Source organism: Polymorphospora sp. NPDC051019, assembly GCF_040683055.1.
Classification (GTDB): domain Bacteria; phylum Actinomycetota; class Actinomycetes; order Mycobacteriales; family Micromonosporaceae; genus Polymorphospora; species Polymorphospora lycopeni.
The window spans coordinates 115,343-172,070 of sequence record NZ_JBFBCH010000013.1 but is presented as its reverse complement, the minus strand read 5'-3'; the positions used below and the strand labels follow the sequence as shown (position 1 = coordinate 172,070).

Sequence of the window (56,728 nt, the reverse complement as noted above, 5' to 3'; positions counted from 1 at the left end):
CAGATCGTCGAGTGGTACGACGAACTGGTGCGCCTCACCGACAGTCCGGTGGCCCGCCTCAACCGGGCCGTCGCGGTCGGCGAGGCCGACGGCCCGCGGACCGGCCTGGCCGCCCTGGCGGGACTCGACCCCTCCCTGCCGCGGCACGCCGCCGTCGCGGCATACCTGCACGAGCGTGATGGTGATCCAGCGACCGCGGCACGGCTCTACGCCCAAGCCGCCCGATCAGCGCCCAACATCCCCGAACGGGATCACCTGACCCGCCAGGCCGCCCGTCTCAACGCGCAACTGCGCGGTTGAGCGGCCATTCCTCCGGAACCGTGCGGTGGGCTATCGTATTGATGAATGGCGATTTAAATGGTGGCAATCCGGTGATCGCCGCCCGTCGAAAGAGCTTTGGGAGGCTCCGATGTTGCGATCCACCTCTGGCGCCGCTCGGCTGGCGCTCGGGCTGTTCATGACACTGGTGCTGGTGCTGATCGGCGGCCAGCCGGCCGCTGCCACGGACACCACCACGTCGGCGGCCAGTTGGCGCCTGACGGACATCGGGCAGCGTATCTGCATTCCGGCCGGCCAGTCCTGGTGGACCTATTTCTGGATCACCATCGACGGGGAGTGGTCGACGCCCATCGAGGTCGGAGCCCGCAACCTACCCACGGGCATGACCACGAGCCTGCCGCATCCGCCGATCCCGCCCGGTTCGAGCGACGGTCACAACGCGCTCAACCTGATCGCGATGACCCTGCCGCCGCTACCGTTCGGGGTGTACCGGCCGGAGCTGACGGCGTCGGACGGGGTGGAGACGCAGAGCGTCCCCGTCACGATCCAGGTGCAGGAGACCTGGGGCTGCGCCTAGGCTTCAGCGGATCGGCCCCACGGCAAGGCCCCACGGCACGCGCCCGGCGGCCGGCATTGCGGCCGCCGCTGTCGGCTAGCCGTCGTATCCCGGCCACGATCGGGACCCTCATGTTGTCGACACTCCGCGCCGAGACCACGGATGAGGTACGACACCATGACATCTCCACTGCGGGCATTCCCCGCCGTAGCCACCGAACTGTTCATGCAGCAGGGACCGTCCTGCTGGCTCTTCGTCGTCGAGGCGGTCGCGCACGCCCGGGGCAAGGGGACCCGCTACCTGCGGGCGGTCATGAACTCCTACCCGAGCAGCGACGCCGTCGAGGAGGCGATGAACGCCCACCCGGCGCCGAAGCCGAACCGGCGTACCCTCGCCCTCCGGCTGACGGAGCAGAACCTCGACGCCATGGTACGGAAGCTGCTGCTGTGGGACGCCGGCCCGGGGGGCGACCACGACCGCGGCCTCATCGACCGGACGGTCGTGGCACGGTACGCCCGCGACGCGCTCGGCTCCACCGGTTCGGTCGACGTCCTGCTGCCCGAACCCGGCCGGTACGAGGTTCCGTACGTCGTCGCCGAATACCACCAGGCGCACCAGCGGGCGGTGAAGCTGGTCCAGTTGGCCGCCCAGGACACCAACGAGGTCGCCGCACTGCTCAATACCGGCTGGTCCGAGATCGGCGGCGGCCAGGCGGCGGACGACGCGCACGTGGCCCTGTGCGAGCAGAGTGTGCCCGCGTACGCCGGCGTCCGGCGCCGGTTCAAGCTCCGGAGCACCGACCGGGACGACGTCCTGGACTGCACCGGCCGGCCGGTCGCTGAGATGGAGCCGACGGTCCATGCCGTGCTGCTCCAGTCCTACGACCCGAAGACCAGGGTCGTCTCCTACAAGGATCCGAACTACGGCAACATCGAGATCCGGGTCTCGCTCACCCAGTTCCTCGCCATGGCCGGCGACGAGTCCGTCAGACTGCGCCCGTTCTTCTCCGACGGGGTGCAGAAGTCCCGTCTCGCCGACGTCCTCGACTGATGGCCGGCGGCCCGCCGGCACCGGCGCCGGCGGGCCGCGGCGTCGGCCCGGCTCAGGGCGATGGAGCCGTACGCGACCGCGACGAGCGCGTTCCGCAGCCGTGATCAGGGCTGGGGGAGCCGGGCGAGCGCCTGGCGGAGAAACGCGTCGCGGCGCCTGTTCAGGGTGGTGGCGGTCAGGTCCCGTCTGCCCTGATCGTGGATGGCGGGGGCGAACACGGCGATGTCTCCTGGCATGTTGAGCGCGGTGACCGCGTCCCAGAACGCGACGTCCCCCGCCGGTTCCCCGGTCGCGTCTTCCCATCCGGCCAGCACCTGTTCCGCCGCATCGCCGCCGAACATGAGCGCCGCGTCCAGGCGCAGCGAGGACAGGTCGATGCCGTTGTGGCCGACCCCGGCCATGTCCCAGTCGACGATGCCGGTGAGCGTGTCGCCGTCCCACAACGTGTTGCCCTGCCAGAGGTCACCGTGCACGAGCACCGGCCTGCCCGCCGGTGTCGGAAGCCGACTGACGTGCGCGTCGGCCGCCTGGAGCAGCGGTGTGGTGGGGGCACGGCCGAGCCGGCGCTGCCGGGCGAAGTCACTGGCCGGGATCGGGCGGGTGCGTACCGGCAGATCCGGCGAGGGGACGGCGGCGACAGCGTGGAGCGCGGCGGCCGCCGCGCCCAGCGCGCGCAGCCGTCGCGGTGTCGGCTCGACCGGAATCGTGCTGCTGCCGGGCACGACGGTCTCGACTACGGCCGCGGTGCCGTCGGCGCCGGTGTCGAACCCGAGGATCGTCGGTGCCCCGACGTGGCGATCCTCGGCCACGCCCAGTGCTGCGATCTCGGTGGCGAAGCCGCCTGGATCGTTCGGGGCGGTTACCTTGAGGACCGCCTCGCTGACGTGCCCGTCGTGCCGGATCCGCAGCAGCCACGGGTTGCCGCCCTCGCGTAGCCCTTTGACCACGACCGCTGTCGCCTTTTCGCCCACCTGCCGGGCGGCCCAGGCGAGTACGGCGCCGGTGGGCTCCGGGGGTCTCATTGTGGCAGCCTATGCGTGCCCTGTTCCTGCCGCCGCACCGTCGACCGCGGCGCCGAGCCCACCGCCGGCGGTACGACCCGGTCTGGTGCGGCAACCTGGGCGGTTCACCTCCGCGACGCCAGGTGGCTGAACGGCGACGTGCCGTTCAGCCACTGACTGTTCGTGCTTCGCTGATCGTGATGCGACGCCGGAGGGCGCTCGCTCCTCGGATTCCTAGGCGCGGGCCCGTTGGATGGCGGAGCAGTACTTCGAGGTGCCCTTGACCATGCAGACCCGGAGTGCGACGAGGGTGTTCTCGGCGATGTTCCCGCTCTGCCAGCCACTGCAGTAGGGGGAGTTGTGGCCCTGGGTGGTGGCGATGCGGTCGACCTGGAAGGAGGCTCCAGGGTTGATGTCCATTTGCATCTCGACTCCCCAGCCGTCGGCGTGCCGGTCGCAGGCCCGGATGGCGTCACCCGGAATGCCGCCAAGGGGGTCCGAGTTGAAGTCGCCCCATCCCACGTCGTTGGTGACCGCGTTGGTGATCGTCAGGTAGGCGTCGTAGGACTCTGACCAGTCCGCCCCCCGCAGTTCGAACTGCACGTACAGGTCGTGCCCGTCGGGCAGCGCCGCGTGTGCCGGCGACTGGACGACCAGCACCATCAGGGCGGCGACGCAGGCGGCGAGCAGTGCTCGCATCGGTGACAAGGTGCGCTTGACCATCAGGAATCCTTCCTCGATTGGATGTTGAATGACCGTTCTTCCGTCGTCCGGCCAGCCGGGCGGACGCGGCTGGTTCGGTGGTCGGGTCGCCCCGGGGCGCCGCGAGCGGGGCGGCGTCGGCGACGAGATCGACGTGTGGCCGAGTGGTCACCGGCAGTTCACCGGGCCGGCCGCCGGCCAGACGAAGGTCCGGTCCGGGGTGACACCGTCGGCATCGGCGATCGGCAGATGGAGGTGGCGGCGCACGTCCACGGCGACGGGCCGGGCGCTGTTGTCGGGCGTGTCGTCGGTCATCGCATCGTCCGGATGCCAGCTGGCGGTGGGGCGTCCGGGGCGGGCGCTGATATGGACAAGGTCGTCGGGTGCGGGAGGGGCCCGTCGTGACGCGCACAAGATCCCTACTCCGTTCTCCAGACCTCCGGGCCGGTGTAGCAGCGCTGCCATCCGGACGAGGAGGACCCGTTGTAGTAGAGGTCGACACAGACTCGTCCCCGTGCGACGTCGCCACTGGTGGAGCCGGACCAGTTCGGCCACCAGTTCACGACCGCCGTGCCTGTGTTGTCGAGTGCCCACCGGCAGTTGAAGGTGTTGCGGGGGCCTTCCCAGGTGCTCGTCTGACCGGCCCGCCGGAGGATCAGCCAACCGGTGATCTTGCAGCCGGTTGCCGAGGTCGCGCTCGATCCGAAGGAGACCGAAGTCTGCAGGCCGACGTACTGGTAGAAGGAGACATCGACGCCGAGGTCGATCCAGTTGCGTTGCTCCAGGCTCCCGCCTACCCGGTGCCAGTTCGTCGACCTCGCGGCGAACGCCGACGTGCTCGGTATCAGGATCGCCGCGGACGAAAGAAGCACGACGATAATCGCGTGCGCGAACGACTTCCTGCCAGTCATCGTTTCTCCCGTGGTGATGAGCGTTTCCGCCGGTGTCCGGCGGAGAGGCAAGCATGGTTGCCGGCGGTAGCGGCACGGTTGCGCGACGGTAGCGGCGCATGATCGACATGCGGCTATACTCCCTACGGCCGGCGGAGGCAGGTCGTGCCAGGAGGTGAGCAGGAGTGGTCTCCTTCGCTGTTCTCGGACCTCTGGCGGTGTCGCGCGAGGGCCGTCCCGTGGGTCTGGACGCGCCGATGCTGCGTAGGCTCCTGGCGCTGCTGCTCTGCCGCGCGGGCCAACCGAGTTCCGCCGACTACCTCATCGAGGCACTGTGGGGCAGCGTGCCGCCGGCGAGTGCCCGCAAGACGCTCCAGGTGTATGTGCGCCGCCTCCGGCAGGCACTGGGCGACGCGGACCGGATCCGGCACGGCTCGGGCGGCTATCTGCTCTCCGTGGACCGCGACGAGGTCGACGCGCGCCTGTTCGAGCATCTCCTGACCACCGCGCGATCGGTGCGCGGCAGCGACCTGGGCCGGGCCCGTGCGCTGCTGGCCGAGGCACTGGATCTGTGGCGTGGCGAGCCGTACGCCGACGTGGCGACCACCTGGCCCGTCGCCCGGGAGGCGCAGCGCCTGAACGACGTACGAATCGCCGCGGTCGAGGAGAAGGCGTCGCTCGACCTGGAGTCGGGCGACAACGCCCAGGTGATCGTCGACCTGGAACCGCTGGCGACGGCGCATCCGTTCCGGGAGGACATGCACCGGCACCTCATGACGGCGCTCTACCGGATCGGCCGGCGCGCCGAAGCGCTCGAACTCTACCGTCGACTGCGCGATGTCCAGGTACGCGAACTCGGTGTCGAGCCCGGGCCGGAACTTCAGCGCCTGCACCAGGCCATGCTCCGTAGTGACCCCGAGTTGTCCCGGCCGGACAGTGCCCCGGTGACCGTCGGGCACGGAGAGGACTCCGCGGGCCGACGACCACCTCAGTTGCCGCCCCCGTGCCGATCTTCGTCGGTCAGGGTGCCACCCTGGCCTGGCTCGACGAACAACTGGACCGCCCCCGCCACGGTTCGGCGCCGACGGTCATCGCCCTCGATGGTGCGGCCGGCGTCGGGAAGACCGCGACCGTCCTCGTCTGGGGACGAACCGTCGCACACAGATTCCCCGACGGCCAGGTCTACGTTGACTTCAGAGGATATGCCCCGGAGGCGCCGATATCGGCCGTCGAAGCGATGGCCACCGTCCTGCGGGCGATGGGCATCGCCGCCGAGCAGATACCGACGACCGCCGAGGACGCCGCCGCACTGCTGCGCGCGTCCACGGCCGATCGGCGGATGCTGCTGCTGCTCGACAACGTCCGCACCGTCGGACAGGTGCGGCCGCTGCTCTCCGCCGGTGGTCCCGCCGTGATACTCGTGACCAGCCGGGCCCGGCTCACCGGACTGGTCGCCCAGCACGACGCGAGCCGTCGGACGGTCGACCCGCTCGCCCCCGCGGAGTCCCGGGAACTCCTGGTCCGCATCATCGGCCGGGCGCGGGCGGACACCGCACGGGCGCCCATCGAGGAGCTGGCCCGAGCGTGCGGACACCTCCCGCTGGCGTTGCGGATCGCGGGCGCGAACCTCGCGGACCATCCACGGTGGACGACGGCGGACTACGTCGCGGCGATCGCCTCCGACAAGCGCCTCGCCCGGCTGACCGTCGAAGGGGAGGAGAGCATCGCCGTCCGGGTGGCCCTCGACCATTCGTACGCGGTGTTGACGCCCGAGGAACAGCAACTGTTCCGTCTGCTCGGCGTGCTGCCGACGCCCAGCTTCGACCCGGCCACCGCCGCCGCACTGTCCGGCGCGACCCGGGACGTCACGGAACGTCTGCTCGACCGGCTCGTCGCGATCAGCCTGGTCGAACCACGAGCCGGCGAACGGTACGCGTTCCACGACCTGGTGCGGCTGTACAGCAGGGAACGCGCACAAGACAGCGAGCCCGCCGCCCACATCGACCACGCCTGGGGCCGGGTGCTGGAGCACTACCTCGGCCTGGTCGACCAGGCCGCCCGACTGCTCTACCCCAACCTGCTGCGGCCGGAGACCGGCCGCGCCCCGGCACCCAGCACGTCTTTCGCGGACGACTCCGGCAAGGCGATCGCCTGGCTCGACGCGGAACGCGCCAACCTGGTCGCGGCGGTCCGACATGCCACCACCACCCGTCCGTACGACGGGTGGATACTCGCCGACGGGTTGCGCGGATACTTCTGGCTACAGCGCCACATGGTGGACTGGCTTGCCGTCGCAGAGGCCGGCCTGGCCGCGGCGGACTCGATCCACGACGACCTGGGACGTGCCACCGCCCACCTGAACCTCGCGACGGCGCACCTGTGCCAGGGCAACTACGCCGTCGCGACGCGCCACTACACGCTGGCCCACCGCGGCGCGGAGGCCGCGGACTGGCTGGAGGGCCAGGCAGCGGCCATGGGCGGACTCGGCACCGTCAACCTTCAGTCCGGTCAGTTGGAACTCGCCGCCCGCAGCTACCGCGGGGCGTTCGAGGCCAACCAGAAGCTCGGCCGCATCGCCAACCAGGCAACCAATCTCAGCAATCTGGGGCTCGTCTACCTCGATCTCGGCCAGGCCCGGGTCGCGGCGGATCACTTCGGCGCCGCGCTGGCACTGCACCGTGAGGCCGGATCGGTCACCGGGCAGTCCTATACGCTGACGAACCTCGGCGAGTCCATGCGGATCCTCGGCGAATTCGCGCAGGCGACCACATGCGCCGAGGAATCCCTGGCCCTCGCCCGCGCGGCCGCCTACCGCTCCGGCGAACTGGTCGCGCTGGGCGTCCTGGCCCTGATCGACCGTGACACCGGGGCGCTGGATCGGGCGCTCGATCGAGCCAGAACCGCGCTGGCCGGTGTGGAGGAGAGCGGTGACCGGTCGAGCGAGGCAGACATCCGAAACACCATCGGCTCCATCGAACTGCTGGCCGGCGATCACCCGGATGCCGAAGAGACGTACCGGGTGGCTCTGGACATCGCGTTCGCGGCCGGCACCCGGTATCAGGAAGCCGATGCCCGGATCGGGCTCGCCGAAACCGCGCTCCGGCAGGGCGACATCAAGGCAGCCCTGTCCATGGTCGACGGCGCGATCGAGATAGCGACCGCGACGGGCTATCGCCACATCGAAGCCCGCGCCCGCGCCGTCCTCGCCGAGGTGCACCGCGCCACCGGCGGCATCGCCGAAGCGCGTACCCAGGCTGCCCAGGCACTGGCTCTCCACGAGCAGGTCGGGCACCTGCTCGGCATCGACCGTACGCGTGCACTCCTGCGCCGGCTGGCGGCCGACGAGACGGCCGTACGCGACACCGAGGGCTGACCGCCGCTGGTGTCGTGCTGGCCGATCCCCACCCTCATGCCGACAGACGCCTAGCAGTAGGGATATCCCATTCCGTAGCGGTCGGGACGGTCGACTGGAGTCAGGGTGAACCCTGTCGAGAGCTCCCAGATTTCCTCGTAGCGGGCATGGCCTTCGCTGGAGATGTGCCCCCGCGGATCATGCCGGCTGCGTTGCGTGCAGTTCAGGGCGGTAAGCGCGAACGGCACGCCTTGGTTGTCTATGACAAGACGCTTGGCCTGGCCACCGATTCGGTAGTCGACGCCTATCTCGAACGTCGCCGCGCCCTGGCCGATGATCGACTCGATCACGACGACCTCCTCGACCTGGTCGCCGACCTCCAACGTGTGGTGTTCGAAGAACAGATCCCCGGGCTCGTTGCCGACGCCCCCGTCGGGCACGGCGATCCGGGCGCGGGGGTCGGCCTCGTCGAAGTCGAACATCATTCGGATGGTCTGCCCGGACGATTGCGGCGGGATGTCGAGCAAGGTGCCCGAGTGGGGATCGGTACGCCGCAGACTGATCGGCCGAACGTCGTCTATGCGAATCGGCTGATTGCGGCGCCCCTCGAGCGTCACCCGGAGGGTCAGGGTGTGCGGGTTCGCGGCACCGGCGGCGCGAAGGTCGGCTTGCAACTGACGGAAGCCGTCGATCTCGTCAGGGAAGTTCCTGAGGACCTGCCGCTGCGGGTCGGTCAGTCTGAAACCGCGCGGGAGGACGAGACTGTCACCTTCGTCGAAGAACTCGATGCTGTAGCGCAGATCGTCGTCGGACTGGAACGCCTCCCGTATGCGGTCCTTCGCCGCATCGCGGTCAAAGGTCTCGGGCAGTACCCAGCCGACGACGAACAGAGCGGCGACCACCAGTACCCCCGCCGCAGCGGTGGCGAGCCGTCCGAGGGAAAGTGCCCCGCGCCCGCGTACCTCACCGTTACGCCCGCCAGATCGATGCACGATCAGCCCGGTCTGCGAGTCAGCAGGATTCCGCTCCTGCCCGCCGCCGACCGGCCTGACCTCAAGGTGCAACTCGTACCACGCCACCGCCTCCCCAGGTACGGTTCCGGCCGCCAGCGCTCTTCGCACCTGTGCGCCCAGGGAGTAGTTCCGGTCAGCGAGCTTCGCGAGGTATCCGTTGAGGGCATGCTCCGCGTCCATCAGCGCGCGAGCGCCACGCATGTGCTGGATGTTCTCCGCGTAGCTCCTGAGCAGGTTCAGGAACTCGACGATGAGGTCGCCGTCCCCCTGGGGAAGGTGGTTTGGATAGGTGTAGCTCGTCGCCGGGCACTCCACGAACAGGTTCCAGAGCCGGCTGCCCGTTGCGAGGGTCTCGCTGGCCACCGGCTGGGCAAACCTCGGATCCGGCACGAGTACCGGCTGATTTCGTGGCGCGAGGGCGGCGTTCCACGCGGCGTGGTCGCGTTTGATTCTCCGTAACTCTTCGACCGGGTAGCGAAGTGGTTGATCGTCCACCTGCTTGTGGTGCTTGCTGCAGAGCAGGAGGAGGTTGTCGTGACTGTCGAGCTTGCCCGGGGCGAGGCCGCCCGCGCGGGGACCACCGGGGGAGCGAGCCACGATGTGGGCCTCCTCCCCAAAGACGGAAGGGTCATCTGTCGCGGTTCCCGGCGTCAGCACCAGAACCTTGCAGATGGCGCACCGGCCACCAGCCTCGACCCAGATGATCTTTCGCGTCTTCTCCGAAATGGACACCGAGGGACAGTAGCGAGCGACAACATCGAGGACAACAGGGTGCCGATCCGATGACTGGATGCCGTCGCGTTTCCTAATAGGGTTGCCCGGTCCAGGGGGTAGCCCTACCGTAGAGATCAGCACCAAGACGAAACCGACCAGGTCAGGAGACCGACATGTTGTGGCACACCTCGATCACACCGCGATGGCTGACGCCGCGCGGCGAGGTCGCCACGACCTGTGCCGGCCGATCCGGCTTCCTGGCCGGCAGCGAAAAGAACCACCACCTGGGCAGGTGGCATGGCTAGCGACCGCTAGCGATCCGCGCGCCGCCCACCCAGATCCGGGACCGGGCGGCGTTTCCGTTTCCGGACCTGCTCGACCAGTTCCTTTCCATCGACCTACGGGTGTAGCTCAACCGGCAGAGCACCGGTCTCCAAAACCGGAAGATGCGGGTTCAACTCCTGCTGCCCGTGCAACCGCCCCGGCCCCGGCCGGCGGCACGGCTCGTTGAGAACTCCACAGTGGATGGCACAGCACCGACGCCGCGCACGAGTGCGCCGCGTCGACATCGTGTTCCGGCCGCCGGCACATCCGCCGGCGGCCGGACGATCCGGAGCGAGGGAGACGGCAACCCGCGCGCCTTGGGAGCGCGAGACACCCCGTTCGACTCGGGGGTCCGGACGTAGGGGCTTGTGGCGCAGTTGGTAGCGCACCGGTTCGGCAGACCGGGGGTCGGCGGTTCGAATCCGCCCAGGTCCACGAGCGGTCGACCAGGACGACCGGCCGGGAAACCGGTACGGCACCTGGGCCAGACCGTGCGGCAGCCGGGTCGAGTCGCCGAGAAAGGCGTACCCGACCGCTTCCGTTTCGTCCTCGTAGCTCAGCGGATAGAGCACCGGATTACGGATCCGGGGGTCGGGAGTTCGAATCTCTCCGAGGACGCCGCCGGCACCGTACCGGGAGCCCGACACTCCGGTCGACGGCTCGTGCGTGGCTGTGGCTCGGCAGGTAGAGCGTCGCCTTGCCAAGGCGAAGGTCCCGGGTTCGAGCCCCGGTAGCCACTCCATCGCAGGTGCGGATCCTCCGCCCGCGGTTCACCCCGCCCTCGTAGCCCAACGGCAGAGGCCCGACGTTGAGGACGTCGACAGTGCGCGTTCGAATCGCGCCGAGGGCACGCACCATGCCGGCGCAGCACGACAGGCCGTGCAGCCGACTTGTAATCGGCAGGCAGCGGGTTCGAGTCCCGCCGCCGGCTCCACGCCCGGGTAGCCCAACGGCAGAGGCACGCCGCTCAGGACGGCGCCAGTGCGCGTTCGAATCGCGCTCCGGGTACGCGACAACGCAGCGCCACCAGGATTCGACTCCCGGCGGCGTCCGCCGCAGGGTGGAGGAGTTCGGTCGTCCTCGCCGGCCTCATAAGCCGGAGACCGCAGGTTCGAATCCCGCCCCTGCTCCCGTCCCGATAGCTCAGCAGGTCAGAGCGCCGCCCCGACACGGCGGAGGTCGCTGGTTCGACTCCAGCCCGGGACACGCCACGGTCGTATGCCCGAGTGGTCAGGGGACCGCCCGCAAAGCGGTAGACGCCGGTTCGAGTCCGGCTGCGGCCTCGACGCTGTGCCATCCGAGGTGGAGCAGCCGTCCCTGTTGGGACGCCCGGCGGCCGTGCCGGCCAGTGACTGGTCCGGCACGGCCGCCGAGGCGTCAGGTCAGCGGTTCGATCCAGATGTTGCGGTATTGCACGGTGTTCTGGTGATCCTGGAGGCGGATCGACCCGGTCGCCGGTCCTTCCGGGATGTTGCCGCCGGTCGGGCCGGTGATGGCGACGTCGTCGTGGACGAGTACGCCGTTCCAGACCACGGTCACCCGGGCGTTCTCGGTCTTGTTGCCCGCGCTGTCGTAGCGCGCGGCGCGGTACTCGATGTCGTACGTCTGCCAGGTCTCCGGTGGTGTCGCGGCGTTGACGTCCGGCGCCTTCTGCAGGTAGATCGCGCCGGCCTCGTTGTTGTCCAGGGTCGGGTCTCCGTAGGAGTCGAGGACCTGGATCTCGTACCGCTCCTGGAGGTAGACGCCACTGTTGCCGCGGTTCTGGCCGGTGACGTCCGGTGGCAGGAGCGGCACCTTGAACTCGACGTGCAGCCGGAAGTCACCGAACGCCTGCTTGGTGCGCAGGTCGCCGCCGAAGACCTCCATTGCGGCGCCGTCCACCCGCCGCCAGGTCGCGCTGCGCCCGTCGGTGTGCTGCCACTCCGACAGGCTGCCGCCGTCGAACAGGGTGATCCGTTCACCGGGTTTGCGTACGGTGATCAGGTCCAGGTTGACGTGTCCGGTGTCGGTCGCGTCCACCCGGTACTGGATCGCGTTGACGCCGCGGCGCAGCGTCAGCTGCTCGGTCTTGGTCGCCCACTCCTTCCAGGTGACCGTCGTGGGCAACACGGTCTGCTTGACCTTGCGGCCGTTGACGTAGACGCTGATCGTCTTGTCGCCCTGGAACGGGTTGGGGCCGTTGCTGTAGCGCAGCCCGACCTCGTACTCGCCGGCCCGCTTGACGTCGACGTGGACGGTGGTGGAGGCGTTCAGCCCGCCGAGGTTGTCCACGAACCCGACGCCCGAGTGGCCGGCGTGCTCGGTGTCGAACCCGGCGCCGCCCTCCCGGTTGCCCTCCTCGGCCTCGTAGAAGATCTGGTCCGGCTGCGCGCCCGGGATGGCGTTGAGGGTGTACCAGGCCTCGGTGCTCCACAGTTCCTCACCGTTGGACGCGGTGAACGAGCGCGGCGAGCGCAGGTGCACCACGCGGTTGGCCTGGAGACCGTCGACGGTCAGTGTCACCGTCTTGCGGTCGTTGGAGACCTTCACCCCGGTGACCGTCAGGGTCTCCTCGTCGACCTTCGGCCCGCCGTACGTGGGGGCCGGGGCGTAGCGCCACTGCTGGAGCCGGTAGCGCTGTGCGATGTCCTGGATGGTGGCGGTCGACAGCGGTCGGGTGTATTCGATCTTGAAGCCGATCGGGGTGGCGCTCATCGACTTCATGTCGAAGGTCCGGTTGTCGTTCGGCGTCAGCTTCTGCAGCCCGTACCGGAGCTTGCCGGCCTGGCCCCAGTTGCCGTCGGCGCCGAGCCCGCCCACGTAGATCGCGCCGTCGGGGCCGAGCGCAACCCGGTTGATGCCGGCCTCCAGCCCCTGGGTGTGCCGGAACACCGCGCCCTGGTACTCGCCGTGGACCTTCTCCAGGTACGCGCGCTGCAACCCGCCGTAGGTGACGTCGCCGATCAGGAACTGCCCGCGGTACGGACCCTTCTTGAGCAGCACCGGCGTGCTCGGCGAGTTGCCGATCTCGTTCTGCGGCAGCCACAGCACCGGCCGGGTCACCGGGTTGGCGTCGTACGGCCCGTCCGGATTGGTGTAGTGGTTGAAGAAGCGGTCCTGCTCGATCCGGACCAGCTTGGAGGCGGGCAGGTAGCCGCCCTGGTTGTCGGTGACGAAGAGTTCCTGCTCCGGTCCCCATCCGATGCCGTTCGGGGTGCGCAGGCCGCCGGCGACGTAGCTGATCTTGCCGGTGCGCCGGTTCACCACGACGCTGGTGCCGCGGTTGCCGACCGGCTGCGGGTCGGTGGTGGCGCCGCCGTAGTCGATCGCGACCGAGAGGTTGAGGTAGAAGTTGCCGCCCTTGTAGAGCAGCCCGAAGGCGAACTCGTGGAAGTTGCCGCCGTACGGCCAGGTGGCCACCGTACGGTGCTCGTCGGCGACCTCGTCGCCGTCGGTGTCGCGCAGTTCGGTTAGCTCGTGCTTCTGTGAGACGTAGATGGTGCCGTCGACCACCGCCACGCCCATCGGCTCCCGCAGCCCGCTGGCGACCCGCTTGTAGGTGACCTGGTCGGGGCCGGTCGCCCCGGTCACGTTCTCCACGATGTACACCTCGCCGAGCACCTGGTTGCTGCCGCCCCAGGTGGCAATGACCAGCCGGCCGTCGGGGGTCCAGTCCATGCCCGAGACCTGCGGCTGGAAGCCGTCCGGCCGCAGGTCGGTGAGGGTGTAGTCGGGGTGCACGGAATCGAGCGGAAGCCCGTCGCCCGGGGTGTCGGCGACACCCTCGCACTCCTTGCGTCCGGGCGAGACCACCCGCACCGCCTCGGCGTCCGTGCTCAGCACCGAGGTGGGTACGACGGCGAACCCGGCCGCGCCCGGCGGCTGCCACGACAGGGTGAGCTGCTGGCCGCCGCCGGCCTCGAAGTATTCGACCCGCAGCGCGTGGTGCCCCTCGGTCAGCGTGACGCTGCCGTCCTTCGACGTCGCGCCGTGCAGCCCGTCGTGGTCGACCACCACCGCGTCGTCGATGTAGAGGCGGGAACCGTCGTCGCTGGTCAGCCGGAACGTGTACGACCCGGCGGTGGGGATGTGGATGTAGCCGAGCGCGTGTGTGACGAAGTTGTTCTCCAGCCCGAATTCGTCGGCTGTGGACCAGTCGATGTCCGGCATCAGCTTGTCGATGTTCGGGGTCTGGCTCGGCTTGAGGGTGCAGATCTCGGTGAGTGGCACCCGCACGTCGTACGTACGTAGCGTCACCCCCGGCTGCTGGGGTGGCAGGTCCGCGGCCTGGGCGGCGGCCGGCGACGTGGCGACGACGGCCAGCGAGGCGAGCAGCGCGACGCCGAGCAGCATGGCCGGCCGGTTCGTTCGTGATGGGCGTGGAGACATTCCCTCCCCCTTCGACGGTGCCCTTGGGAGCCGCCGTCGGGACCATCGCCGAGGGCGCCTGCTCGGGGGACGAAGATGTTCCTCGATTGGCGGCTGGGGGAAATGATCGGCCACATTCGTCGAACCTGCAAGACCTTTGCGGCGTGGCAGTCAAACTTTTGCTATCGCGAGACGAAAGGTCTGGGGTTGGCGCCGCTGGCGGGACGCGGGACGGATCAGACCGACTCGAACTCCTGATCGACGCGCCCGGACGACCGGTCCCCGGGGCGGACGGGTGCCGGCCGGCCGCTCTTGAGGGTGAGCCGGATCGCCCGGTGGACGAGGAAGATCCCGAGCAGCACCATGAGGACGGCGACCGGCCAGCGCAGCGGGTCCGGGAAGTACAACGCGAGGAACCACAGCTTCAGATCGGCGCCGGCGAGCAGGATCACCGCCGGCACCACGCCCTGCGGGAGCAGGCAGAGCGGGCCGAGAACCCAGGAGAGCACCGCGACGAGACTCTCCCGCCCGGACAGCTTGACCTTGGGTACGTCGACCGGCGCCGCGACGGTCGTGGTCTTCGAGGGGTGCCCGGTACGCATCAGGAACAGCATCTCCGGGCCGGCGGCCCGCAGCCGCTCGATCGCGACCCGCCCCAACCACCAGCTGAGGAAGACGCCGGTGACCAGCCCGACCGGGCCACCGGCCCACCGCAGCGCGGCATTGTCGAACACGGTGCCGGCAACGACCAGGGCGACCGCCGGGACCGGTGGCAGCAGGGCGGCCCAGAACAGCACCTGGGACTGCCAGGTGCTCCCGGCCTGCTCGAGCGGGTTGTCCGGTCGCCGGTGCGCGTCCGGGCCGGGCGCCAGCGCGAAGACCGAGGCGTACCCGGCCAGGCCCACGCCGCCGCCGAGCAGGGCCGGCACCAGGGCGAGCAACCACGGCCACGCCCACGTGTATCCGCTCCAGATCGTGAGCCCGACCGTGACGGCGACCGTGAGGGGACCGAACACCAGCAGGTATGCCCACTGCCGGCCGCGCAGGTCCTCCCGTTCGGTGCTGGTCTGCAGGGTCAGCCACAGCGCGGTGCCGTCCGAGCCGTAGAGGTTGCAGACGACCGTGGCCGCCATCAACGCCAGGCCCGGCCCGGCCCACGGAAGCGCCGCCGTCCAACCCAGGGCCAGCGGCAGCAGCGCGGTTCCCAACGCCCACCCGAGGACGATCGCCAGCAGGTGAATCCGCCCCGGGTCCCGCCACCAGGTGCGCAGTTCCTTGCGTACGACGGCGGCGGTGCGGCCGGCGAGCACGGGCCCGGTGGCGGCCGGCACGTGGGCGCTCCCGCGGATCGTCGCCTGGCCGTGGCGGAACGAGCCCAGGGTACGGCTCCACCCGAGCAGCAGCAGCCCGATCAGCGCGACTATGGCCACCAGCACACCGGCCACGCGCCACCACTGCCCACTGTGGGCGGAGTCGACGGCGACCACGCCCCATCCGGACGGAACCGCCCGCACCACGGTCGAGTACGCCGACGGGAAACCGGTGGTGAGCACCTCCGAGTACGCGATCGCGACGACGACGACCCAGCCGGACTGGGTGAGTATCAGGAACGCGGCGAGCAGGAGCCCGGTGAACGCCGAGCCGACGCGTCCCCGGGCGATCAGGCCGATCACGCTGTGGGATGCGCGGGACAGCAGGACCACCAGCACCAGTTGCAGCGCGGCCGCGGGCACCGCGACGAGCGCCGGCAGCACGCCCTGCCGGATGCCATACACGACAAGGCTGACGAAGGCCAGCGCCGTCACCGCGGTGGTGACGCCGAGGAACGCGGCACCGAGCAGGCCGACCGCCAGCCGTCGGCGGGGCAACGGCAGCAGCGCGAAGTGGTCGACGCGCAGAACCGACGAGACGCCCCACAGCGGGCCGACCACCCACCCGAGCAACCAGACCAGGTATGCCGTCGCGAGCAGGTCGGGGACCACGCCGGGGCCGGCCGGGTCGAGCAGGCTGAGCCAGATGGTGGCGGCGGCGACCAGGAGGCCGAGCGTGCCGCCGACGACCATCAACGCGGCCCGGCCACCGGTCATCGAGTTCCGGATGATGGCCAGCTTCATCCGGATCAGGACGCCAACCACGACAGCCCTTCCGAGGCCCGGGCGTCACCGCCGGCCACCCGGACGAAGGTCTCCTCGAGGGAACCCCGGCCCCGGACCTCGTCCAGCGGGCCGGCCGTCACCACCTTGCCCTTGACCATGATGGCCACCGTGTCGCATAGCTGCTCGACGAGCGCCATGACATGGCTGGACAGCACCACCGAACCGCCGCCGGCGACGAACCGCGCCAGGATCTGCTTCAACGCCACCGCCGACACCGGGTCGACCGCCTCGAACGGCTCGTCGAGCACCAGGAGCCGGGGTGCGTGCAGCAGCGCGGTCGCCAGACCGATCTTCTTTCGCATGCCGGTCGAGTAGTCGACGACCAGTGTCCGTTCGGCGTGCGTCAGGTCCATCACGTCGATCAGCTCGTGGACCCGCGCGGTGACCGCGGCCGGATCGAGGCCGCGGAGCTGGCCGAGAAACGTGAGGAGTTCCCGCCCGGTCAGAGCCGCTCGGGCAACGCGAGGTTGTCGGGCAGCACCCCGATCAGGGCTTTGGCCCGTACCGGGTCGGACCACATGTCGGCGCCGAACACCGCCGAGCTGCCGGCGTCGGGGCGTAACAGCCCGACCGCCATCGACAACGCCGTCGTCTTGCCGGCGCCGTTCGGCCCGACCAGGCCGAAGAACGATCCCGCCGGGACGCTGAGGTCGACGTGGTCGACCGCGGTGGCGTCGCCGAAGGTCTTGGTCAGGCCGGCGAGGAGAAGCGCCGGGACCCCGTCCTCTGCCGGCCTGGGTGGGCCGGTGGCCTTCCGGATCGGTCTCGGCATCGCTGGCCTCGGCTGCCTCGGGGGAACCGCTGGGACCCCATCGTAAGAGGTTGTGCGGATAGACAGTCGGTCAAGGGTTTTGAGTCGGACGTCCATTCCACCTGTAGCGTGCCAGGACTGGCGTACCAGGCGCCGGAAGCAGGGACCCGAACACGGCGAGAGTCTCGAGCGGGGGACGCAGGAGCGGGGGGAGTCGTTTCGGTTGGCTCCGGTCGGGACTCACCCAATCGGGGTACCGCTGCCGTCCACGAGCACGATCTCTTGAGGTCTGACTTGCCGCGGTCGACAGGGTTACGGCCTGTGTCCTCTCCTCCGTACGGTGCCTTGACGATGATGCATCCGCCGATCACGAGGTTACGCAGGCCGAGTCCGATGGTCTCGTCGTTCGCCCTCAGCGCCAGGCGGTGGAGCTGCTCGGAGACGCCTGCGCTGATCCATTCGTCGCGCCTTGTCACCGACCCTTCTGGGACCAGTTCCAGGTGTTCCTTCCTGAACACACCGTGGTCCGCCCGTTGGGGCTGCCACCGACCCCGTGTCCCCGTCCGGGGCATCTTCGACAAGCTGCTGGCCCGCCTCGTCCTCGGCGGCACCTACCAGCAGCACGCAGACAAGTCCTGCTCAGCCACGACGATGCGCGCCAGGTGGGGAGTAGGAGCACGTGAGCTTCTGCTGATCGTTGGCGGAGCGAGCCGAGGGGCGCGCCGCCACGCTGCTTCCGGATGGCAGTGCGTGGCGGCGCGGTCTCCTACTCGGCCTGCTGCTGCAGCTCCGTCGTGGCCGAGGAACGGCTGATGACCACGGCACCGACGGCCAGCCCCGCGATGGCGAGCACCGCTGCGATCAGGAACGGGTCGCCCGCGTGCACCGCGGGGGCGAACCCGATGCCCACGTAGACCGCTACGCCGCTGGCCCCGCCGAGCTGGTCGGCTGCTCGCTGGACGCCGGAGGCGATCCCAGCGTCCTCGTCTGTGGCTCCGGTGACCGCGATGTACTGCAGCCCCACCAGCCCGAAGCCCATCCCGGCGGCGATCAGCAGCATCGCCGGCAGCAGCCACGCCGCCCCGGCACCCAGGGTTGCCACGAGCGCGATCACCGTCATCGCACCCGCGGCGGCTCCGAGGCCTGCCAGCACGCACGTGCGTGCTCCCCAACGGCCCAGCATCCGAGGCACGAGAACCGAGGCCGCGATCAGCGCGACGGCCAACGGCAGCATCGTGAGCCCGGCTCCCAGCGGACCGATCCCGAGCCGGTGCTGCAGGTAGAACGTGAATAGCAGGAACGATGTCGACAACGCCCCGCTGAGCAGCATCGTCGTCAGGTTCGCACTCATCCGTGCGCGGTTGGCGAAGAAGGTCAGCGGCACCAGCGGGTTCGGGGACCGCGACTCGATCCGCACGAACCCGGCGGCGGCCAGCACCGCACCGGCCAGCGCCACCAGGCTCACCCGCGGGCTCGTTCCGGGTTCGCCTGCCTCGACCGCGGCGTAGGTGAACAGCAGCGGGCAGGCGGTCAGCAGAAGCGCGCCCGGCAGGTCCAGCCGGGCCCGTTCACGGGAGGCGGGGCGGTCGGCCTGGACGAGCACGATCGCGGCCACGATCACGGCCAGGATGAAGGGCACCGAGATCAGGAAGATCCAGCGCCAGCCGAGGTGGGCGGTGATGATTCCAGAGAGGGCGAACCCGAGCACCAGTCCGCAGCTGGCGACCGCGGCCCACACACTCAAAGCCCGCGACCGGCGTGGACCCTCGGGGAACATCAGCACGATGGTGGCCATCGCGGCCGGCAGTGCGATGGCCTCGCCAGCGCCCTGCACGAGGCGCGCGACCACCAGAACGGCGAACGAGGGGGCCAGGCCCGCCAACAGTGATGCGGCGCCGAACAGGGTCGTGCCGACCAACAGCGTGCGGCGGCGGCCCAGCAGGTCGCCGAGGCGACCGCCGAGCATCAGAAGCCCGCCGCCGGTGATGGTGTAGCCGACCACTACCCAGGTCAGCGATTGGCCACCGACACCGAGATCCGCGCCGATCGAGGGCAGCGCGATGTTGACCACGGTCACGTCGACCGCGATGAAGAACTGCAGCATCGCCATCGCGCACAGCACGAGCCATGCGCGCATGGGAGACGGGCTTTGCCCACGGGAAGAAGAAACGCCTAAAAGCATCGAGTGCTCCGTCGCTCTGAAGAGTTTCCGAGCAGCACAAAGGGCCGCTCCGGACTGATCCCGAAGCGGCTGGACGTTCCATGTGGGTGGTGCTGTGAGTCGAACGTCCCGCCGCTAGCGGGACGTCCTGGTCACTGCCGCGCAAGCGGCCGAGCACGATGCGCCTGACATGCTGTTCAGCCTAGCAGCGGACACCGACCACCCAGAGGCGCGTCAGGAGCACCTATCCGCGCGACCCCTCTAAGTCGTAACTACCGCGCGCTTCAGTGAGTGTCCGAGGGCGGGACTCGCTACCGGGGCTCGGGTTTCGCCGGCGGTTGATCGCCCGGTGCGGCTGCTTCCGGGGAAGGCCCGCTCCGTGCCGCCCGGGACTGCCACGGCCAGCGCCCCTCGAGCTCCACCTCGAGGGTGAAGCTGAGAAGCGTACGGACGACGACGATCAGGGCGAGGACACCGACGCTGTGGAATGTCGGGGACACCGCCACCGTCCGGATGATGTCGCCGGCGACGAGCAGTTCCAGTCCCAGCAGGATCGCCCGCCCGACCCCCTGCCGGTACGACCGGTAGGCATCGCCCCGCTGGTGGTCCCGCCGGTAACCGCGCAGGAAGGCCACCGAGGTGACGAGCACGCCGACCGCGATGACGAGGACCCCGGCGAGGTCAAGCAGACCGCCGATCCACTGGACGACCTCCCTGGCCGACACCGCCACCCCCGGACACGAGCCGTACCGCTCCGGCACGTGGCCGCGCCGGGCGATACTCCACCATCGCCCATCCGGCGTACGGGCCAGGCGGGTTTCGCCATCTTCGGCTGAAGGGGCTGCCGGATTCGGTCGCGACCAGCTTGACAGGCAAGTGAGCGCTTGCCTATAACTGTGTGTGTGGAGGCGAACCCCGACCTGTTCAAGGCCCTCGGTGACGCGACGCGACGGATCATCCTGGACGAGCTGGCCGACAGGGACGGCCAGACGCTCTTCGAGATCTGCGGCCGGCTGACCATGAAGCATGGCCTGGCCTCCTCGCGTCAGGCGATCTCGCAGCACCTCGCGGTGCTCGAACAGGCCGGCCTGGTGCACACCCGGCGGCAGGGCCGATTCAAGTTCCACCACATCGACACGAGCCCGCTGCGCTCGATCGTCGCGCGGTGGCCCATTGACCGAGAGGAACCGAACCCGTGATTCGTATCAACATCACCAGCGTGCTCGTCGACGACCAGGCCAAGGCGCTCGCCTTTTACACCGAGAAGCTCGGGTTCATCAAGAAGACCGACGTGCCGGCCGGCGGGGCCCGCTGGCTCACCGTGGTGTCGCCGGCCAACCCCGACGGTGTCGAGCTGCTGCTGGAGCCGGACGGCCACCCGGCCGCAGGTCCGTTCAAGAAGGCACTGGTCGACGACGGCATCCCGTACACCCAGTTCGCCGTCGACGACGTGTACGCCGAGGTCGAGCGGCTCAAGGGCCTCGGCGTCGAGTTCACCCAGGAGGCGACCGACCTGGGGCCGGTGGTCACCGCCGTATTCGACGACACCTGCGGCAACCTGATCCAGATCGCCGCCATGAAGTAGCGGCGGCATCGCCGAGCGGGTGGCCAAGGGCGGAGAAGGCGATCCGATGCCTATCGGTCGATGCGTGGCGGTGCGGTGGGCAATTTCACCGCGATGCGGAGGCCACCCGCCGGGCGCGAGTTGATGGCCAGGGTTCCGTCGTGTGCGTCGACGATGCTTTTCACGATCGCCAGGCCGAGGCCGACCCCCGCGTGGTCGTTTCCCCGGATGCGTTCGGTGCCGCGTTGGAACGGCTCGGTGAGTGTCGAGACCAGCCTTGGTGAGAGCCTTTCGCCGGTGTTCTCGACAGCGAGCATGACCGATTCGGCGTGGACGGCGGTGCTGACCCACACCGCGCCATTGTCGGGGAGGTTGTGCGAGATCGCGTTGTGTACGAGGTTCGTGGCCATCTGCAGCAGAAGCGCCGCCGAGCCGACGGTGCGGGCGATGTCGCCGGAGATGTGGAGGAGGACTCCACGTTTCTCGGCCAGCGGCAGCAGCGTCTCGACCGCCTCCTCCACGACCAGGGAAAGGTCGACGGGCTCCCGGGCGAAGGATCTCTGGTCGGCGCGGCTGAGCAGCAGCAGCGCCTCGGTGAGTTCGATCGCCCGCCCGTTGACCGTGTGGAGGCGTTCGACCAGTTCACCGGCGTCTCGGGTCGGATCGTGACGTGCCACGTCGAGCAGGGCCTGGGTGATGGCGAGCGGCGTACGCAGTTCGTGGGAGGCGTTGGCCGCGAACCTTCGCTGTTCGGCGACGTGCGCTTCGAGGCGCGCGAGCATGGTGTCGAAGGCGTCGGCGAGCTCCCGGAACTCGTCGTCGCGGCCCGCCAGCCGGATCCGGTGGGAGAGGGATCCGTTCGCGGCCGACCGGGTGGCATCGGTGATGCGATCAAGAGGTGCGAGCATGCGGCCGGCGAGGATCCACCCGCCCAGGAGGCCGAACACGAGCAGGAACGACAGCACGGCGGCAGCCGCCGGGGTGAAGGCGCGTAGAAGGTCCGAGCGGTTGGGTACGAAGCCCGCGGTGGTGTTGATCGCACTGTCCGGCACGTAGCGCAGCAGGAACACCCACACGGCGGCGAGCAGCAGGACACCGGCGAGGACGAGGAACCCGGCGTAGCTCAGTGCGAGTTTGAGGCGAACGCTCATCCGGGTGACCTACCCACGGCCGGCTGCTTCGCCGTCGGTGCCCGGTCCCGCGTCGATGCGGTATCCGACGCCGGGCACGGTGGCGATCAGCCACGGCTCCCCGAGGCGCTTGCGCAGTGCCGAGACGGTGATGCGGACCGCGTTGGTGAACGGGTCGGCGTTCTCGTCCCACGCGCGTTCCAGCAGCTCTTCGGCGCTGACGACGCCACCTTCAGCCCTGACCAGGACTTCGAGTACGGCGAACTGCTTGCGGGTGAGTGCGACGTAGCGGCCGTCGCGGTAGACCTCGCGGCGAAAGGGGTCCAGCCGCAGGCCCGCGATCTCCCGTACGGGCGGCCGGTGCTGGGGGCTCCTGCGGTCGAGCGCTCTGATCCTGAGGACGAGTTCGCGGAGTGCGAAGGGTTTCGTGAGGTAGTCGTCGGCGCCGAGTTCGAATCCGGAAACCTTGTCGTCGAGCCGGTCGGCGGCGGTGAGCATGAGGATCGGCAGGCCGCTGCCGGAGGCGACGATGCGTGCCGCGATCTCGTCGCCGGACGGGCCGGGGATGTCCCGGTCGAGCACTGCGATGTCATAGGTGTTGATGCTCAGCAGCGCCAGAGCGGTGTCGCCGTCGCCGGCGATGTCCGCCGCGATCGCCTCCAGGCGCAGCCCGTCGCGGACGGCCTCCGCCAGGTAGGGTTCGTCCTCCACGATCAACACGCGCATGCCGCGATGCTACGGGTCGGCGTATATCGTCGGCATATCGGAAACCGCATACGGGCTGGCAACACTGTTCCGCCTCGACTGGAGGCATGAACCCCAGTGCACCAATGCGAACAGCACCCCGCCGGAGTCCGAAGACGGTTCTTGTCATTCTGGTGGTCGTCATCGCCGGGATCGCCGCGTCCATCGGCTACCGGTCGCTGACCTCGTCATCGTCGTCAGCCTCGTCACCCGTCGACGTACTGCTCGGGATCTGGGGGGAGGCGCCCGACGAGGCTGACGGGGTGATCCCCGACGGTGTGGTGGTGTCGGTGTTCGATGACCGGATTCCGTCGGTGGCGAACCTGGATCCGGATCTGCGCGATGCCCTTCGCCGGGCGGCGACGGACGCCGCCGGGAGCGATGTCGTCTTCCGGGTCAACAGCGGATGGCGGTCGCCGGAATACCAGGAACAGTTGCTCCGGGAAGCTGTCTCCGTGTATGGCTCGGCGGAAGAGGCGGCCCGCTGGGTGGCCACGGCCGAGACCTCCGCCCATGTCTCGGGCGACGCGATCGACATCGGACCGTTCGACGCCACGTATTGGCTTTCCCGGCACGGCGCCGAATACGGGCTGTGCCAGATCTACGGCAACGAGTCCTGGCACTTCGAACTGCGTCCGGAAGCAGTCGACCACGGCTGTCCACCCATGTATCCCGACCCCACCCACGACCCCAGGATGCACTCGGATGCACCGCCTTTCGGCGGCCCGCTCTGAAGCCGATCCCGGACGGGGATCGGGGCGAACTCACCGGCACGGCCGCCGTGTCACGGATGTGGCGGCCGTACCGTGACGAGCACGAACTACGGAAGTGGCGTCAGTAGTACATGAAGCTCGGGACCAGACCCGAGGACTGCGGCTGGGCGATGAGTTCGCCGGGGCCGATTCCGCCACCGTTCGCAACGGCGACCACATCGTAGACCGAGCCGTAATTGCCCATCCAGTGCCATCCCGGGGCCGCCGCGTCGGCCCGGGCCGAGCATTTCTTCAGGAGCGCGATCCCCTCCTCGACGGTGAGGATCTTTTCAGCGTCGGGCGCATTGCAGGTGGAGCTCGCCACGGCCGGCACCGTCGAATGAGAGGCATTGGCGGTCGACGCGGACAAGACCGCCGATCCGATGAGCAGCGCGAGGGGAGCGGCCGCCAGGGTCGCAATTCGCTTCCGGTGCATTGTTGACCTCCAAGAGAATTGGCAGGTGCCCGGGATCGGACACCAGAACCGAAGCTAGCCACGCCGCGGTGACCCGTCGTGAGTAGCGCGGTACTCAATCCGTGCGACCAGGGTCCGCGCCCCCGGAGTCGGGACGCTGTCGTCCGGCGGTGCCGTTGATGTCTTCTTTGGCATCCAAGGGCGTCAATGATGGCTACACTGGTGCCGCGACCAACGAGGTGTATTGCGGTGGGGGGCGGCATGGCGGTATCGCCCGGCGGTGACGGCCGACCTGACCCGGCTGCCGCGAGCACGGCGGCCGAGTTCGTGGAGGCCCTGCGGCGGTTGAAGAACTGGTCCGGGGTCGGCTTCCGACGGCTGGAGAGCCGCGCCGCCGCGGCCGGTCGGATGCTGCCACGCAGCACGGTGACGGCCGCCCTGGCGCGGGACACCCTTCCGCGGGAAGATCTCGTCGTCGCGCTAGTGCGTACCTGCGGCGGCGACGACGAAGAGGTGCACCGCTGGGTGACCGCCCGGCGCCGTCTCGCCGCGCTGCGCCCGGCCCCGGTGGCCGAACCCGCCCCCGGACCGGCCCCGGCCCGCTGCACCCTGCCCGCCGACCAGGCCGTGTTCGTGGGGCGGGACAAGGAGATCGAGCAGATCGTCAGCACGGTCGCCGACGCCGCACGGGCCGGGGAAGTGGTCAGCATCCATGCCATCGACGGCATGGCCGGCGTCGGCAAGACCACCCTGGCGGTGCACGTCGCGCACCGGCTCAAGGACCGGTTCGGCGACCGGCAGCTCTTCCTGAGCCTGCACGCCTACACCTCCGGCCGGCATCCCGCCGACCCCGCCGACCTGCTCGCGGACCTGCTGGCCGCCGACGGGGTGGACGCCCGGTTCCTCCCGCCGACCCTGGACGGGCGGGCCGCCCTGTGGCGCGACCGGATGAACGGCCGTCGTCTCCTGTTGGTCCTCGACGACGCCGCCAGCACCAACCAGGTCCTGCCGCTGCTTCCCGGGACGCCGGGCTGCCTGGTTCTGGTGACGTCACGCCGGATCCTGGCCGACCTTCCGGCGCCGGTGCCGATCGGGCTGGACGTGCTGTCCCCGGACGAGGCGGCCACGATGTTCGCCCGGCTGGCCGCGCGGGACGCCGGCCGGGAGGTCGCCGAACTGGTCCACGCCTGCGGACACCTCCCGCTGGCCATCTCCATCATGGCCAGCCTCTACCGGCGGCACCGATCGTGGACCATCGCCGAGCTGCGCCGGGAGATGCGGCAGCCGGCCGGCGGGCTGCTCACCCTGACCGCCGAACACCGCACGGTCGCCGCCGTGTTCGACCTTTCCTACCAACATCTTCCCGCCGGCCGGCAACGCCTGTTCCGGCTACTCGGCCTGCATCCAGGGGTCGAGTTCGACGGGTACGCGGTCGCGGCGCTCGCCGGCCTGCCGGTGCACGAGGCCGGGCTGCACCTGGACGAGTTGCAGCGTGACCATCTGCTGGAGGAGTCCGCCTACCGCCGCTACCGGATGCACGACCTGGTCCGGTCGCACGCGGTCCATCTCACTACCGCCGCCGACCCGCCCGAGACACGCGCCGCGGCGACCGGGCGGCTGCTGGCCTACTACCGCGACGCGGCCGCCCTGGCGGTGTCGGTGACCGATCCGCACGAACGGCGCCGCCGCAAGACGACGCCGGCCGACAGCCCGTTGCCGGACCTGCCGGACGCCGGCCATGCCGGCCGATGGCTCAAGAACGAGCTGGCGAACCTGCTCACGGCCGCCGCGCACAGCGGGCCGGACCGGCCGGAACCGGCGTGGGAGATGTCGGTCCTGCTCCACCGGCATCTGCGCACCCACGGCCAATACCAGGAAGCGGAGAGCCTGCACCAGCACAGTCTGGACCTGGCTCGACTCGCGGGAAACCAGGAAGCGGAGACGGATGCCCTGATCGATCTCGGCTACGTCCACCGGGCCCAGGGCCGGCACGAACTCGCCGAGGAACACTACGGTCTGGCGTTGCGGATCGCGCGGCGGCGGGGCGACCGGTCCGGCGAACTCTACGCGCAGCACGGGCTCGGCCACGTCAACTGGATGCGCGGGAACAACGAGCGATCGGCCACCCACTATGGACGGTCACTGGCGGTCGCCGCCGAGATCGGGGACCGGGGAGGCGAGCTGGCCGCCCTCAACGGGCTGGGCCACGTCGGCATGCTCCTCGGTCAGTACGAGCAGGCCGAGAACCACTACCGGCGGGCGCTACGGATCGCCGGCGATCTCGGCGACCGGTCCGGCGAACTACAGGCATTGACCGGGCTCGGCGTCATCCGGCTGAAACTGGGCGAGCTCGAACAGGCCCTGCGCCACTACGGGGAGGCGTTGCGGATCGCGCAGGACTCGGGCAACCGCGCCGGCGAACTCTACGCGCTGCACGGGCTCGGCCACGTCCGCTGGCTACTCGGCCAGCACGAGCCGGCCGCCGGGCACCAGACCCGGGCACTGCGGATCGCGCAGGACATCGGCGACCGCACCGGCGAGCTGCAGGCCCTGGTCGGCCTCGGGCACGCCCACCTGGCGCAGTGCCGGTTCGCGCCGGCCGACGAGTGCTATGAACAGGCGCTGCGCAAGGGCCGCGAACTCGGCAGCGCCAACTGGCAGTTCGAGGCACTGCAGGGCCTGGGCCGGTTGCGGCAGGCGATGGGACAGCCCGCGGTGGCTCTCGTCCAGCACCGGCAGGCGTTGCGGCACGCGACCGGCCTCGGCCAGTTGCCGGATCAGGCGAGGGCACACGACGGCCTGGCCCACGCCTACCTCGCCATCGGTGATCGCGAACTGGCCGGAAAGCACTGGCAGGTGGCCCTGGACCTGCTCGCCAAGCTGGGCACCGACCACACCGACGACGCGCAGACCACCGGTCCGCGCATCCGCGCCCAACTCGGCGAACTGCGGGGCGGCCGGTGACGACCACCCCGCAGCCGGCCGGGCTCACGGCACGAGGGTCACGTCGTAGTGCTGGAGTGCGCCGATCATCGGGTCGCCGGCCGGGCGCAGGAGTGGCGCGTACAGGACGGTTCTGAAACCCAACACCGGGGAGCCCGAAGGGGCGGCCGACGGGCACGTCGCCCGGTCCACGGCACTGTCCGTCGAGCCGCCGCCCACGATGATGCCGCGCCCCTGGAAGGACGGCCCGGCGAACACGGGACCGCCGCTGTCGCCGGGGCCCGCCGCGCAGCCGGCGTTGGCCCGGGCCCGGATCAGCGGGCCGACGGCGTCCGCGCAGCGGGCGCCGTTGACCCGGGCGAAGACGTTGACCGCCTCCACCACCAGATTCGAGTGCATGCCGGTCTCGGCTCCACTGGTGGTGACGAGGTTGCTGACGAAGTCGGATCCGGCGGTGACGCCGGTGTCCAGGCCGACGATCGCGCCGGCGGTCGAGTTCCACGCGCCGGTGTAGACGACGCCGGCAGCGCCCCCGGGCAGGTGGAGCAGCGTCGTGTCCCGGCAGTCGTGCGTACTTCCGGCCTCGACGCTGCCCGCCGGGTTCGGTAGGCCGGGGACGACGACGGTTCCGCCGCTGGGCCGGGTGCAGTGGCCCGCGCTGAGCATCAGGCGGGACGGCAGGGGCTGCCCAGCCCGCTTGACGGTGAACCCGGTGCTGCACCGTTGGCTGCCGATCGTGTACGCCGCTCCGCCCCAGAACAGCGGGCTGTCGCCTTGCCGGCCGGTCGCCTGGGGACGGGCGCCGGTCCGGACGGTCACCGGAACCCTGGCGGTGCTCAGGAGATCCCGCTGGCCCGCTTCCAGCGTGGTCCCCGTGACGGTCACGGTCAGGCCGCCGCCGTCGGCATCGGGCGCGGCCTCCGCGACCCGCTCGTCGCCGACGATCCGTCGGGCCTCGGCAGTCAGTTCCCGAAGGGTGTGCCGGGCGGGCCGGAACCGTACCGGCACCCCGGCGGTGGCCGCCTCCGCCAGGGCGGCGGGTGGGACGGTGCCCTTCCAGTGCACCAGCAGTTCGCGGCGGAGCGGGTCGGCGACGATGCTCGGATTGCCGGCGTCTCCGGCGCGCAGGATCCGCTCGGCGGCCGCGTTGAGCCGGGTCTGTAGTTCGTACACCTCGGCCCAGGACGCGAAGCCGGCCGGGGCGGCCTGGGTGGTCATCTGCGTCGTGACCGACGGCTGCGGCTTGGCGTGGGCCACCGCGGGTGTCGCCGCCAACAGGAGGGCCACGGCGGCGGCCATGACCGGTGCGGGCTTGAGTCTCATTCGGTCTCCTGCCTTTCACGTTCCGGCTTGATCGGCTGTCGGTCCTCGGGCGGGGCACCGCGTTACCAGATGCGGCGCCCCGCCAGGGAGCCGTCAGTCCACGACGGTGATGGTGTAGCGGACGCCGCCGATCGGCAGCCGGTCCGGAGGCGGCGGGCAGGGGGCGCCGGTGGGGCTGCACGGGATCGCGACGGACGTCTTGCCCTGGGCGATCTCGACGCCGTAGACACCCGCCGGTGTGCTGCTGCCGACCGTGAACCGGAGGTTGACCGTCACCCGTTCGACGGGATCGAGTGGCAGTTCCTCGATCCTCGCGGTCGTCGTCGACACCAGCCGGAGTTGGGTGGTGGTGCCGACCTGCTGGATCCCGCTGCCCCGGCGGCCCGCCTGGTGCCAGCGCTGGAACAGGACCGGGCCGAGGTCGACGACGATCTGCCCGCCGACGAGATGGAACGGTGTGCCGACCGGCCTGAAGATCAGGCTGGTGTGGGTGCGTACGAACTGGTTGTTGGCCATGGAGAACGACCGGTCCGCCGACTGGGATTTGCCGATCGCGATCGAGTTCACGTTGCGCTGGGCGATGTTGTTGTCGTTCGTGACGACCCTGTCATGGTCGGCCGGGTACGGCTTCAGTTCGTCTCCGTCGGCGTCCCAGAGCGCCGCGAGGCAGAAGTGGCCGGGACCCGGCACGTTGTCGAACTGGATCGGGATGCGGGTGACGCCATCGGCCGGTACCGCCACGTCCAGCTTGGTGGCGACGTTGACCCAGTCGGTGTTCCAGTTGGTGCCGCCACCCGGCTTGGTGCGCCGCAGTTCGAGGGTGCCGACGGCGTCGGTGGTTCCGGTGTTGGACAGTGTGATCCACACGTGGTAGCTGCCGCCGATCAGCAGTTGGTCCTGGCTGGTCGGGCACTCCACGGGTGGCACCGTGGGCGTCCAGGCGCAGACCTTGATCGCCGGGCTATGCCAGAACGGGGAGACGGTGGAGGGTTCGGCGCCGTTGTCGCTGAGGGTGTCCTGGATGAACACCTCGGAGGTGGCGTCCAACCCGACGTCGGAGCCGGCCGCGGTCGCTCCCGAGACCGTGAGCAGCAGCGCCAATCCGCTGGCCACCAGCCCGGCCCCGGCCAGCCGCCGCGGTCGCGGGAAACTCTTCAACATCGACAGCTCCTTCCTGTAGAAGCGGGCCTTCAGCGTGCGGCAGCAGGTGGACGGGCGGAGAGTGTCCGGCCGGCCCGGGTCAGTCCCGGTCCACCGGGCACACGACGGTGGCCGGTGTCCGAGTACGAGTACCCGGACACCGGCCACCGCGAGACGGACCCGCGCCGCGGGCGCATCACATGGTCAGGAGCGGCCGCCGACGGTCGAGCGTGCGGCGGCGGCGACCAGCGCCTCGACGTCGGCGGCCGTCAGGCGACCGTCGACCCGCAGGCCGTTCGCCTTGGCCGTGACGAACTCGACGTACTCCTGGTTGCCGCTCCACGTCCGGTCCCTCGGGTGGAGGATGTCGGTGTACGTGCAGCCGTTGCCGAGGTCCCCGTTGGCGACCCCGCTGTTGACGTTGCCGAGCCAGATCTTCCACCGCTTGTCCGAGCCGGGGCAGGCGTCGGGCGTGATGGTGACGATGACCTTGCCGATCTCCGACCGATTGCCGGCCAGGTCGATCGCCCGGAATTTCACCACGTGCCGGCCCGGGGCGCTGATGGTCAGCGGCGCCTTGTACCGGGTCCAGGCCTCGCCGTCGATGGCGTACTGGAGCACCCGGACGTCGGAGCCGCCCTCGTCGGCGCCGGTCAGCGTGACCGTCACCGGGGTGTGGTAGCTCCGGTTGTCGTCCCCGTTCGGTTCGTCCGGCGACAGCGTCGCCGCCGCCGTCGGCGGGGTGGTGTCGGCCGGCGGCTCGACCTCGAGCGTGAGTACGGCCGGGTTGTGGTCGGCGGCCTTGTGCCCGTCGGTGCCGAACCGGTCGGCGTAGTCGGTGTTGATCGGCGCGTACCGGAAGTCGACCACCGTGTCGTCCAGCCCGTCGGTGACCAGCACGTGGTCCAGCGTCTGCAGGACGCCCTGGTAGTGCGAGCTGTACCGGAATTCCGCCGGGCGCTGCCCCAGAGGTTGGTGAGCGTCGAACCGGTCTGCAGGTACTGGACGGATTCGGCGGCGTGGGCCGGCGCGCCGGGAAGGGCGCCGACGGCCGTGGCGGCCAGGGCCACGGCACAGGCGAGACCACGATGGACGGATCGCATCGCCAATGTCCTTCTGGGACGGTCGCGGGTCGAAACGTCGGGGACGTCGGCAGCCAAGCGCCAGCGCGTGGCAGGGACGCGAACACCGCTCGGACGCCGACCGACAGGTGCGACACAACGACGCCGGCTTGAGATCAGTGCCGTACTCTTCCGCGAATCGACCGGTAACCCGCATAGGCGGCCATAACCCGCCCGGTGCCGGGCGGGTACTGTCCGTCGTCTTCGATGGCGAATGCGTTCATGGACCCGGTGGGGCCGCGCGGGTGCCCGGGGTGCCGCCGATCACCCGCGACCGCGCGTGGGGTGGACCGGCCACATCCCGGGCACCGCGACGCCCGCCGCTCCGGCTATGCGGGCAGTACCGGGCAGTCCCAGACCCGGTGCCGCCAGTTCCTGCGGTCGTGCAGCGCCACCCGGTCCGGCAGAGTCCCGAAGTCCAGCGTCCGCTCCTCGGTCCAGCCCTCGAACCGGTACTCGTCGGGGCCGACCCGGACCAGGAGGCACTCGACGCCCTCCGCCGTGCGCAGCAGCGGGCCGTCCGGACCGGCGGTCACCTCGGTACGCACCCCGTCGGTATCGCCGACCGGCGCGTCGGTGACGTGGGCGAGCAGGTCTTTGCCGAGCACGGCCGGCAGCAGGAACGGCCGGACCTCCAGCGCCGGATCCGCGGGCTGGCGCGGCCGGTTGCTCACGTACGAGATCGATTCGAGATTCCCGCGGAACCGGTCGGGGAAGAGTCCGACCATCGCGTCGTTGACCATGCAGTCCACCACCAGGTGGATCCTGCGGCTGGACCCGCCGTTGCGCAGGTAGTGCGGCAGGGCGAAGTTGGCGTACCAGAGTTCGCCCGGGCGCCAGTGGTAGCTGCGGTCCTCGATGAACAGCAGCGCGTCCGGGTTGGTCACGATCGGGACGTGCAGTCGAAGCTGTCCGTAGCCGAAGCCGATGAACTCGTCCGTGTGCTCGTCGAGGCTGGCACCCGGGTCGAGCGCGAGCAGGCGGACGGCGCGCAGTTCCCCGGGGATGCGGCCGAGCAGCCGCGCGAACGCCGGCATCCGGGCCAGCGCCGGGGTCGGGGCGAATCGCACCGTCCCGGGTCCGCCCGGGTCGGTCCGGTCCGCCCGGCCACCGGGGCTGTGCAGCGGGAAGCAGGTCCAGCCAGCGGCGATCGGATCTCCGACCCGCCCGGCCGAATAGGGGCGTTGATGGTCCCACGGCCCCTGGGCCATGGCGAGCAGGTCGTCTCGCAACGGTGCGGGGTCGATGTCGGTCGTGAGGCGTACGGCGGCTGCGTCGCCGCGCAGTGCCGGCGGAGGTGGCGGGAGTGCGGTCATTGGGCATCCTCGGTCTCGGGCCGGAAGACGCGACGGGGCTCTGCGGTCCCGACATGGGTCGGTCCGGCGGCGGTGATCGATTGGGCGCACGACGGTCCGGTGGTGGTCGACGGGCACGCAGATGGTGGTGACCGGGCGGCGTGCCGCCGCATGGCCATCTCGCACCCGCGGCGGCACGCCTGTTTCGATCAGTAGTAGTGACGCATGGCGAGGACCCCTCTCTGTCGATGGACAAGCGGGGCGGAAGGGGGCGTCCCCTGACGCCCCGGATAACCCTTCGCTCCGTCGGCGCGTTGCACTGAGCGTCCCGAGGAGTTGCCGCCAGGGTTACCCTCGCGAGCGATGGGTGTCAATGCCGGTCGTCGTAGATTTTTCATGTTATGAACGACGAGCTGTTTATATTTGCCATCATCGATGGCGGGGTGAAGGATGCGGTTATCGCCATCGGGGATGTCCGCGTACTATCGCGACCCACCGACGCTCGAATCTGCCGATGTGGCGGCACGCCCGGGATCCACGGGTGCCACGCACGGGGACGGACGGATTTGCGGAGGCAGGAGATGAACATCATTGGCGAAGAGGTGCAGGATGCGGCCGGCGCCCCGGATGTCGCGGGCGGCGAACTCTTCGATCCGCTGTCGCCCGAATTCATCGACAATCCCTATCGGACCTACCGAGAAATGCGTTCGGTGGACCCGGTGCACTGGCACGCCGGGCTCTCGGCCTGGATCCTCACCACCTACCGCGACTGCCGGCGGGTCGTCGAGGACTCCACCACCTTCGCCGCTGACTACCGCCGGGCCGGGGTGCCGATGGAGCCCCAGACGATCACGGTCCAGACCCTCGACCCGCCGGACCAACTCCCCGTCCGCCGTCTGCTCGCCGAGGCGTTCCGGGCCCAACGAACACCGGCGATCCGGCGGGAACTGGTGCCGTTCGTCCGGGGCAAGCTCGCGGAACTCGCCCGCCGCGAGGAGTTCGACCTCGTCGCCGAGCTCGCGGTACCGCTCGCCACCTTCGCCATGAGTGGAGTGTTCGGCGGCGACCTGGCCCGTGGCGACGAGTTCCGTACGGCCTCGACAGCGGTGGTGCGAAGCATGATCGCCGGCGTTGCGCCGGAACGGGAACGGCCGGGGCTCGAAGCGCGGGCACTGCTCGCCGACCTGATCCGTACGGAGTACGAACGTGGGCCGACAACGGGCATCCTCGGCTTCCTGTATCGCGGGAACGCGCACCATGCCGTCGGGACCGACCTGTTGACCAATTCGCTGCGCGCGGTCCTGCTGGCCGGACTCAACACCGGGCAGCGCTTTCTCGGAAATTCCGTGCACGGCCTGCTTCAGCAGCCGGGAAGAGTGCGGGAATTCGCCGGGATGCCGGCACGCGAGCGGACCACCGCGCTGCATGAGCTTCTCCGCCACGACACTCCTTTCCAGGCGCAGGAGCGAATTGTCACCACAGACGCCCGGATAGGTGGACGTCAGGTCCGGCGCGGCGATCGGGTGGTAGTGCTGTTCGGGGCAGCGCACCGTGATCCCGCAGTTTTCGCCGAACCCGACGAACTCGTGCTCTCCCGTACACCGAATCCCCATTTCGGATTCGGTCGCGGCGTGCACGCCTGCCTGGGCGCGGCACTCGCCTTCGCGGAGGCGGACGTACTGCTGTCCGAACTCGCGACCCACCCGGCGGTTCGGCTCGCGGCACCACCGGTGCGCGAGCCGAACCCGACGCTTCGCGGGCTCGCTACGCTACCGGTACGTCTCGGAACCGATGACTGAACCGCGCGCGGACTCACCCGCCGAAGGCATCCGCGAGCCGGTCCAACGCCTGCGCCAGCAGCGGGCGCGGCAGGGCGAAGTTGAACCGCGCGAAGCCTTCGGCGGCGAAGGGTTCGCCGTCGGAGAGTTGGACCCGGGCCCGGGCCAGCAACTCGGCGGCGGGCGCGGCGGCGAAGCGGGTCCGCCGCAGGTCCCACCAGGCCAGATAGGTGGCCTCCGGTGGCCGGCACCGGACGCCTGGCAGCCGCGGCAACGCGTCGAGCAGATCGGTGCGGCGGGCGGCGAGGTACCGCACTACGTCGTCCATCCACCGGTCGCCCTGCCGCCAGGCGGCCTCGGCGGCCACCGCGCCGAGCAGGCTGGCTGTCGCCCCACGGGTGTAGCGGCGATGGGAGATGGCCGCGTGCAGGTCGGCATTTGGCGCCACGGCCAGCGCGTGGCGCAGGCCGGCGGTGCCGAACGCCTTGCTGGTCGAGGTCAGCGTAACGGTTCTGGCCGCGACCGCGTCGCCGAGCGACGCCGTCGGCACGTGCCGCACGCCGGGCAGCGTCACGTCGGCGAAGACCTCGTCGCTGATCACCCACCCGTCATGCGCGGCCACCAGCTCCGTCAACTCCCGCAGTTCGTCCGCCGACCAGCACCGACCGGTCGGGTTGTGCGGCGAACAGAGCAGCAGCAGGCGCGCGCCGTCGCGCAGCGCGGCCGCGACGGCGCCCAGGTCGAACGCGTCCCGGCCAGATCCGTCGACGGTCAACGGCACCGGCAGTGGCCTACGGCCGAGGTCCCTTACGGCGAGCAGGAACGGCGGGTACGTGGGCACCGGCACGATCACCGGTTCACCTGCGGCGGTGAGCAGGTCGATGCAGGCGGCCATCGCCGCCACCACGTTGCCGTGCGCGCTGGCGTAGCTGACGTCCGGCTCCCAGCCGTACCGGCGGGCGGACCAGCGCGCCCAGGCGCGGGCGGGAGCGGCGTCCTCGTACGGATGCCCGAGGTCGTTGCTGTCGAGCGCCGCCCGTACGGCCGCCGCAACCGGCGGAGCGATCGGGAGATCCGGGTCGGCCACCCATGCGGGCAGGACGCCGGGCGCGGTCTCGCCCCACTTGGCACCGCGCTTGCGGCGCAACCGGGCCTCGGTCAGCGCGTCGGCCAGCGCCGCGAACTCCGAGGACCCGCTGGGGGAAGGAGCCGACAGTTGTCCGACCTGATGTTCCATGACTCGTCTCCCCGAGATCGTGACGAGGTGCCGAGATGATCGATCCGGCCCCCCACATAAAGAAGACTATCGATGTCTTTCGGATCGTCAACGTCCCCGTGGACCGGCCCGACCGGGCACGACGACACGATGGGCCGGCGCGACGGGCGGGTACGCGCCGATGAGCCGGCCACGGACCGTCGACTGGGCCGCAGTCGCCGACGAACTGGAGCAACTCGCGCGGGTGCGGTCCGCGTGGCAGCGCGCCGCGGCCCGCTGGCTGGCGGAGCTGACGGCGGACTCACCGCCGCGCCGGATCCTGGACGTGGGATCGGGCCCCGGGGTGACCACCTGCCTACTGGCTCGGCAGTTCCCGGAGGCCGAGGTGCTCGCGGTCGACGTCCAGCCGGAACTGCTGGCCCGTGCTGCCGCCCTGGCCGGTCGCCTTGGCCTCGACGCGAGGGTCCGCACCCGGCGGCTCGACCTCAACGACGTCACCGAACTGCCCACCGCCGACCTCATCTGGGCGAGCAGCGTGGTGCACCACTTCGGCGACCAGGTCGCGATGCTCGCCCGGTTGGCGAGCAGGATCTCGCCCGGCGGTCTACTGGCGGTCGCCGAGGGCGGCCTGCCGAGCCGCTTCCTTCCCCGCGACACCGGGATCGGCCGGCCCGGACTGCAGGCCCGCCTTGACGCGCTCATGGAGGACTGGTTCACCGAACGGAGGCATGCCGCACCGGGCAGCGTGCGGCGCGTCGACGACTGGCTCGCCCTGCTCGCGGCGGCCGGCCTGCGGCCCCGCCGCAGCCGCACCTTCCTGGTCGACCTGCCCTCCCCGCTGGACGACGAGGCCCGCGACCACGTCCGTTCGATGCTCGCCCGGCTACGGGACCTGCTCGCCGACCGGATCGAGGCCGACGATCGGGCACAACTGGAACGGTTGCTCGACCCGCGCGCGGACGAGGGAGTGCTGCGCCGGCCGGACGTCTTCGTGCTCGCGGCCACGACCGTGCACATCGCACATACGCCCGCGACCCCGCCGCGGCCCCGGACGCCCGCCGCACGCGCGACGCCATGACCACCGGAACGACCCGACGACGGAGCGGACAGATGGAGAACACCCTCGAACCACCGGTCTATGCGGACACCGATCCGCGACAACTGCACCAGGACGCCGCCGGCCTCTTCGCGAACCTCGTCGCCGGTGTGGCGCCACGGCAGTGGACCGGCCCGACCGGCTGCCCGGACTGGGACGTACGCGGTCTCGTCAACCACGTCGTCAACGGCAACCTCCGGTTCCTGGCGATCGTCACGAACCGGCCCGTACCCGACCGCGACGAGTTCGTGCTCGGCGAGAACCCGCTCGCGGCGTTCCGCGGCACCCTCGCCCCGCTGGTCGCAGAGTTCGCCCGCGACGGCGTGCTCACCGGAGAGTTCGTCACCCCGGGCGGGCCGGAACCCGGCCGCCAACTGGTGCAGACCCGCTTCATCGAACTGCTCGTACACGGCTGGGACCTGGCCCGGGCCACCGGCCAGGACACCGAACTCGACCCGGCGCTCTGCCGGGCCTGCCTCGACATCCTGCGCCGCCGCCGGCTGCCGCGCGGCCCGGACCGGCCGTTCGCCGAGGAACGGCCCACCACCGGCGACCTTCACCCGGCCGACCGGCTGGCCGCGTTCGCCGGCCGCGCCGTCACGCCGATCCCGCAATCGGGGCGGTGACCGCGCCCCGCGCCAGACGCGGCTGGCCGATCACCTGCCGATCACCGGAAGGAGAAGACATGCGTTGGTCCACCCCCGTGACCGCGGCCGTTGCCGCCCTCGTCGTCACCGCCTCCGTCGCGGTCACGAGCCCGGCGTACGGGCGGCCGACCGTCCCGGCGGCCGGCTCCGGTCACCAGCTCGCCGACCGGTTGGAACGGGCCACCCGGGCAGCCGGCGCCCTGCGCCACCTCCGGGCCTGGCAGTCGGCTGCCGACGCGAACGGCGGGACACGCGCCGCCGACACCCCCGGGTTCGCCGCGTCGGCCGACTATCTCGTCCGGCGGCTGCGCCTCGCCGGGTACCGGGTAACCCGTCAGCCGGTGCCGTACGAGTACTACCGGATCGACACCGAGCGCGCGGTGGCGCTGACCACGCCACCCGAACCGCTGCGACTCCTCGCGATGACCTGGTCGCCGACGACACCGCCGGGCGGTGTCGAGGCACCGGTACGGGTGCTGCCCACCTCACGCGACGGCGTCGTCGACCCCACGCCGGGTTGCGAGCCAGCCGACTACGCCGGCCTGCCGGTCACCGGAACGGTTGTCGTGCTGCCGAGAGCGAGCTGTGGTTTCGTCGTACAGGAGCAGACCGCGGTGGCGCTCGGGGCGGTTGCGGTGCTGTTCTACATGCCGACCGTCCGGCCGGACAACATCTACCGGGCGTACCTGTTCGACCCCGCCGCGATCTCGGTGCCGGTCGCGACCATCACCCAGCGGGCGGCCGGGCAGCTCGCAGCGCAGACGGTGGGCAGCGAGGTCCGCGTCCGGCTGGAGATCACGGCCCACCGGGCACGAGCGGTCACCGAGAACATCCTGGCCGAGACGGTCGGCGGCCGTCCCGACCGGGTCGTCATGGCCGGCGCGCACCTGGACAGCGTGACCGAGTCCCCGGGCATCAACGACAACGCGGCCGCCGCCGCGGCCCTGCTGGAGACCGCGATCCGCCTGGCACCGCATCAGCGGGCGGTACGCAACAAGGTGCGGTTCGCCTGGTGGGGCGCGGAGGAACTGATCGAGGTGGGCTCCCTGCACTACCTGGCCCAGCTCGACGCCGAGCAGCGCCGACGGATCTCGCTGTACCTCAACTACGAACTCATCGCGTCTCCGAACTTCGGCCGCTTCATAGTCGACGGTGACGACGCCGAGCACCCCGGCGTCGGCGAGAAGCCGCCGCCACCGGGTTCCGGCGCCGTCGAGAAGGTCCTCACCGGCTACTACGGCAGCCGGGGACTGGCCTACGAGACCGTCGACCTGTACAGCATCGGGTCCGACCACTGGCCCTTCGCCGACGTCGGAATCCCGGTCGGCGGCATGGACGGCGGCACCTACCAGGCGAAGACCGCCGAGCAGGCGGCCCGGTACGGCGGCACGGCCGGCGAGATGTTCGACCGTTGCTACCACCAGCCCTGCGACGACCTGTCGAACCTCAACCTCGCCGAGTTCGACCGCAACTGCCGGGCGGTGGCGTGGGTCGTGGGCCGGTTCGCGACCGACGTCGAGGACGTGCTGGCGCAGCGTCACGACGCGTGAGCCGACCGGACGGACGGGGTGGGGGAGGGGCGCGTCGGCTCAGTGCGTCGACGCCGACGTGAACGCGAACGAGGACAGGCACAGCGGGGGCGCGTACGCGTCCCCGTAGAACCGCTCGGTCGCCACCTGACCCTCCCGTCCGACCGCCTCCACGCCGGACAACGCCTCCAGCACCGACTGGGTGAAACGCAGGTTGCGGATCCCGCCGACGATCCTGCCGTTCTCGATCAGGAAGGTGCCGTCGCGGGTCGTACCCGTCACGGTGGTGCGCACGGGATGCACCACGTTGGTGTAGTGGAACCGGGTGACGTAGATCCCCCGGTCGATCCGGCCGACCAACGACTCCGTCGTCTCGGATCCCGCCGCCATGAACAGGTGCGTCGGCAAACCGGAAAGCGGGTTCGGCGGTGCCAGCGCGTGACCGGTGGATTCGGTCCCGCCCATCCGTGCCGCCGCCGAGTCGTAGGTCAGGCCCACCGCCACACCCCGGTCGACGAGGATGGTCCGGCGCCGCGGTATGCCCTCGGCGTCGAACGGTGCCGCCGGCAGCGCGGAGGAGAGCGGATCGTCCGACAGTGTGACCGCCGGCGCGCAGATCGGCGCTCCCAGCCGGTCCGCCAGCGGTGAACTTCCCTCGCGCACCGCCCGGCCCGCGAAGGCGTGCGCCAGCCGGTGCAGGAGCACGGCGGTCGCGCACGGCTCCAGCACCACCGGATAGCTGCCGGGTGCCAGCTCCCGCAGCCCGGCGCCGAGCCGCGCCTTCTCGCCCGCCCGGGAACCCAGCGTCACCGGATCGAGACCCGCCAGCCCGACCGCCACACCCTCGGCGTAGCCTGTCGAGTCCCCAGCCGTGGCGAGGATACTCAGGGCCGCCCTGGTTCCCGCGTCGTACGCTCGCACGCCACGACTGTTGACGATCGCCAGTTCGTTGCCGGTCGTCTCCAGGGCACCGGCGCCGTCGGTTCCCGCCGGCAGCGACCGCAGCAGCGCCGCCACGAGATCGGCCCGACGCGCGGGCGGGCACCTCGCCGTGTCGGGGTCGTCCCGGCGTACCGAGTCGTAGGTCGTACCGCCCGCCGGCAGACCGGCGAAGTCGGGATTCCCGGGGACCGTGCGAGCGATCTGGTACGCCCGGTCGACCGCGCGCCGCACGCCCTCCGGCGTCAACAGCCCGGAGGTGGCCGAGCCGACCCGCGCTCCGGCCTCGCCGCCGTCGACCACCACCCGCACCCGCACGTGGTGGTCGAGCCGATGGACGTTCTGGTGGATCCGGCTGTCCGCGAACCGGGTCAGCGCCACCTGTTCTCGGCCGAGGGTCACCTCGACCTCGTCCGGCCCCGGGTGGCGCAGCGCCGCCCCGGCTAGTTCGAACAGGCGGTCGGCCCCGTAGCGGATCATCGGATCCCCACCGCTGCCCGGAACCGGCCGGTCGGCGCGCCGTGCCCGACCCTGGCCAGTTGCGACGGTTGCCCCTTGCCGCAGATCGGCACGCTCCAGACCCGCCAGTCCGAGCGGCCGCCCAGCGCGTCGCAGGACCGCCAGAAGTCGAGTGTACGACCGGCGTAGGTGGGATTGCGGTAGAGCCGCCCCAGCGACCCGGCGGAGATTTCGTAGGCGGCCTCACAGGCGAACTGGAAGTTCGTCCGCCGGTCATCGATCGACCAGGAACGGTTGGTGCACAGCAGGAATCCGTCGTCGGTCGCCGCCACGATCTCGGCGAGGCCAGCGGCGTCGTCCGTGCCGGGCGCGAGCGAGACGTTGTTCATCCGGACGAGCGGGATGCTGCCCCAGGAGTCGGCCCGGGCGGTACCGTTCGACTCCAGCCCGACCGCCGCCGCCGTCTCCCGGTTGCTGAGGAAGCCGACGAGGACCCCATCGGATATCAGTGGCGCACGGCCCGCCCGCACCCCCTCGTCGTCGAAGCCGAACGTGCCGAGCGCTCCCGGCGTCGTCGCGTCGGCCGTGATCGAGACGATGGGGGAGGCGTACCGCAGCCGGTCGCGGTCGTCGACCCGGACGAAGGAGCCGCCGGCGTACGCCTGCTCCATGCCCAGGATGCGGTCGAGTTCCAGCGGATGCCCAATCGACTCGTGGATCTGCATCGCGAGCTGTGAGGAGTCGAGGACGATCGTCGTCTCCGCCCGGCTCGGCAGGTCCGGCGCGGCGAGCAGCGCCACCGCCTCGCGTCCGGTGGCCGCGGCGTGCCCCGGCAGGTCGAGCGCGAGTACGGCCTCCCAACCGCCGCTGGCGAACTGTCCACGGAACGCGGTGGGGTACGACCGGCGCTGGGACTCCCCGCCGCCGACCGCGTAGGCGACCAGCCCGCCACCAGCGTGCAGCACGGTCTGTTCGATGGCGGCACCATCGCTGGACCGGTAGACCGTCCGGCGCCGCCAGCCGTCCGTGCTGGCCTCCACGAACGACACCCCGGGCACCCCGCGGGCCGCCGCGGTGGCCGCGAGCAGATGGTCCGCCTTCTCGGCGACCGGCATTTCCAGCGGGTCGATCTCGTGCGGTGTGACGTAGTCGCCCCGGCAGGGCGGGGAGTCGTCGAGCCGTATCGGCTCGTGCGCCACCCGGCCACTGGCCCGGGCAAGCTCCACCGCCAGCCGGGCCGCGTCGCGTACCGCCCCGCCGTCGTGGTCGGCCGTCGCCGCGAAGCCCCAGGCGCCGCCGACCAAAACCCGGATCCCCACCCCCCGACTGGCGGAGCGGCTGACCCGCTCGACCCGCCCGTCGCGTACGTCGACGGACTCGGACTCGTCGTCGACCGCGCGGACGTCGGCGAACTGCGGGCCGAAGCGGGTGACCTCGTCGATGGCGACAGCGGCGAGATCGGCGATATCCATGAATGTCATTCTATTGATTCGGGTGGTCGGCGTCCCGCCCTCCGCAGGAGAAGTGGCGCCGCGACCGCGGCCACGAGCGCCAGCGCGACCGGGGTAAGCAGCGCCACGGTCGAGTGACCGTGGCCCAGCAGGCTGGTGACCAGCAGTGCGGCGGCGGCCGAGCCGACGGTGTTGGCGGAGACGAGCCAGGCCTGCGCCTCGGTCGCGGTGCCCTCCGGCGCCCGTGCCGCCGCCTCGATCGCGAGACTGGCCAGGACCGCCGCGACCGGCAGGCCCGCGACGGGGGCGACCGCCAGCAGCAGCACCGGACTGGTGCCGGCCAGGGGAAGGACGGCCAGGGTCAGCGTCAACGCGGCGAGTGGCGGTACCAGTGCGCTGACCGGGGCCGGCCCGTTCCGTGGCCCGTCCGACCGGCGCCGGCCCCAGTAGAGGCCGCCGACGATGCTGCCCACGGAGAACGCGGCGACCAGTGGACCGGCCGCCCACGGCGCGTCGCGGACCGCGGCGAGCGCCGGCAACCCGACCGCCACGCCGGCGATGGCGCAGCTCGCCAGCACCATCAGGGCGGCCACCCGGCGGTAGGCCGCGACGCGCATCGGCCCGAACGGGCCGGCGGGCCGGTGCCGGCCCGCCGGCGGGGGCGACGGACCGGTGGCCGCCGGCCGTACGGCCGAACCGAGCAGGGCGACGCCGGCCCAGGTGACCAGGAGAATGGCGCAGACACCGAGCGCCGCGTGCATCGCCACCAGGGTCGATGCCAGCACCGGTCCGGCGATGAGGCAGAGGTCGAGGAAGATCGCGTCGAGCGCGAACCCGGTTCGCCGGACGGGTGCGGGCAGTCGCGCCCACTGCGCGCGTACGGCCGGGCCGAGCGGCGGGGTGCTCGCACCCGTCAGAGCCGCCGCGGCGGCGGTCACCGGTTGCGTCGCCCCGCCGAAGGTGGCGAAAAGTAGCGCGGCGGTCGCGGCGGTGTAGGCGAGCACACTCCACCGGACGACGCGGCCCGGGCCAAACCGGTCGACCAGCCGGCCGCTCACCGGAACGGCCAGCCCGAGCGCCAGGGTGTACACCGCGGTCAGCGCCCCCGCCGCCCCGATGCCCTCCCGCTCCACCAGCAGGAAGAGCACCGAGATGCCGGTCATCCCCTGCGGCAGGCGCGCGCCGAGGGCGGCCAGCGCCATCCGGCGACCGTGCGGATGGCGCAACAACGTCGCGTAGGGATCGGCGCCGTTCGGCGCCCTGGCGCGCGGGAGGTTCGGGCCTTTGCGCAAACCAGCCACTCCGGGAATTCGTCGCCTTCCCTGACCCGGCTAGCGTAGGCGCCGGCAGGCCCGCTCCGCGACCCGAGCGGGCGGGACGCCGCGGCCGGTCGTGGGCACCGGGGCCCGACCGGCCGGGCCGTGTTCGGCGCCGGAGGTGACCGAAGGTGGTCAGATCACCCGGACCTGGAACTGGTCGCCGTCGAGGACTCGGGACTTGTAGTAGAAGTCGCCGAGGTCGGTGCCGCCGAGGGAGTTCTGGCCCGCGGGGATCATGCAGGCGCTGAAGCCGCCGGAGTCGCCCGGTTGGCGGCTTTGCAGCCAGGGCACGTTGCAGTTGAATCCCCGACCGGTGTTCCAGTCGATCCAGAAGAACTGTCGGCCGTAGGGCTGCATCGACGCACCCTGGTCGGTGGACGCGAACGGATACTCGTCGCACTGATATTGGCCCGGGGTTCCCGGCCGGGGATAGCCGGGCCCGGTGGGGCAGGCCGCCGCACGGTTCGCATCACGGAGCGCCTCGCTCTGCGTCCTGGTCAGGATGTTCGGCAGGCCGTAGGACAGGGCCAGGCGGATGTGGTTGGCGTAGTCCGGGAAGCGCGTGGCCGGGACGTCGAGCACCGGGCGCACCGAGTCGTAGACGCATCCGGGGTGGTAGCCGCCGAGCGCCATGTCACAGCGGTGCGCGCCCGGCGTGGTGGTCAACGGGTTGCTCACGCCGTGCACCCACAGCGAGTTGGCGAACCAGAACTTGAAGCCGCTCTGTGCCGCCCATCGGACACCACTGATCGGGGTCGAGAAGTAGCCGGTGGCCGAGTGCGGGTGGCCCGGCAAGGCCGATCCACCGATGGTGCTGCTGCCGGGGTTCACCGTACAACTGGTGACGCACAGCGGTTCGGCGTAGACGGATGTGTTCGTCACGGCCGCGCCGGCGGCCTGGCCCGCGACGGAGTTGGCCCGGTAGTGGAACGACCGCGACCAGTTCAGCGATCCGTAGTCGAGCGTCGTCAGGCTCGCCACGGTATAGCTGATGCTGCCGATGACCTGGCCGTTGGGCACCAGGAAGACCACCAGCACACCGTCCTCGACGAGGCACGCGGCGACCCGCGTCTTGGTCGTGGTTCCGCCGCAGATGTCGCTGGTGAGTGTCGCGCCGTCGCCGTCGGTCTGCCGCGCGTGCCTGCGTACGCAGGTTGCCGGTCCGGACCGGCCGGCGGTGGCGAGCCTCGCCGCGTTTTGTTTGATGTCGCCGCACTCCGGCGCCGGGCGTCGGCCGTTGCCGCGGGCGCTGTGTCGGCGCCGGGTGCCGGCGCGGGTGCGTGCTCGCCGGTGTCACCGGCAGGACCGCGGCCACCAGTCCCAGAACCACCCCGGCGATCCCGACCTGTCGTCAGCACATTCCGGTTCTCTCCCTCCACCACAGGCGTTTGGCGAGGATAGGCGCGGGGGTCTGGACATTCTCTGGTCACGGCCGACAACGGGGGAGGGGCACATCAGCCCACCCCAAGACATTAAACTTTATCTATGGCGCGAGGTTGGTCGCTCGTGGGACGCCGGGAAGAACTACGCTCCATCGACGCGGCGATGCGGTCCGGCACCCCGCACGGCGTACTGCTGGCCGGTCCGGCCGGGGTGGGGAAGACCCGGCTGGCCCGTGAGGCGCTCACGTCGGCGCAACGGTGCGGCGCCGTCACCCGGTGGGTCGTCGGCACGGCGGCGTCGCGCGGGCTCCCGCTGGGCCCTTCGCGGCGCTGCTCGGCGCACTGGACAGCGACCCGGTGGCACTGGTGGCGGAGGCGTCCCGGGTGCTCGTCGCGGACGCCGGTGACGGCCCGCTCGTGCTCGGGGTCGACGACGCCCACCTGCTCGACGAGATGTCGGCACTGCTGGTGCACCAGTTGGCCCTGCACCGCGCGGCGGTCGTCATCGCCACCGTACGCACCGGCGAGACGGTGCCGGACCTGGTCACCCACCTGTGGAAGGACGGATACCTCGAACGGCTCGAGGTGTCGCCGCTCGGCCAGCGACAGACCGGCTCGCTGCTGGAGGCCGGGCTGGGTGGCCCGGTGGACAGCAAGACCGTGGACCGGGTCTGGGAGATCACCCAGGGCAACGCACTCTACCTGCGGCACTTCGTCGACGGCGAGGTCGAGGCCGACCGGCTGCGCCCGGTCCGCGGCGTGTGGCGGTGGTCGGGCGGGGCACCGGTGTCGCCCGGCCTGACCGACCTGGTGACGATCCGGATGGGCGAACTGGCCGAACCCGTGGCGACAGTGGTCGACCTGCTCGCCCTCGCCGAACCGCTCGGTGTCCGCCTGATCGCCCGGCTCGCCGACCCCTCGGCGGTCGAACAGGCCGAACGGGCCGGCCTCGTCCGGGTCGAGCAGGACGGCCGGCGGCTCGAGGCCCGGCTGACCCACCCGCTGTTCGCAGAGGTCAGACGTGCCCGGATGGGGGTGCTGCGGGCCCGGCGGCTACGCGGACGGATCAGCCGGGCGCTCGCCGACACCGGGGGTCGCCGGGCCGACGACACCCTCCGTCGGGCCGTACTGGCGTTGGACTCGGACCTGGAACCGGACTGGCGGCTGCTGTACGAGGCGGCCCGGCACGCCGGCCGGCTGTGCGACCTCCCGCTGACCGTACGGCTCGGGCAGGCGGCGCAGGCCGCCGGCGGCGGATTCGAGCCGAGCATGATCACGATCGCCGCCCTCAACGGACTGAGCCGACCGGCCGGCGCCGAGGTCGCGGCGCTGGCCGCGACGGCGGGTACGGACGACGAACTGGTCCGGGCCACGGTGGCGCAGGTGATCAACCTGGCGTGGATGGCGTTGCGGCCCGCGGAGGCGCAGGCGATGCTCGAATCGGCCGAGTCGCGGGTCGTCGACGGCGCGGGCCGGATGCGGCTGATGGCGCTGCGCGCGTTGTTCGACTGGCAGCGCGCCCGGCCGGTCGCGGCGATCGAGGCGGCGACGACCGCGCTCGCGGCACCGGGACTGCCGGACGGGTCGGTCGCTCTCGCCACCGCCGGATACGTCGTCGGCCTGGCCGCCGTCGGCCGCGCCGACGAACTCGCCGACGCGACGGCGCGTGGCCTCGCCGCGGCCGGCCGGTCGGCGGAGTTCGGCTACGTACGCTTCCCGCTGATCACCGCGCAGGTCGCCGGGCTGCGCCTGGCCGGCTACCTGCGGGAGGCGGCCGAGATCGCGTACGCCTGCTGGGAGTCCGTGCGCTACCTCGACCTCCCGGCGTTGATCAGCACGGTGCTGCTGGGTGACGTGACCCTGGCCCAGGGCCGGCCGGTCAGCGCCCTGCGCTGGCTGCGTGAGGCGCACGCCGGCCTGGAGCGGTTCGACACCGCCGGCGGCTTCGAGCATGTGTGCCTGATCCCGCTGGGCCGGGCGCTGGCGCTGACCGGTGACCTGGCGGCGGCGGCCGACGTACAGGCCCGACTGCACGCCCGGCAGCACCCGATGGTGCTGTTCCTCCAGCCGGACCTGTACCTGTCCCGGGCCTGGCTGGCCGCCGCCCAGGGGGTGTCGAGCGAGGCGGTCGCGCTCGCCCACGAGGCGGCCTCGGTGGCGGCGGCGACCGGGCACTCCGCCCACGAGGTGCTGGCGCTGCACACCGCCGTCTGCTTCGGCGACCGGTCGGTGGCCGCGCGGCTCACCGCGTTGGCCGCCCGCGTGGACGGCCCGCGCCCCCCGGCCGCCGCCGCGCACGCGACCGCGCTGGCCGCCGACGACGCCGACGGTCTGCGGGCCGCGTCGGACCTGCTGGAGCGGATGGGGGACCTGCTGGCGGCCGCCGACGCGGCGGCCCAGGCGGCCGCCACCTACCAGCGGATGAACCGGCGCGGCGCGGCACACCGGGCCGCCGCCCGGGTACGCCGGCTGACCGAACGCTGCGAGGGCGTCCGGACCCTCGCGACGAGCACCGTCGCGCCCCTGCCGCTCACCGGACGCGAGCGCGAGATCGGCAGCCTGGCCGCCCGGGGCATGTCGAACCGGGAGATCGCGCACCGGCTGGTCGTCTCGGTACGCACCATCGAGAACCATCTCTACCGGATCAACGGGAAGCTGGGCACCAGGGGCCGGGCCGAACTGGCCGAGGTGCTACACGACGACCCGCCCGAGCCGCCGCCCGCCGCCGGAGACGAGCGTCCGTGACGTCGCGCCCGGTGCCGCCCGGTGCTCCTGCTGCCGTACCGCCAGCCGGGCGACCAGCCAGGTGGTGAGCACGATGCCGGCGAACGGGAGATACCTCGCGACCGTCCTCATCGTGGTGCCTCCTTCTCCGCGAGCCGTTCGCGCTGTGGGGTCACGGTGTACATCGGATCCCGGGCCGAGGCGACGCCGGCGGTGAAGAACCCGAAGCGGGTGCAGACGGCCCCGGCCAGGAAGGCCGCCCCGGCCAGGGCAGTGGCCGTACGGCTGCGCCGGCCCGCGACCGCGAGCACCGCACCACCGATGCCGAACGCCCTACCCGCCCGCAGCAGCCACCCGCCCGCCCCCTCGCGCAGGGGCTCGGCCACCAGCCCGAGGCGGCGGTCCATCCGCCGGGCCGCGACCAGCTCGACGGCGGTGCCGAGGACGGCCGCCCGCCGGGCCGGGCCGGCTTCACCGGCCGGGGCGACCAGCAGGCCCAGCCCGCCGGCGGAGGCGGCGGCGGACCCGACGAACAACGCCGGCAGTTCGCGGTACGCCTCGTGCCAGGTCGGCACGGCGGTGTCAGCGATCAGCGCGGCGGTGTAGGCGGCGACCGCCGGACCCAGCAGGGCCGCGCCCGCCGTGCCGAACCGGCCGAGCCGGGGCAGCAGCCCGGTCACCTGACTGCCCGCGGCCAGGCCGGCGAGCGGGCCGTAGCCGGCCAGCAGCCAGGACCCGACGCTCATCGGCGAACTGGGTTTGAACACCCGCAGCATGTTGAGGAACCGTTCGGGCCGGCCCAGGTCGTGGATCAGGGCGTACAGCGATCCGCCGAGCGCGCCGGCGGCACCGACCTTGAGCCCGGCGGCGAGCCGGGGCCGCCCGGCCAACTCGGCGGCGGCGCCCAGCGTGGACGAGGCGCCGGCCAGCCCGCCGAGGAAGAGGTATCCGGCGATGTCCGCCGCCCGCCAGGTCGGGGCGTTGAGCACCGGCAGCCCGTAGTAGGAGCGGAACTCGGCCTTCGGCACCATCAGCCGCTCGCCCCGTTGGCGGCGCCGCCAACGGCCGGCCGAGCCGACCACCGCCTCGCGCCCGGCCGGCAGGCCGGGGGCGCCGTCGAGGCGTACGTCGGTCCGGTTCACCTGCCACCTCCGATGACCGTCACGCCGACCAGCCCGACCAGCAGCCCGGCGGCGGCCACCGCGACCCGGCGCCACATCGCCGGCAGGTCGCGGGTGGTGACCACCGGATCCGGGGGCAGGCCGTACACCTCCGGCTCGTCGAGCAGCAGGAAGAACGCACCGGTGCCGCCGACCCCGTCGCCCGGGTCGGCGCCGTAGAGCCGGGCGTCGGCGACGCCCTGGTCGTGCAGCCGCCGGACCCGCGTCTCGGCCCGCTCGCGCAGCTCGGTCAGCTCACCGAACTGGATGGAGTCGGTCGGGCAGCTCTTCGCGCAGGCCGGCTCCTGGCCGACCGACAACCGGTCGTAGCACAGCGTGCACTTCCACACCCGGCCGTCGTCCCTGCGCTGGTCGATGACGCCGTATGGGCAGGCCGGGACGCAGTAGCCGCAGCCGTTGCAGATGTCCTCCTGCACCACCACGGTGCCGAACTCGGTCCGGAACAGCGACCCGGTCGGGCAGACGTCCAGGCAGGCGGCGTGGGTGCAGTGCTTGCACACGTCGGACGACATCAGCCAGCGGAACTCCATGTCGCGCACCGGGTGGGGGTGTCCGTCCGGCGGCCGGGACTCGGGCATCCCGAGCGAGACGGCGGTACGGCCCGCCGCCTGCGCGGTGACCGCCGCCGGCAGTTCCACGTCGGCGAGGTGGGTCTCCTGCCGGCCCAGCCGTCGCGGCTGCTCGACGAAGGCCACGTGGCGCCAGGTGTCCGCGCCGAGCCCGACGGTGTTGTCGTACGACATGCCGGTGAAGGTCAGCCCGTCCTCCGGGATGGCGTTCCACTCCTTGCACGCCACTTCGCACGCCTTGCAGCCGATACAGACGCTGGTGTCGGTGAAGAAGCCCATCCGCGGCGGGTGCGTGTCGTACCCGCTCGCGGTGGCCGGGTCGAGGCCGTGTTCGGCGGCCACTCTCAGGTCGAGTCCCATCGCCTAGACCTCCGTTCCGGTCAGGCCGGTGATGCCGGCGCGGGCCTGGTATTCGGCGACCAGTTCGAGGCGGGCGGGTCCGCGTGGTCGCCGCCCGGGGCGGATGTCGGCGGAGAACGCCTTCACCTCCTGGATGTGCGAGTTCGGGTCCAGCGAGATGGCGGACAGCTCGTTGGCGGCGTCGCCGCGGCTGTAGCCGTTCGGTCCCCAGTGGAACGGCAGCCCGATCTGGTGGATGACCCGCCCGTCCACCCGCAGCGGCGCCATCCGTTCGGTGACCATGACCCGGGCCTCGATGGCGTTGCGCGCGGTGACGATGGTGGCCCAGCCGCCGTGTTCCAGCCCGCGTTCCACCGCCAGCTCGGGGGAGACCTCGCAGAAGAACTCGGGTTGCAGCTCGGCCAGGTACGGCGTGTGCCGGCTCATTCCGCCGGCGGTGAAGTGCTCGGTGAGCCGGTAGGTGGTGACCACGTACGGGAAGACGTCCGCGCCGGACTGCCGGCCGCTGGGCTGGTACCGGTTGTGTTCGTGCGGGTAGAGCAGCCGGGCCGGGTTGCGCTGCTGGCCGTACAGCGGGTTGCTGATCGGGGAGTCCTGCGGCTCGTAGTGGGTGGGCAGCGGCCCGTCGGTGATGCCGGCCGGGACGTAGAGCCAGCCCAGCCCGTCGGCCTGCATGATGAACGGGTCGGTGCCCTTCAGGGCCGCCACCCCGGTGGCACCCTCCGGCGGCCGGTAGTCGGGGCGCTTGGTCGGCTCGAAGTCGGGCACGTCGTAACCGGTCCACCTGCCTGCCTGCTCGTCCCACCAGACCAGCTTCTTCCGCTCGCTCCACGGCCGGCCGTCGGGGCGGGCGGAGGCGCGGTTGTAGAGCAGCCGGCGATTGTCCGGCCAGGCCCAGGCCCACTCCTGGGCGACCCAGTTCTGCTCCTCGGCCGGCTTGCGCCGGGCCGCCTGGTTGATTCCGTCCTTGTACACCCCGCAGTAGATCCAGCAGCCGCAGGCGGTGGAGCCGTCGTCCTTGAGGCTGGTGTAGCCGGGGAGGGGGTTGCCGCCGGCGTCCCAGCCGTTGATCTCCGCCAGTACCGCCTCGGCCGACGGCTCGGCCACCGTGCCCTCGGTGGGGTAGTCCCAGGTGAGGTCCAGGACCGGGCGGTCCATCAGGGCGGTGGAGCCGGCGAGCCGGTCGCGGATGATCCGGCCGAGGTGGTACATGAACCACAGCTCGCTGCGCCGGTCGCCCGCCGGCTCGACCGCCTGGTGGTGCCACTGCAGCATCCGGTTGGTGTTGGTGAAGCTGCCGGACTTCTCGGTGTGCGCGGCGGCGGGCAGGAAGAAGACCTCGGTGCCGATGTCCTCGGTGCGCAGCTCGCCGGACTCGATCTCCGGGCCGTCCTTCCACCAGGTGGCACTCTCGATCAGGTTGAAGTCGCGGACCACCAGCCAGTCCAGGTTCGCCATGCCCAGGCGCTGCATCTTCGCGTTCGCCGAGCCGACCGCCGGGTTCTCGCCCAGCAGGAAGTAGCCCTTGCAGGTGCCGGCGAGCTGTTCCATGACGGTGTCGTAGGTGCAGTGGCTGCCGGTGATCCGGGGCAGGTAGCCGAAGCAGAAGTCGTTGTCCGGCGTCGCCGCCGGCCCCCACCAGGCTTTCATGAGGCTGACCAGGTATGCCTTCATGTTGGCCCAGTAGCCCTTCGGGGCGGCGTCGGCGGCGACCAGGTTGTCGAGCGTCTGGCCGGCGTGGGCGTGCGGCATCGGGATGTAGCCGGGCAGCAGGTTGAACAGGGTCGGGATGTCGGTGGAGCCCTGGATGCTGGCGTGGCCGCGCAACGCCTGGATGCCGCCGCCGGGGCGGCCGATGTTGCCCAGCAGCAACTGCAGCACGCTGGCGGCGCGGATGAACTGCGAGCCGTCGGAGTGCTGGGTCCAGCCCACCGCGTAGACCAACTCGCTGGTCCGCTCCGGGCCGGAGTTCTCCACCAGGTGCCGGCACACCTCGGCGAAGACGTCGGGTGCGATGCCGCAGATCCGCTCGACCATCTCCGGGGTGTAGCGGGCGTAGTGCCGCTTGAGGATCTGGTAGACGCAGCGCGGGTGCCGCAACGTCAGGTCCTGGTGCGGCTCGCCGGTCAGGGCCGCGCCGGCGGAGCCGTGCTTCTCGCCCCGGCCGGTCGAGGACCCGGACGTACGCTGCTGGTACTGGGTGTCCCGCTGCCCGGTGGCGGAGACGACGTCGACGCCGTCGTACTGCCAGCTCCGCTCCGAGTAGACGTGCTCTTCCGGATCGAATCCCGAGAAGAGACCGTCGAGGTCCTCGGTGTCCCGGAAGTCCTCGTTGATGATCGTGGCCGCGTTCGTGTACGCCAGGACGTACTCCCGGAAGTCCTTTCCCTCGGTCAGGACGTGGTTGATGATCCCGCCGAGGAACGCCACGTCGGTCCCGGCCCGGATCGGCACGTGCAGGTCCGCCAGGGCACTCGTACGGGTGAACCGCGGATCGACGTGGATGACGACCGCGCCACGCGCCTTCGCCTCCATGATCCACTGGAAGCCGACCGGGTGGGCCTCGGCGTAGTTGGAGCCCTCGATGACGATGCAGTCGGCGTGCTGGGCGTCCTGCATGAAGGTGGTGGCGCCGCCCCGGCCGAACGAGGTGCCCAGACCGATGACGGTGGAGCTGTGACAGACCCGGGCCTGGTTCTCGATCTGCACCATGCCGAGCGCGGTGAACAACTTCTTGATGAGGTAGTTCTCCTCGTTGTCCAGCGTCGCGCCGCCCAGGCTGGCGATGCCCATCGTGCGGGCCACCGGCAGGCCCCGCTCCTCGGCCCGCCACGTCTCCCGCCGGGTCCGGAGCACCCGGTCGGCGATCATCTCCATCGCGGTGTCGAGGTCGAGCTCCTGCCAGTCCGAGGCGTACGGCGGACGGTGCAGCACCGTACGCAGCCGGCCCGAGTCCGTGGTCAGTTGCAGCGAGGCGGCGCCCTTCGGGCACAGCCGGCCACGGCTGACCGGCGAGTCAGGGTCCCCCTCGATCTGCACGACCCGGTCGTCGCGGACGTACACGTTCTGGGCACAGCCGACGGCGCAGTACGGGCAGACCGACTTGACGACCTTGTCCGCGCCGGCCGTACGGGGCTCCAGGGAGTCGCTGCGCGGGGACCTGACCGCCGCGCCCCGCCCGGACCGGTCAGGGCCGGTGATCTGCCGCCAGACGGGCCATCCCCGGGGGGAGATTCCGGCCATCGGTCCTGCCCTTCCGCTCGGTCGCTCAGTGCCGTCCGTCCGCCCGGGCGGCCCGCTGCATCGGCTGGTCCTCGGCGGCGCGGCGGCGTACCCATTCGCGTACCAGCGCCGACGACATCGGGTTGACCTCACGGTCGTTGACCAGCCGCTGCGTCCGGGACGGCAGGAGCCCCGGCCGGCCGCGCCGCTCCCGGTTCACCGTGACCCCGTCGTCCGCCGGCACGCCGGTGGCGATGAGGTACGCCTGACCGGGCGGGATGCCGAGCCGGCGCCCGACCTCGACGTAGTCGTTCCCCTGGTCGAGCAGCCGCAGTACCTGATCCCTGTCCGGCATGACCAAAGCCTCCTAGGGGATAATCCTGGCATCACGGACGGACCGTGGCGGCCACTTTCCCCAACGCGCGGCCGCCCACCGCCGCGCGACTCACGGGACCCTGGAACTAGCTCGCGGGATGGGTGCCGGGGGTGTGGCCGAAGGTGCGGCGGAACACGTCGATGAACGCGCTGGCCGATGACCATCCGCACCGATGGGCCACCGCGGTCACGGGCGTCCTGTCGGCGAGCAGGATCAGCGCGTGGTGCAGGCGCAGCTGGGTTCGCCACTGCGGATAGCTCATGCCGAGGTCGCGGCGAAACAGCCGGGACAGGGTCCGGTCGCTGGCGCCGACCTCGCGGCCGAGGTCGACCAGCGTTCGGTTGCCGCCCGGGTCGGCCCGCAGCAGTGCGCACACGGCACGCAGCAGCGGATCGGTCGGGGTTGGCACGTGCAGCGGCTGCTGCGGAGAGGCGCGTAACCGGTCGAGCAACACGTCGCGCAGCCGGTCACGTTCCGGGCTCTGCTCAACGGGGCCGCGGGTGTAGGCCATGATCAGCTCACGCAGCAGCGGGGCGACCGACAACACGGTCGGGGTGTCCAGGCCGAGTGGGTTGCTCGTGGCGGGCAGCCCCACCAGGTGCAGTTCGAGTTCGCCGTAGGCGCGGTGGGCGTGAACGGTGCCGGCCGGCACCCAGATGGCCCGGGTGCCCGGCGTGACCCACGAGCCCGCGCTGGTCGTCACGGTCAGGACACCGCGAGCGGCGTAGATGATTTGGTGATCGTCATGGCGATGCGCGTCGATCTCAGCCCCGGACGCGAGCCACTGGCTGCGTGTGGGGGCCACCGACACGTGGCGGATTTCCGTCATTGATTGTCAGGTTATCGGAAGCCCGACAGGGTGGCGCGTTGGAAGCATCGGATCGTGCGCAGAAGAACGTCCATCACCCTGCTCTCCGTCGGCCACGCCTGCGTCGACATCTACCAGGGCACCGTCGCCGCACTGGTGCCCCTGTTCGTCGCCGAGCGCGCCTACACGTACGCGGCCGTGTCCGGCATCGTGCTCGCCGCGACGCTGCTGTCCTCGATCGCGCAACCGGTGTTCGGCGCCCTCACCGACCGCTGGGCGATGCCGTGGCTGCTGCCCGCCAGTACCCTGCTCGGCGGGGTCGGCATCGCCCTGAGCGGGCTGAGTGGCAACTACACCCTCACCCTTCTGTTCGTGGCGCTCTCCGGCATCGGCGTGGCCGCCTACCACCCCGAATCCGCCCGCATCGCCCGCGAAGCCAGCGAGGGCAGCCACACCGCGATGGCCTACTTCTCGACCGGCGGCAACATCGGCTTCGCCCTGGCACCGCTGATGGTCGCCGGTATCGCCGCCCTCGGCGGACTGAGCTGGACGCCACTGCTGGTCGTGCCGGCACTCGCCGGCACCGCGATGGCGCTGCCCGTGCTGCACGCCCTCGCCCGGCGCGGGAACACCACCCGCGAGAACACCACGCGGGCCGGGCGTGACGACGTCACCTCGTTCGTGCGGCTGACCTTCGCGGTGGTGTTCCGGTCGATCGCCTTCGTCGGCCTCGGCACGTTCATCTCCCTCTACGCCCAACAGCGCATGAACGGCAGCGCCGCCGCCGGCACCGCCGCCCTGTTCCTGCTCTACCTCGGCGGCGTCGCCGGCTCCCTGCTCGGCGGATCCGCCGCGAACCGATGGGGCCGCGTCACCGTGTCCCGCTGGTCCTACGCGGTCACCGTCCTCGCGATCGCGGGCGTGGTGTGGGCGCCCGGACCCGCCATGTACCTGTTCGTGGCCCTGACCTCCGCCGGCCTCTACGTGCCCTTCTCCCTGCAGATCACCCTCGGACAGGACTACCTGCCCAACAGAGTCGGCACCGCCAGTGGCATCACCCTCGGTCTGGCCGTCAGTATCGGCGGACTCGCCAGCCCCGTCATCGGCGTCCTGGCCGACGCGACCTCGCTACGGACCGCGCTCACACCCCTGATCCTCATGCCGGCCCTGAGCTGGCTGATGTTCCGCACCCTGCGCGACCCCGAAGCGTCGAAGCGGCCTCTGCCCGCCGAACAACAGGAAGAACCCGCCCCGTCCAGTCCTGTTCGGGTCGACTGACCCGTTCGCCCTACCGGGACTCACCGGCCCGGTCGAAAGCCCGAGGCGGCCCGTGGGGTCCGGCGCGACTGCCGCACCCCACCGACCGTCCGGCCCGGACCGGCTCAGGTCTGGTTACCGGGTATGTTCTTGTACTCCTGCGGACGGACCCCCTTCGGCCGAGGATCCTTCTGGGTCTGACCGCCGCCCTGTCTGGCGTTGGTGGTGCCGCCGAGAGCACCGATCAGGTCTTCCTTGTCCATCTGGTCGGTGTTGCCGATCCCGGCACGCTGTGCCTCTTCGCGCAGTTGCCCGGTGGTCATCTGGGCCAGGTTACGTCCCATCGTCCTCACACCTCCTAGCTCGGGTGGACCGCCCGCAACGCCCGGTATGCGCCGGCCGGGTCGGAGGGGGCCGTGCTGAGTTCGTTGTCGGCCTGCGGGAATCCCATGTCAACCGCGCGTCGCGTCGGCTCCCCGCGCTTACCCGGGCAGCCCGCGATCGAACACCACCACGGCGGCGGCCCGACGGGCCGATGGGCGTCGGTGTAACGGTCTATGTCTTTCAATTGTCGGTCGGCACCCGTGAATAACGTTCCCGGGAGATTGTTCGTTCCAGCTGCCCAGGTCAACCGCTTGGCGCACGGACCCGGCCGGCGATGAGTAGGGCGCTACTCACGACATCACGCGGCCTCGACGATACGTTTTGGCGAACTCGGAATCAATCCGACAACGACCCATCGCCTATGGAGGGCATATCCCGATGCGTCACCGATCCAGCTCGCTCCACCGTGTCATCGGCCTGCTCGCAGCCGGCCTGCTCGCGGCCGTCGGTGCGGCCGTCGCCGCGACCCCTGCCAACGCCGGCCCGATCGCCTGCAACAACATGACCAGCTTCACCCTGGTCTTTCGAACTGGCGGCGACGACCTGCGCAGCAACAGCGAGGTGATGCCGTTCCTGACGACCAGGTACGGCGACGTGGAACTACAGCATTTCCGTTCCGGCTTCGGCAACAATTCGACCCATACGAAAGTGCTGGGCCTCCACAACCTGAACTGGACGGTCAACTCCTGCGACGTCACCGGTCTGAAGCTGCGAATGTTGTCGCACAACGGCCCTTTCCAGACCGACGACAACTGGAACCTCGACGCGGTCACGATGTACGGATACGGCCAGAACGGCGCCTACAGCTACTACTTCCACGCCGCCGGCACACCACTGAAGCGCTTCACCGGAAGTAGCCAGTGGTGGTCGCAACTGGGCTGACACCACAGTCGGCGCCGGCAGCGGAGCACCCGTCCCTGCCGGCGCCGCTGCCCGGTGGTGGGCGATCCGATCAGCCGCGCAGAACCGCGACCACGGTGTCGGCGAGCGCGGCGGCGTGGCGCCCGTCCGGATCGAGGTCCGGGTCGTAGACCGTGACCTGTAGGCCGACGCAGGCCGGATCGGTGACCAGCGGACGGAGAAGTTCGGTCAACTGCGGGTGGTCGAGGCCGCCCGGATCGGGGGCATCGGCGGCCGGCATGACCTCGGGGTCCAGCACGTCGACGTCGAGGTGGACGAAGAAATAGCCGTCGTGGGCGGCCAGCCGCCGGGCCACCCGGGAGCCGACCGCCGCCGAGCCCTCCGCCAGGATCTCCGGGGTGGTGTGCACGGCGATGCCCAGCCCCCGCACCTCGGCGAGTTCGCTGTCGTAGTCGCGCACCCCGAGGATCACCAGATCCTCCTCCCGGCAATACGGCCCGAGTCCGTCGATGTCGGCGATGTCGGGCTGCCCCCGTCCGGTGACGATCGCGGTGCCCTCACCGGCGGAGGCACCCACGCGGTCGCTGTTGCCGACATGCCGGAAATCGATCGACCCGTCGAGGTACGCGATGCCGTAGCGCCCGCGCCGGCGCAGGGCGAGCGCCGGGCCGAGGAGAATCGAACAGTCTCCGCCGAGCAGCACCAGGAAGTCACCGCTGTCGACGACGGCGTCGACCCGCTCCGCGAGCTGTCGCGTGTAGCGCGCCAGCGCGGCGGCGTTCAGCACCCCGTCGCCGGGCCGCCAGTCGCGGATGTCGTAGCGCGGCGGCACGACGACACCCGCGTCACGGGCCGCGAGCCGGGACAGCAGGCGCTGGTCACGTAGGGCGCCGGCCAGCTTGTAGCAGCCGGGCACCAGGCCCGGTGCCGGCGGGCGCAGACCGAGGTTGGACGGCGCGTCGAGGACGGCGATGGGACGCATCGGCGCAGGATATCCAACCCGTCCGGGGAGGCCGGTGCGCCGAACCCGTACCGTGCCCACCTGACCGGCCCGGTCGCCGCGCGTGGCTGCGGTGAACCCGCCGCGCCGGCCGATCAGGTGTCGCGGTCGGTCATTCGAAGAACTTGAGGCTGTAACCGACGTTGGTGGTGGCCCCGGGAACGTTGGCCCGCCGGTAGGTGGTGTTGCCCCACCACACGGCCGTGCCGGTGTACCAGTACCGGTTGGACCACGAGTACGGCGTGCCCTTGGCGACCGCGTGGAACATGGTCGGGAACCGGTTGCCGGACGGCGGGCTGGTGGCGATGTCGCCGCGCTCTAGGACGAACGAGTTGTGGCCGGGGCCGTCGACGTGCAGGGTGGCGTGCCAGCCCGACATCATGTTGTCGGCGTGCGAGCCGAACAGGCAGCCGTTGCTCTTGTACCAGTCCCAGACGTACGTCGGGT

45 protein-coding genes, 10 tRNA genes and 5 pseudogenes (2 of these 60 cut by a window edge) are annotated in these 56,728 nt (G+C 71.0%); 28 read left to right on the top strand and 32 right to left on the bottom strand.

The annotated features are described in order from the left end of the window. From AB0M79_RS22940 to AB0M79_RS22930, 3 genes are all read left to right on the top strand, one after another. Positions 1-300, top strand: the 3' end of a protein-coding gene (locus tag AB0M79_RS22940) for a DUF6596 domain-containing protein (RefSeq protein ID WP_364217127.1). Its footprint begins 846 nt before the window's first position; only the last 300 of its 1,146 coding nucleotides appear in the window; the start codon falls outside the window, past its left edge; its stop codon occupies positions 298-300. A gap of 109 nt (positions 301-409) precedes the next feature. Then, positions 410-856: a DUF5980 family protein gene (locus AB0M79_RS22935; protein WP_364217124.1), complete on the top strand. Its 447-nt coding sequence runs from the start codon at positions 410-412 to the stop codon at positions 854-856. Between the two features lie 156 nt (positions 857-1,012). Then, the gene (locus tag AB0M79_RS22930) at positions 1,013-1,885 is read left to right on the top strand and encodes a hypothetical protein (RefSeq protein ID WP_364217121.1); all 873 of its coding nucleotides are present in this window, start codon (positions 1,013-1,015) and stop codon (positions 1,883-1,885) included. A gap of 104 nt (positions 1,886-1,989) precedes the next feature. On the opposite strand, the gene AB0M79_RS22925 is transcribed toward AB0M79_RS22930, so the two are convergent. From AB0M79_RS22925 to AB0M79_RS22910, 4 genes are all read right to left on the bottom strand, one after another. Next, positions 1,990-2,907, bottom strand: coding sequence for an aminoglycoside phosphotransferase family protein (locus tag AB0M79_RS22925; protein WP_364217118.1), 918 nt, complete (start codon positions 2,905-2,907; stop codon positions 1,990-1,992). Between the two features lie 213 nt (positions 2,908-3,120). Beyond that, positions 3,121-3,609 carry a hypothetical protein gene (locus AB0M79_RS22920; protein ID WP_364217115.1) on the bottom strand — a complete coding sequence of 163 codons (489 nt, stop codon included), beginning with the start codon at positions 3,607-3,609 and terminating at the stop codon, positions 3,121-3,123. A 147-nt stretch (positions 3,610-3,756) separates the two neighbouring features. After that, on the bottom strand, positions 3,757-3,903 hold the full coding sequence (locus AB0M79_RS22915) for a hypothetical protein (RefSeq protein WP_364217112.1): 147 nt from the start codon (positions 3,901-3,903) through the stop codon (positions 3,757-3,759). A gap of 104 nt (positions 3,904-4,007) precedes the next feature. Continuing rightward, positions 4,008-4,499, bottom strand: coding sequence for a hypothetical protein (locus AB0M79_RS22910; RefSeq protein WP_364217109.1), 492 nt, complete (start codon positions 4,497-4,499; stop codon positions 4,008-4,010). Between the two features lie 236 nt (positions 4,500-4,735). Here AB0M79_RS22910 and AB0M79_RS22905 point away from each other — a divergent pair. Then, a pseudogene (locus AB0M79_RS22905) lies at positions 4,736-5,323 on the top strand (AfsR/SARP family transcriptional regulator); the annotation flags it as partial. 158 nt (positions 5,324-5,481) lie between these two features. Next, the gene (locus AB0M79_RS22900; RefSeq protein WP_364217106.1) at positions 5,482-7,851 is read left to right on the top strand and encodes a tetratricopeptide repeat protein; all 2,370 of its coding nucleotides are present in this window, start codon (positions 5,482-5,484) and stop codon (positions 7,849-7,851) included. 50 nt (positions 7,852-7,901) lie between these two features. Here the strand turns inward: AB0M79_RS22900 and AB0M79_RS22895 are convergent, their stop codons facing one another. Continuing rightward, complete coding sequence (locus AB0M79_RS22895; RefSeq protein WP_364217103.1) at positions 7,902-9,575, bottom strand: HNH endonuclease signature motif containing protein; 1,674 nt, start codon at positions 9,573-9,575, stop codon at positions 7,902-7,904. A 382-nt stretch (positions 9,576-9,957) separates the two neighbouring features. On the opposite strand from AB0M79_RS22895, the gene AB0M79_RS22890 reads away from it, so the two are divergent. From AB0M79_RS22890 to AB0M79_RS22845, 10 genes are all read left to right on the top strand, one after another. Next, a tRNA-Trp gene (locus tag AB0M79_RS22890) sits at positions 9,958-10,030 on the top strand. Positions 10,031-10,243: 213 nt separating this feature from the next. Next, a tRNA-Ala gene (locus tag AB0M79_RS22885) sits at positions 10,244-10,316 on the top strand. 110 nt (positions 10,317-10,426) lie between these two features. Then, positions 10,427-10,499 (top strand) — tRNA-Arg (locus AB0M79_RS22880). Positions 10,500-10,547: 48 nt separating this feature from the next. Further along, positions 10,548-10,623 (top strand) — tRNA-Gly (locus tag AB0M79_RS22875). 35 nt (positions 10,624-10,658) lie between these two features. Continuing rightward, positions 10,659-10,731 (top strand) — tRNA-Leu (locus AB0M79_RS22870). Between the two features lie 8 nt (positions 10,732-10,739). Further along, a tRNA-Thr gene (locus AB0M79_RS22865) sits at positions 10,740-10,815 on the top strand. 1 nt (position 10,816) lies between these two features. Continuing rightward, positions 10,817-10,889 (top strand) — tRNA-Leu (locus AB0M79_RS22860). Between the two features lie 46 nt (positions 10,890-10,935). Further along, positions 10,936-11,011: transfer RNA gene (locus tag AB0M79_RS22855), tRNA-Met, on the top strand. A 2-nt stretch (positions 11,012-11,013) separates the two neighbouring features. Then, positions 11,014-11,087 (top strand) — tRNA-Val (locus AB0M79_RS22850). A 6-nt stretch (positions 11,088-11,093) separates the two neighbouring features. Further along, a tRNA-Cys gene (locus AB0M79_RS22845) sits at positions 11,094-11,164 on the top strand. Between the two features lie 94 nt (positions 11,165-11,258). On the opposite strand, the gene AB0M79_RS22840 is transcribed toward AB0M79_RS22845, so the two are convergent. The 4 genes and pseudogenes from AB0M79_RS22840 to AB0M79_RS22825 form a co-directional block, all read right to left on the bottom strand. Continuing rightward, complete coding sequence (locus tag AB0M79_RS22840) at positions 11,259-14,249, bottom strand: family 16 glycoside hydrolase (protein WP_364217100.1); 2,991 nt, start codon at positions 14,247-14,249, stop codon at positions 11,259-11,261. Between the two features lie 215 nt (positions 14,250-14,464). Then, a complete protein-coding gene (locus AB0M79_RS22835; RefSeq protein WP_364217097.1) occupies positions 14,465-16,342 on the bottom strand; it encodes a hypothetical protein in 1,878 nt (625 codons plus the stop codon). Between the two features lie 5 nt (positions 16,343-16,347). After that, a pseudogene (locus AB0M79_RS22830) lies at positions 16,348-17,156 on the bottom strand (ABC transporter ATP-binding protein). 133 nt (positions 17,157-17,289) lie between these two features. Next, positions 17,290-17,608: pseudogene (locus AB0M79_RS22825) on the bottom strand (IS5/IS1182 family transposase); the annotation flags it as partial. 57 nt (positions 17,609-17,665) lie between these two features. Here AB0M79_RS22825 and AB0M79_RS22820 point away from each other — a divergent pair. Beyond that, positions 17,666-17,798: pseudogene (locus AB0M79_RS22820) on the top strand (IS5/IS1182 family transposase); the annotation flags it as partial. 103 nt (positions 17,799-17,901) lie between these two features. Here the strand turns inward: AB0M79_RS22820 and AB0M79_RS22815 are convergent. Together AB0M79_RS22815 and AB0M79_RS22810 are read right to left on the bottom strand one after the other, a co-directional pair. After that, on the bottom strand, positions 17,902-19,272 hold the full coding sequence (locus AB0M79_RS22815) for an MFS transporter (protein WP_364217094.1): 1,371 nt from the start codon (positions 19,270-19,272) through the stop codon (positions 17,902-17,904). Between the two features lie 335 nt (positions 19,273-19,607). Then, a complete protein-coding gene (locus tag AB0M79_RS22810; RefSeq protein WP_364217091.1) occupies positions 19,608-20,021 on the bottom strand; it encodes a DUF1622 domain-containing protein in 414 nt (137 codons plus the stop codon). Between the two features lie 177 nt (positions 20,022-20,198). Here AB0M79_RS22810 and AB0M79_RS22805 point away from each other — a divergent pair, with 177 nt between their 5' ends. Both AB0M79_RS22805 and AB0M79_RS22800 read left to right on the top strand, forming a co-directional pair. Further along, complete coding sequence (locus AB0M79_RS22805) at positions 20,199-20,495, top strand: metalloregulator ArsR/SmtB family transcription factor (protein ID WP_357542821.1); 297 nt, start codon at positions 20,199-20,201, stop codon at positions 20,493-20,495. Then, complete coding sequence (locus AB0M79_RS22800) at positions 20,495-20,881, top strand: VOC family protein (protein ID WP_357542931.1); 387 nt, start codon at positions 20,495-20,497, stop codon at positions 20,879-20,881. The genes AB0M79_RS22805 and AB0M79_RS22800 overlap by 1 nt, the downstream gene beginning before the upstream one ends. 50 nt (positions 20,882-20,931) lie before the next feature. Here AB0M79_RS22800 and AB0M79_RS22795 read toward each other — a convergent pair whose 3' ends face one another. Both AB0M79_RS22795 and AB0M79_RS22790 read right to left on the bottom strand, forming a co-directional pair. Further along, a complete protein-coding gene (locus AB0M79_RS22795; protein WP_364217087.1) occupies positions 20,932-22,011 on the bottom strand; it encodes a HAMP domain-containing sensor histidine kinase in 1,080 nt (359 codons plus the stop codon). 9 nt (positions 22,012-22,020) lie between these two features. Next, positions 22,021-22,716, bottom strand: coding sequence for a response regulator transcription factor (locus tag AB0M79_RS22790; protein WP_357542825.1), 696 nt, complete (start codon positions 22,714-22,716; stop codon positions 22,021-22,023). Between the two features lie 281 nt (positions 22,717-22,997). Here AB0M79_RS22790 and AB0M79_RS22785 point away from each other — a divergent pair, with 281 nt between their 5' ends. Further along, positions 22,998-23,468: a M15 family metallopeptidase gene (locus AB0M79_RS22785; protein WP_364217083.1), complete on the top strand. Its 471-nt coding sequence runs from the start codon at positions 22,998-23,000 to the stop codon at positions 23,466-23,468. Between the two features lie 100 nt (positions 23,469-23,568). Here AB0M79_RS22785 and AB0M79_RS22780 read toward each other — a convergent pair whose 3' ends face one another. Continuing rightward, positions 23,569-23,922, bottom strand: a complete 354-nt coding sequence (locus tag AB0M79_RS22780) for a hypothetical protein (protein ID WP_357542829.1) — start codon at positions 23,920-23,922, stop codon at positions 23,569-23,571. Positions 23,923-24,162: 240 nt separating this feature from the next. On the opposite strand from AB0M79_RS22780, the gene AB0M79_RS22775 reads away from it, so the two are divergent. Next, entirely contained in the window at positions 24,163-26,865 is a 2,703-nt protein-coding gene (locus tag AB0M79_RS22775) for a tetratricopeptide repeat protein (protein WP_364217079.1), read from the top strand. Between the two features lie 24 nt (positions 26,866-26,889). Here AB0M79_RS22775 and AB0M79_RS22770 read toward each other — a convergent pair whose 3' ends face one another. The 4 genes from AB0M79_RS22770 to AB0M79_RS22755 form a co-directional block, all read right to left on the bottom strand. Beyond that, positions 26,890-28,167, bottom strand: a complete 1,278-nt coding sequence (locus tag AB0M79_RS22770) for a hypothetical protein (RefSeq protein WP_364217076.1) — start codon at positions 28,165-28,167, stop codon at positions 26,890-26,892. Between the two features lie 93 nt (positions 28,168-28,260). Next, on the bottom strand, positions 28,261-29,328 hold the full coding sequence (locus AB0M79_RS22765; RefSeq protein ID WP_364217073.1) for a hypothetical protein: 1,068 nt from the start codon (positions 29,326-29,328) through the stop codon (positions 28,261-28,263). A gap of 183 nt (positions 29,329-29,511) precedes the next feature. Next, a complete protein-coding gene (locus AB0M79_RS22760) occupies positions 29,512-30,207 on the bottom strand; it encodes a chitobiase/beta-hexosaminidase C-terminal domain-containing protein (RefSeq protein WP_364217070.1) in 696 nt (231 codons plus the stop codon). A gap of 550 nt (positions 30,208-30,757) precedes the next feature. After that, the gene (locus AB0M79_RS22755; protein WP_364217067.1) at positions 30,758-31,744 is read right to left on the bottom strand and encodes an aspartyl/asparaginyl beta-hydroxylase domain-containing protein; all 987 of its coding nucleotides are present in this window, start codon (positions 31,742-31,744) and stop codon (positions 30,758-30,760) included. A gap of 380 nt (positions 31,745-32,124) precedes the next feature. On the opposite strand from AB0M79_RS22755, the gene AB0M79_RS22750 reads away from it, so the two are divergent. Next, entirely contained in the window at positions 32,125-33,522 is a 1,398-nt protein-coding gene (locus tag AB0M79_RS22750) for a cytochrome P450 (RefSeq protein WP_364217064.1), read from the top strand. 13 nt (positions 33,523-33,535) lie between these two features. Here AB0M79_RS22750 and AB0M79_RS22745 read toward each other — a convergent pair whose 3' ends face one another. Next, complete coding sequence (locus AB0M79_RS22745; RefSeq protein ID WP_364217061.1) at positions 33,536-34,738, bottom strand: aminotransferase class I/II-fold pyridoxal phosphate-dependent enzyme; 1,203 nt, start codon at positions 34,736-34,738, stop codon at positions 33,536-33,538. 160 nt (positions 34,739-34,898) lie between these two features. On the opposite strand from AB0M79_RS22745, the gene AB0M79_RS22740 reads away from it, so the two are divergent. From AB0M79_RS22740 to AB0M79_RS22730, 3 genes are read left to right on the top strand one after another with little or no spacing between them, the layout of a single operon-like run. Then, positions 34,899-35,795: a class I SAM-dependent methyltransferase gene (locus tag AB0M79_RS22740; protein ID WP_364217058.1), complete on the top strand. Its 897-nt coding sequence runs from the start codon at positions 34,899-34,901 to the stop codon at positions 35,793-35,795. A 32-nt stretch (positions 35,796-35,827) separates the two neighbouring features. Further along, positions 35,828-36,439 (top strand): TIGR03086 family metal-binding protein, encoded by a 612-nt coding sequence (locus tag AB0M79_RS22735; protein ID WP_364217055.1) that lies wholly within the window; start codon positions 35,828-35,830, stop codon positions 36,437-36,439. A 59-nt stretch (positions 36,440-36,498) separates the two neighbouring features. Further along, entirely contained in the window at positions 36,499-38,010 is a 1,512-nt protein-coding gene (locus AB0M79_RS22730) for a M28 family peptidase (protein ID WP_364217052.1), read from the top strand. Positions 38,011-38,049: 39 nt separating this feature from the next. On the opposite strand, the gene AB0M79_RS22725 is transcribed toward AB0M79_RS22730, so the two are convergent. The 4 genes from AB0M79_RS22725 to AB0M79_RS22710 form a co-directional block, all read right to left on the bottom strand. Continuing rightward, a complete protein-coding gene (locus AB0M79_RS22725) occupies positions 38,050-39,408 on the bottom strand; it encodes a TldD/PmbA family protein (protein WP_364217049.1) in 1,359 nt (452 codons plus the stop codon). Then, complete coding sequence (locus tag AB0M79_RS22720) at positions 39,405-40,859, bottom strand: TldD/PmbA family protein (RefSeq protein WP_364217046.1); 1,455 nt, start codon at positions 40,857-40,859, stop codon at positions 39,405-39,407. Before AB0M79_RS22720 ends, AB0M79_RS22725 begins: the two co-directional genes overlap by 4 nt. 5 nt (positions 40,860-40,864) lie before the next feature. Beyond that, the gene (locus tag AB0M79_RS22715) at positions 40,865-42,040 is read right to left on the bottom strand and encodes an MFS transporter (protein ID WP_364217043.1); all 1,176 of its coding nucleotides are present in this window, start codon (positions 42,038-42,040) and stop codon (positions 40,865-40,867) included. Between the two features lie 249 nt (positions 42,041-42,289). Continuing rightward, a complete protein-coding gene (locus tag AB0M79_RS22710) occupies positions 42,290-43,189 on the bottom strand; it encodes a hypothetical protein (protein ID WP_364217040.1) in 900 nt (299 codons plus the stop codon). Between the two features lie 453 nt (positions 43,190-43,642). On the opposite strand from AB0M79_RS22710, the pseudogene AB0M79_RS22705 reads away from it, so the two are divergent. Continuing rightward, positions 43,643-43,774: pseudogene (locus AB0M79_RS22705) on the top strand (ATP-binding protein); the annotation flags it as partial. A 41-nt stretch (positions 43,775-43,815) separates the two neighbouring features. After that, a complete protein-coding gene (locus tag AB0M79_RS22700; protein ID WP_364217037.1) occupies positions 43,816-46,284 on the top strand; it encodes a LuxR C-terminal-related transcriptional regulator in 2,469 nt (822 codons plus the stop codon). Here AB0M79_RS22700 and AB0M79_RS22695 read toward each other — a convergent pair. The 6 genes from AB0M79_RS22695 to AB0M79_RS22670 all read right to left on the bottom strand — a co-directional run bounded on the left by AB0M79_RS22695 (position 46,231) and on the right by AB0M79_RS22670 (position 52,800). Beyond that, positions 46,231-46,395, bottom strand: a complete 165-nt coding sequence (locus tag AB0M79_RS22695; protein ID WP_364217034.1) for a hypothetical protein — start codon at positions 46,393-46,395, stop codon at positions 46,231-46,233. The genes AB0M79_RS22700 and AB0M79_RS22695 overlap by 54 nt on opposite strands. Beyond that, a complete protein-coding gene (nrfD, locus tag AB0M79_RS22690; RefSeq protein ID WP_364217031.1) occupies positions 46,392-47,405 on the bottom strand; it encodes an NrfD/PsrC family molybdoenzyme membrane anchor subunit in 1,014 nt (337 codons plus the stop codon). Before nrfD ends, AB0M79_RS22695 begins: the two co-directional genes overlap by 4 nt. Then, positions 47,402-48,373, bottom strand: a complete 972-nt coding sequence (locus AB0M79_RS22685; RefSeq protein WP_364217028.1) for a 4Fe-4S dicluster domain-containing protein — start codon at positions 48,371-48,373, stop codon at positions 47,402-47,404. Before AB0M79_RS22685 ends, nrfD begins: the two co-directional genes overlap by 4 nt. A 3-nt stretch (positions 48,374-48,376) precedes the next feature. Beyond that, the gene (fdh, locus tag AB0M79_RS22680; RefSeq protein WP_364217025.1) at positions 48,377-51,616 is read right to left on the bottom strand and encodes a formate dehydrogenase; all 3,240 of its coding nucleotides are present in this window, start codon (positions 51,614-51,616) and stop codon (positions 48,377-48,379) included. A 25-nt stretch (positions 51,617-51,641) separates the two neighbouring features. Beyond that, the gene (locus tag AB0M79_RS22675) at positions 51,642-51,950 is read right to left on the bottom strand and encodes a hypothetical protein (protein ID WP_357542850.1); all 309 of its coding nucleotides are present in this window, start codon (positions 51,948-51,950) and stop codon (positions 51,642-51,644) included. A 106-nt stretch (positions 51,951-52,056) separates the two neighbouring features. Next, entirely contained in the window at positions 52,057-52,800 is a 744-nt protein-coding gene (locus AB0M79_RS22670) for a helix-turn-helix transcriptional regulator (protein WP_364217021.1), read from the bottom strand. Positions 52,801-52,854: 54 nt separating this feature from the next. Between AB0M79_RS22670 and AB0M79_RS22665 the strand changes: the two genes are divergently transcribed. Continuing rightward, entirely contained in the window at positions 52,855-54,057 is a 1,203-nt protein-coding gene (locus tag AB0M79_RS22665) for an MFS transporter (RefSeq protein WP_364217018.1), read from the top strand. Between the two features lie 104 nt (positions 54,058-54,161). Here AB0M79_RS22665 and AB0M79_RS22660 read toward each other — a convergent pair whose 3' ends face one another. Next, positions 54,162-54,359: a hypothetical protein gene (locus AB0M79_RS22660; RefSeq protein ID WP_364217015.1), complete on the bottom strand. Its 198-nt coding sequence runs from the start codon at positions 54,357-54,359 to the stop codon at positions 54,162-54,164. A 439-nt stretch (positions 54,360-54,798) separates the two neighbouring features. Here AB0M79_RS22660 and AB0M79_RS22655 point away from each other — a divergent pair, with 439 nt between their 5' ends. Next, positions 54,799-55,302, top strand: a complete 504-nt coding sequence (locus AB0M79_RS22655; protein WP_357542861.1) for a hypothetical protein — start codon at positions 54,799-54,801, stop codon at positions 55,300-55,302. Positions 55,303-55,372: 70 nt separating this feature from the next. Here the strand turns inward: AB0M79_RS22655 and AB0M79_RS22650 are convergent, their stop codons facing one another. Continuing rightward, positions 55,373-56,263 (bottom strand): arginase family protein, encoded by an 891-nt coding sequence (locus AB0M79_RS22650; protein WP_364217010.1) that lies wholly within the window; start codon positions 56,261-56,263, stop codon positions 55,373-55,375. Between the two features lie 130 nt (positions 56,264-56,393). Continuing rightward, on the bottom strand, positions 56,394-56,728 hold the 3' portion of the coding sequence (locus tag AB0M79_RS22645) for a glycoside hydrolase family 43 protein (RefSeq protein WP_364217007.1). Its footprint extends 760 nt past the window's final position; the window shows 335 of its 1,095 coding nt (coding positions 761-1,095); its start codon lies off the right edge, out of view; it ends in the stop codon at positions 56,394-56,396.

Bases quoted from the DNA above. Each gene is read 5' to 3' on its own strand.
- AB0M79_RS22935 (WP_364217124.1), top strand. From the start codon at position 410: ATGTTGCGATCCACCTCTGGCGCCGCTCGGCTGGCGCTCGGGCTGTTC.
- AB0M79_RS22930 (WP_364217121.1), top strand. From the start codon at position 1,013: ATGACATCTCCACTGCGGGCATTCCCCGCCGTAGCCACCGAACTGTTC.
- AB0M79_RS22925 (WP_364217118.1), bottom strand. From the start codon at position 2,907: ATGAGACCCCCGGAGCCCACCGGCGCCGTACTCGCCTGGGCCGCCCGG.
- AB0M79_RS22920 (WP_364217115.1), bottom strand. From the start codon at position 3,609: ATGGTCAAGCGCACCTTGTCACCGATGCGAGCACTGCTCGCCGCCTGC.
- AB0M79_RS22915 (WP_364217112.1), bottom strand. From the start codon at position 3,903: ATGACCGACGACACGCCCGACAACAGCGCCCGGCCCGTCGCCGTGGAC.
- AB0M79_RS22910 (WP_364217109.1), bottom strand. From the start codon at position 4,499: ATGACTGGCAGGAAGTCGTTCGCGCACGCGATTATCGTCGTGCTTCTT.
- AB0M79_RS22840 (WP_364217100.1), bottom strand. From the start codon at position 14,249: ATGTCTCCACGCCCATCACGAACGAACCGGCCGGCCATGCTGCTCGGC.
- AB0M79_RS22835 (WP_364217097.1), bottom strand. From the start codon at position 16,342: ATGAAGCTGGCCATCATCCGGAACTCGATGACCGGTGGCCGGGCCGCG.
- AB0M79_RS22815 (WP_364217094.1), bottom strand. From the start codon at position 19,272: ATGCGCGCATGGCTCGTGCTGTGCGCGATGGCGATGCTGCAGTTCTTC.
- AB0M79_RS22795 (WP_364217087.1), bottom strand. From the start codon at position 22,011: ATGAGCGTTCGCCTCAAACTCGCACTGAGCTACGCCGGGTTCCTCGTC.
- AB0M79_RS22790 (WP_357542825.1), bottom strand. From the start codon at position 22,716: ATGCGCGTGTTGATCGTGGAGGACGAACCCTACCTGGCGGAGGCCGTC.
- AB0M79_RS22780 (WP_357542829.1), bottom strand. From the start codon at position 23,922: ATGCACCGGAAGCGAATTGCGACCCTGGCGGCCGCTCCCCTCGCGCTG.
- AB0M79_RS22775 (WP_364217079.1), top strand. From the start codon at position 24,163: ATGGCGGTATCGCCCGGCGGTGACGGCCGACCTGACCCGGCTGCCGCG.
- AB0M79_RS22770 (WP_364217076.1), bottom strand. From the start codon at position 28,167: ATGAGACTCAAGCCCGCACCGGTCATGGCCGCCGCCGTGGCCCTCCTG.
- AB0M79_RS22765 (WP_364217073.1), bottom strand. From the start codon at position 29,328: ATGTTGAAGAGTTTCCCGCGACCGCGGCGGCTGGCCGGGGCCGGGCTG.
- AB0M79_RS22755 (WP_364217067.1), bottom strand. From the start codon at position 31,744: ATGACCGCACTCCCGCCACCTCCGCCGGCACTGCGCGGCGACGCAGCC.
- AB0M79_RS22750 (WP_364217064.1), top strand. From the start codon at position 32,125: ATGAACGACGAGCTGTTTATATTTGCCATCATCGATGGCGGGGTGAAG.
- AB0M79_RS22745 (WP_364217061.1), bottom strand. From the start codon at position 34,738: ATGGAACATCAGGTCGGACAACTGTCGGCTCCTTCCCCCAGCGGGTCC.
- AB0M79_RS22740 (WP_364217058.1), top strand. From the start codon at position 34,899: ATGAGCCGGCCACGGACCGTCGACTGGGCCGCAGTCGCCGACGAACTG.
- AB0M79_RS22735 (WP_364217055.1), top strand. From the start codon at position 35,828: ATGGAGAACACCCTCGAACCACCGGTCTATGCGGACACCGATCCGCGA.
- AB0M79_RS22730 (WP_364217052.1), top strand. From the start codon at position 36,499: ATGCGTTGGTCCACCCCCGTGACCGCGGCCGTTGCCGCCCTCGTCGTC.
- AB0M79_RS22725 (WP_364217049.1), bottom strand. From the start codon at position 39,408: ATGATCCGCTACGGGGCCGACCGCCTGTTCGAACTAGCCGGGGCGGCG.
- AB0M79_RS22720 (WP_364217046.1), bottom strand. From the start codon at position 40,859: ATGGATATCGCCGATCTCGCCGCTGTCGCCATCGACGAGGTCACCCGC.
- AB0M79_RS22715 (WP_364217043.1), bottom strand. From the start codon at position 42,040: ATGGCGCTGGCCGCCCTCGGCGCGCGCCTGCCGCAGGGGATGACCGGC.
- AB0M79_RS22695 (WP_364217034.1), bottom strand. From the start codon at position 46,395: ATGAGGACGGTCGCGAGGTATCTCCCGTTCGCCGGCATCGTGCTCACC.
- AB0M79_RS22685 (WP_364217028.1), bottom strand. From the start codon at position 48,373: ATGGGACTCGACCTGAGAGTGGCCGCCGAACACGGCCTCGACCCGGCC.
- fdh (WP_364217025.1), bottom strand. From the start codon at position 51,616: ATGGCCGGAATCTCCCCCCGGGGATGGCCCGTCTGGCGGCAGATCACC.
- AB0M79_RS22675 (WP_357542850.1), bottom strand. From the start codon at position 51,950: ATGCCGGACAGGGATCAGGTACTGCGGCTGCTCGACCAGGGGAACGAC.
- AB0M79_RS22670 (WP_364217021.1), bottom strand. From the start codon at position 52,800: ATGACGGAAATCCGCCACGTGTCGGTGGCCCCCACACGCAGCCAGTGG.
- AB0M79_RS22660 (WP_364217015.1), bottom strand. From the start codon at position 54,359: ATGACCACCGGGCAACTGCGCGAAGAGGCACAGCGTGCCGGGATCGGC.
- AB0M79_RS22655 (WP_357542861.1), top strand. From the start codon at position 54,799: ATGCGTCACCGATCCAGCTCGCTCCACCGTGTCATCGGCCTGCTCGCA.
- AB0M79_RS22650 (WP_364217010.1), bottom strand. From the start codon at position 56,263: ATGCGTCCCATCGCCGTCCTCGACGCGCCGTCCAACCTCGGTCTGCGC.